Raw genomic sequence first — 53,975 nt, forward strand, 5'->3', positions numbered from 1 at the left:
TACGGCGCCGTTGAAGACGGGGCCCGGCGCCGGGGCTCCCCGGTCCGGCGCCGGGCCGCCCTGCTGGGGGACCCGCGGCGTCGGGCGGTCCCCCGAACCGCCCGACGCCTCCCCCGCCCCCGTGTCACCGTGGTCCTCGTGCGCCGCACCGCCCGGCACCGGGCCGTGCAGCCAGGCCTTCAGCGGCCCGTTCTTGCTGTCCACCGTCACCGCGTGGAACTCCGCCTTCGGGATCCCCGTGTGGTCGTGCCGTACGACCCCGGCGTACAGGGGGTCCGCGACGCAGAGCGCGAAGTCGTCGGTCCGCTCGCGCAGGGCGGCGCGCAGGATCTGGGCGTCCAGCAGCCGGCAGGCGTGGTTGAGGTCGGAGCCGACCCAGCCGTCGTGCTCGTCCACGGCGACCCAGCCGGTGGCGACGACGCCGCGCAGCCGGATCTGCGCGGAGCTGGAGGCCATCCTGTTGACCGCCCGCAGCTGCGCCGGCACCTGGGTGAGCAGGCTGCGCAGCAAGGCCGTGACCGGGGCGCTCGCGTCGATGAGCTCCATCACCGAGTCCCCGCGGTCGGCCCGCAACCGCAGCGTCTCGTCGATGCCGGCGGCCGCGAGCGTGCGGTCGGTGATGTCGTAGAGCATGCGCCGCAGATACGCCTGCTCCACGTCGTCCCGGTCGCTGTACCTCTCGATGTCCAGCAACAGGATCGTGCGGCTCACGGGGTTGTTCATGGTCGCCTCTCCGGGGGTGTGCGGTGCAGGGCAGCAGCCTGGCGCTCGCGTGACCCGGGTGGTGAGGACGTATGACCCACTCGTTGTGTGACCGTTTTTACACAGCGGCATCCGGGGAGGATGAGGTCACTCCTCGCTCCCCTGCGGTGAGGGGATGCCCGACGCCGGCCCGGCCGCCGCGATCCGCCGCAGCACGTCCGGCCGCCGTATCAGCAGCGCACGGCGGCCCGTGACCACCGCCTCCTTGTCGCGCAGTTCCCGCAGCAGGCGCTGCACCATCTCCCGGGAGGCACCGACCGAACCCGCCAGCTCCTGCTTGCTCAGGGGTACGGCGAGTTCGATGCCCTCCTCCGTGCGGCGGCCGTGGGTGCGGGCCAGGTCCAGCAGGAGGACGGCGAAACGCTCCCGCACGCTCATCGACGCGAACTCCAGCCGGCGCCGGTCTGCCGCCCTCGTGCGGTCCGCGGTCAGACCGAGAAGGGCGAAGGACACTGCGGGGGACCGGCTCAGGAAGTCCTTGAAGCGCTCGTGCTCCACGGCCACGGACCGCACCGGCTCCAGCGCGGTCACGGTCGCCGACCGTGGCCGCCCGGTGAGCGCCGCGGACTCTCCGACGATGTCACCGGGCCCGCGCAGTGCGAGCAGCGCCTCGTAGCCGTTGGCCGCGGAGGCCGTGACCTTGGTCCAGCCCTGCACCAGGAAGATGACGTGCGAGGACGGCTCGTGCTGGTGGATGAGGACCGTGCGCGCCGTGTAGTCCAGCTGCCGGCCGAGCGCCAGCAGCGCCGAGCGGTCCACGCTCTCCAGCCGCGCCAGAAAGGGCACCCGGTCGTCCAGGCCCCCGTCGTCCGTTGAGTACACCGCCGTCCACGTCACGGCCACCCCCCGATTCCCCTCGCAGCGGACAGATCAAGGTACTGAAAGCGCAAGACCGCCTGACGGGAAAGAGCGCGAACCGGCCAACGACGCGAAATGATCTACGGCAGGTGCGGACAGGGCGCGGAACGGGGGTGACCGCCGGCCCACACCGCCCCCGACGCCCTCTGTGCCGGAAATGCCGGTCCGGCGCATCATGGAAGGACTCGGGGGTTCGGGGAGGTGCTCCGTGTCGGATCCGACGCCATGGCAGCCGTGGCAGTCAGGCAAGGGTGTCCCGCAATCGTGGCAGGGGCAGACCGCCCCCTCCATGCTCGCCTCGCACGCGGACCGCGAGCGTGCCGTGGACGTGCTCAGAGCGGGGTACGGGGAGGGGCGGATGGAGCACCCCGAGTTCGAGAAGCGGGTCGCGCAGGCCTATGCGGCTCGTACCGTCGGGGAGCTGGCCCTGCTGGTGGCCGATCTGCCGCACGGGCCCGTACCGCAGCCGGGGCCCGTCGCGGCCGTTCCCCAGACCTTCATGGCCGTGCCGCGGCGGCAGACCAACGCCAAGGCGATCGGGGCCGCGGTGTGCGGGCTGCTGTGTCTGCCGACCATGGGGCTCACCGGGATTCCGGCGGTCATCCTGGGGCACGCGGCGCGCAACGAGATGGAGCGGACCGGGGAGGCCGGTGACGGGCTCGCGCTGACCGGGCTGGTGCTCGGCTGGCTGTCGACGGCCGTCTGGGCGCTCGTGCTCACGCTGCTGATCGCGGTGGCCCTCGCCTCCGGATGACATCGACGATGATCCTGTGCGGCCTCAACCCGCATGGCATGCATGTGGGGAAAATGTGTTGCAGTCGTGATTAATGCGGTCAGATGCGGGTATTAACGGTGTTCGTCGCCGTCGCTTCGGTGGGGTCGGGAAGATCGTCGGCCGGATACTGCTTCGGCGTGGTTTGCGCAGGCCCGTGGGCGCGGCCCAGTTGTTTTGACCGCAGCGAATGAGGTAGGTACGCTCAGACCTTGTGCCTGGGGTGTGCCCTGGCTCTCGTGCGTGCCTTCAACCGCATAGCGAGCCGTCACTGGTCACCGTAATCTGTGCTCTTTTGCCTCGCGGCGGGAGTCCGCCGATTCGACACACCCGACCGCGTGGGTCGGCGACGTTCCAGGTTAGCTTCACATCGGCACACAGAAACCGGAGAAGTAGTGCCTACGATCCAGCAGCTGGTCCGTAAGGGCCGGCAGGACAAGGTCGAGAAGAACAAGACGCCCGCACTCGAGGGTTCCCCTCAGCGTCGTGGCGTCTGCACGCGTGTGTTCACGACCACCCCGAAGAAGCCGAACTCGGCCCTGCGTAAGGTCGCGCGTGTGCGTCTGACCAGCGGGATCGAGGTCACCGCTTACATTCCGGGTGAGGGACACAACCTGCAGGAGCACTCCATCGTGCTCGTGCGTGGCGGTCGTGTGAAGGACCTGCCCGGTGTTCGCTACAAGATCATCCGCGGTTCGCTCGACACCCAGGGTGTCAAGAACCGCAAGCAGGCCCGCAGCCGCTACGGCGCCAAGAAGGAGAAGTAGAAAATGCCTCGTAAGGGCCCCGCCCCGAAGCGCCCGGTCATCATCGACCCGGTCTACGGTTCTCCTCTTGTCACCTCCCTGATCAACAAGGTGCTGCTGAACGGCAAGCGCTCCACCGCCGAGCGCATCGTGTACGGCGCCATGGAGGGCCTGCGCGAGAAGACCAGCAACGACCCGGTCATCACGCTGAAGCGCGCGCTGGAGAACATCAAGCCGACCCTTGAGGTCAAGTCCCGCCGTGTCGGTGGTGCGACGTACCAGGTTCCGATCGAGGTCAAGCCCGGTCGCGCCAACACGCTCGCGCTGCGCTGGCTGGTCGGTTACTCCCGCGCCCGTCGCGAGAAGACCATGACCGAGCGTCTGCTCAACGAGCTTCTCGACGCTTCGAACGGCCTCGGTGCGGCCGTCAAGAAGCGCGAGGACACCCACAAGATGGCCGAGTCCAACAAGGCCTTCGCGCACTACCGCTGGTAGTCGCTACCCCCATCGAGACCGAGAGAAGACCGAAGCCTTATGGCTACCACTTCACTTGACCTGGCCAGGGTCCGCAACATCGGGATCATGGCCCACATCGACGCGGGCAAGACGACCACCACCGAGCGGATCCTCTTCTACACCGGCGTCAGCTACAAGATCGGTGAAGTCCACGACGGCGCTGCCACCATGGACTGGATGGAGCAGGAGCAGGAGCGTGGCATCACGATCACCTCTGCTGCCACCACCTGTCACTGGCCGCTCGAGGACGACGACTACACGATCAACATCATCGACACCCCTGGGCACGTCGACTTCACGGTCGAGGTGGAGCGTTCGCTCCGCGTGCTCGACGGTGCCGTCACGGTGTTCGACGGTGTCGCCGGTGTGGAGCCGCAGTCCGAGACGGTGTGGCGTCAGGCCGACCGTTACGGCGTGCCGCGCATCTGCTTCGTGAACAAGCTGGACCGTACCGGCGCCGAGTTCCACCGCTGCGTGGACATGATCTCGGACCGCCTGGGTGCCGTGCCGCTCATCATGCAACTGCCGATCGGCGCCGAGATGGACTTCAAGGGCGTTGTGGACCTGGTCCGCATGAAGGCGCTCGTGTGGTCCGCCGAGGCCGCCAAGGGCGAGATGTACGACGTCGTCGACATCCCGGCCACGCACGCCGAGGCCGCCGAGGAGTACCGCGGCAAGCTGGTCGAGGCCGTCGCGGAGAACGACGACGAGATCATGGAGCTGTTCCTGGAGGGCCAGGAGCCCACCGAGGAGCAGCTGTACGCCGCGATCCGTCGCATCACCATCGCGTCCGGCAAGTCCGACGGCGTCACCGTCACCCCGGTGTTCTGCGGCACCGCGTTCAAGAACAAGGGCGTCCAGCCCCTGCTCGACGCGGTCGTGCGCTACCTGCCGACCCCGCTCGACGTCGAGGCCATCGAGGGCCACGACGTCAAGGACCCCGAGGTCGTCGTCAAGCGCAAGCCGTCCGTGGACGAGCCGCTGTCCGCGCTCGCGTTCAAGATCATGAGCGACCCGCACCTGGGTAAGCTCACCTTCGTCCGGGTCTACTCGGGCCGCCTGGAGACTGGCACCGCGGTGCTGAACTCCGTCAAGGGCAAGAAGGAGCGCATCGGCAAGATCTACCGTATGCACGCGAACAAGCGTGAGGAGATCGAGGCGGTGGGCGCCGGCGACATCGTCGCCGTGATGGGCCTGAAGCAGACCACCACCGGTGAGACGCTGTGCGACGACAAGCAGCCGGTCATCCTGGAGTCCATGGACTTCCCGGCGCCGGTCATCCAGGTCGCGATCGAGCCCAAGTCCAAGGGTGACCAGGAGAAGCTGGGTGTCGCCATCCAGCGTCTCGCGGAGGAGGACCCCTCCTTCCACGTCCACTCGGACGAGGAGACGGGCCAGACCATCCTCGGCGGTATGGGCGAGCTGCACCTTGAGGTGCTGGTCGACCGTATGAAGCGCGAGTTCCGCGTCGAGGCCAACGTCGGTAAGCCGCAGGTCGCGTACCGTGAGACGATCCGTAAGGCCGTCGAGCGCGTGGACTACACCCACAAGAAGCAGACCGGTGGTACCGGTCAGTTCGCCAAGGTGCAGATCGCGATCGAGCCCATCACCGAGGCCGACGGTCCGGCGTACGAGTTCGTCAACAAGGTCACCGGTGGCCGCATCCCGCGGGAGTACATCCCGTCGGTGGACGCCGGTGCGCAGGAGGCCATGCAGTTCGGCATCCTCGCGGGCTACGAGATGACCGGCGTCCGCGTGACGCTGATCGACGGTGGCTACCACGAGGTCGACTCCTCCGAGCTGGCCTTCAAGATCGCCGGTTCGCAGGCCTTCAAGGAGGCCGCGCGCAAGGCCAGCCCCGTGCTGCTCGAGCCGATGATGGCCGTCGAGGTCACCACGCCCGAGGACTACATGGGTGAGGTCATCGGCGACATCAACTCCCGCCGTGGCCAGATCCAGGCCATGGAGGAGCGGGCGGGTGCCCGCGTCGTGAAGGGCCTCGTGCCCCTCTCGGAGATGTTCGGTTACGTCGGCGACCTGCGCAGCAAGACGTCCGGCCGGGCCAGCTACTCCATGCAGTTCGACTCCTACGCCGAGGTTCCCCGGAACGTCGCCGAGGAGATCATCGCGAAGGCCAAGGGCGAGTAACGCACCGCGTTCAACGCACCGCGTTCACACGCCTTAGGCTTGACTCCGGAGCCTCGCGGGGCATTCCGCCGCAACAGCGGAGGAATGCCCCGGGGATCCGGGCCATCCAGCAAAGATCACCTGGCGCCGATGAGTAAGGCGTACCAGAACCACTCCACAGGAGGACCCCAGTGGCGAAGGCGAAGTTCGAGCGGACTAAGCCGCACGTCAACATCGGCACCATCGGTCACATCGACCACGGTAAGACGACCCTCACGGCCGCCATTACCAAGGTGCTGCACGACGCGTACCCGGACCTGAACGAGGCCTCGGCCTTCGACCAGATCGACAAGGCTCCCGAAGAGCGCCAGCGCGGTATCACCATCTCCATCGCGCACGTCGAGTACCAGACGGAGACGCGTCACTACGCCCACGTCGACTGCCCCGGTCACGCGGACTACATCAAGAACATGATCACGGGTGCGGCGCAGATGGACGGCGCCATCCTCGTTGTCGCCGCCACCGACGGCCCGATGCCGCAGACCAAGGAGCACGTGCTCCTGGCCCGCCAGGTCGGCGTTCCGTACATCGTCGTCGCCCTGAACAAGGCCGACATGGTGGACGACGAGGAGATCCTGGAGCTCGTCGAGCTCGAGGTCCGTGAGCTGCTCTCCGAGTACGAGTTCCCGGGCGACGACCTGCCGGTCGTCAAGGTCTCGGCGCTCAAGGCGCTCGAGGGTGACGCCGAGTGGGGCAAGACCGTCCTCGAGCTGATGAAGGCCGTCGACGAGAACATCCCGCAGCCCGAGCGTGACGTCGACAAGCCGTTCCTGATGCCGATCGAGGACGTCTTCACGATCACCGGTCGTGGCACGGTCGTCACCGGTCGTATCGAGCGTGGTGTCCTCAAGGTCAACGAGACCGTCGACATCGTCGGCATCAAGACCGAGAAGACCACCACCACGGTCACCGGCATCGAGATGTTCCGCAAGCTGCTCGACGAGGGCCAGGCCGGTGAGAACGTCGGTCTGCTGCTCCGCGGCATCAAGCGCGAGGACGTCGAGCGCGGCCAGGTCATCATCAAGCCCGGCTCGGTCACCCCGCACACCTCGTTCGAGGCGCAGGCGTACATCCTGTCCAAGGACGAGGGCGGCCGTCACACGCCGTTCTTCAACAACTACCGTCCGCAGTTCTACTTCCGTACCACGGACGTGACCGGCGTCGTGACCCTCCCCGAGGGCACCGAGATGGTCATGCCGGGCGACAACACTGAGATGACCGTTGAGCTCATCCAGCCCGTCGCCATGGAAGAGGGCCTGAAGTTCGCCATCCGTGAGGGTGGCCGGACGGTCGGCGCCGGCCAGGTCACCAAGATCAACAAGTAGTCTTGTCGATCTGACCTGGTAGCTCCAGCGCGAGTTCCAGAAGGGGCCCGTACGACTTCGGTCGTGCGGGCCCTTTCGCTTGTCCCGCGCGGAACGGGGCGGACGTTTGCGGTGAAGTCTCGGCAAACCTTGCGGGACGGGTCGCGGGACTCGCCGTAGAGACTTGGGGCATTCGCCCCGGCGCTGCCCTGAATGTCCCCCTCTGTCATGTGTGGAGCGGTCGCGACGCCCTAGCGTGAAGGGCCGGAGCAGGCAGACAGGGGATGGTTCTTGGTGTCCACGTTGCTCGACCGGCCGACGCAGGAACCGCGGACCGTGGAGGTCCGCCGTCCGCCGGCTCCGCTCCCGCACCGTGAACGCCCGCGGCTGTACGCCGTCGACGGCCTCCGCCTCGTCGCCGCGCTGATGGTCGCCGTGCACCACTACGTCGGCAGCCGGCGCGTCGACCAGCCGCACAACGCCGTCTGGGGCCGGCCGGCCTCCGAGATCATGCCGACGGTGTTCCACTTCGCCACCTACGGCTGGATCGGCGTCGAGGTCTTCTTCGTGATCAGCGGCTTCGTCATCTGCATGTCCTGCTGGGGGCGCACCCCGCGGCAGTTCTTCGTCTCCCGGGTGATCCGGCTCTACCCGGCGTACTGGTTCGCCATCGCCTTCACCACGGCCGTCGTGCTCGCGGTGCCGGGTGTCTGGGGCCGGCTGAAGCTGCGCGACGTACTCCTCAACCTCACCATGCTGCAGTCGGGTTCGGGCGTGGCGAGCGTCGACGGCGTCTACTGGACGCTCTGGTCGGAGCTGCGCTTCTACCTGCTCTTCATGATCGTGGTGGCCACCGGGCTGACGTACCGCAAGGTCGTGATCTTCTGCTGCGTGTGGGGTGCGGCCGCGATGTTGGCCCCCGTGGCGAAGTTCCACCTCCTGACGCTGGCGGCCAACCCGGACGGAGCCTGGTTCTTCATCGCGGGCCTCGCCCTCTACCTGATGCACCGCTTCGGGCAGGACCTGCTGCTGTGGGGCATCCTCGCGATGGCGTGGCTGATGGGGCAGCGGCAGCTGGGGATCAGGATCGACGACTTCGAGCACGTCTCCGGGTGGCGGGGGAGTGCGGCGCTCTTCACCGTGTTCCTGCTCGCCCTGGTCGCGATCGCCCTCGGCGCGACCGACCGCATCCGCTGGAAGTGGCTGGTCACCGCCGGCAGTCTGACGTATCCGCTGTACCTGATCCACTACGTGGCCGGAACGGCGCTGATCAACCGGCTCCGCGACACCATGGACGCCCGGCTCCTGGTCGTCCTCGTGATCGCCGGCTTCCTGGTCCTGAGCCGCCTGGTGCACCGCCTCGTGGAGCGGCCCGCGGCACGACAGCTGAAGCGGGGGCTGGACACGTCGTTCGCGCGGCTGCGGAACGCCGGCGCGTAGCGCTCCGCCAGGAGTGCCGCGGGGTGTCGTCGGTCGTTCTACGGCATCGTCGTGGCCGGTCGCGTCGCAGTTCCGCGCGCCCTTTTGGGACGCTGCAGTTCGCTCACCGCCCGGTCGAACGCCGAGTCGCGGTTCTTGGCGAACTCCTCCTTGGTGAAGACCGGTTCGGTGAGATGGGGTGGGATGCCCGTGCCGTCGAAGGTGCGGCCGGTGCGGGTCAGGAACTCCTCGTTGGGCAGCCAGGCGGTCATCCCGTCCGGGAGCTTTCGCGCCATGACGTCCGAGAAGACACCCTGGGTGGGCCGGCCGATGCGCACCGTCCCGCCCGGCCGGTCCATCAGGGCCTGCGTGAACGTCTCACCCGCGCTCACCGTCGAACCGCCGGTCAGGACGGCGATCGGGCCGGTGCAGCGGGGCGCATGGGCGGGGGTGACGGGTACCGGTTCGGGCCGGGTGTGCCGGTTCGGGTCGACGGGGTCGTTGCGGGCGCGCTTGGCGTACGCGACGTAGGGCGTGTCGGTGAGGCGCCCGGCGATGTGGACGCCGAGGGCGTCGGAGCCACCGCCGTTGACGCGCAGGTCGATGATGAGGCCCGGCAGGCGGGTCAGCACGACGCCGTCCGCCGTGTACGTCCCCGGACCCGTCTGCCGCGCCGAGTCGCCCTTCACGCAGCTCACCGCGGTGGTCTGGTACTCCTGGTAGACCCCGTGGCCGAGGGCGAGGACGGTGCCGTAGCCGTCCATCCGCCACAGGCCGTCGGTGCCGGGTTCGCCGGTCTCGGCGACGGCGGCCGGTGCGGCTCCCGCCGTCAGGGTCAGGACTACGGCGGTGGCCGTGACGATGCGCACGATCGGTTCCTCCGGTGGATGCGGGGCTGTTCCACCACCGTGGTCGACGCGGCTCCCCCCGGACCATCCGGCGAGCAGGTGTGATCGTGGTGGGGGAAGCCCCAGCGGGCCGGGAGCCCGTTACGGCATCAGCTGCGGGGAGGTGTGGCGACCGTTCTCCGGGTGGCTGTGTTTGACGTACGTCACCCTGGGGGTATTGTCTCCGGCTCGATTGGCCAGGCCCCTGCCCCATATGGCAGACTGTCGGAGTTGCTCGGTCGAGTGTTGATGCTGTGCGCCTCCCGCCGGGAGGACCGGAAGCGAGTCCCACAGTACTCGTCGCCCTAACTGCCGTAAGGCAGCGCTGGGGCGGACGTACGGGAATCTTCCGGGAAGTGTCAGTGCGGCACCGGCCAGGCACCCGGTGGGCTTCTCCGCCCTCGGCTTGCGGTTCCGGAAGGGCCGTGCTTTCCCAGTAGGGATGTTCGAACAAGGGACATCTGTGTCGGTGAGAGCGCGACACACCCGACCGCGTGGGTCGGAGAGAAGTAAACGGAACACCGGGTTCCGGAGCGTACGAAGAGACAGGACTACTGAGTAGCCATGGCGGGACAGAAGATCCGCATCCGGCTCAAGGCCTACGACCACGAGGTCATCGATTCCTCGGCGAAGAAGATCGTCGAAACGGTGACGCGTACTGGTGCGTCGGTCGCGGGCCCGGTGCCGCTGCCCACTGAAAAGAACGTGTACTGCGTCATCAAGTCGCCGCACAAGTACAAGGACTCGCGCGAGCACTTCGAGATGCGCACGCACAAGCGCCTGATCGACATTCTCGACCCGACGCCCAAGACCGTTGACTCTCTGATGCGACTCGACCTCCCGGCCGGTGTCGACATCGAGATCAAGCTCTGAAGGCCGGTGATCTGAGAATGGCTAAGCAGATCAAGGGCATCCTGGGCGAGAAGCTCGGCATGACGCAGGTGTGGGACGAGAACAACCGTGTTGTTCCGGTCACCGTCGTCAAGGCCGGCCCCAACGTCGTGACCCAGGTCCGTACGAACGACAGTGACGGCTACGAGTCGGTCCAGATCGCCTTCGGCGAGATCGACCCGCGCAAGGTGAACAAGCCCCTCAAGGGCCACTTCGCCAAGGCCGACGTCACGCCCCGCCGCCACCTCGTCGAGATCCGCACCGCGGACGCCTCCGAGTACACGCTGGGCCAGGAGATCTCCGCCGAGGTCTTCGAGGCCGGCGTCAAGGTGGACGTGACCGGCAAGAGCAAGGGCAAGGGCTTCGCCGGTGTCATGAAGCGTCACAACTTCAAGGGCCTCGGCGCCGGACACGGCACCCAGCGCAAGCACCGCTCGCCCGGTTCCATCGGTGGCTGCGCCACCCCGGGCCGCGTGTTCAAGGGCCTCCGCATGGCGGGTCGCATGGGCAACGAGCGGGTCACCACCCAGAACCTGACCGTCCACGCCGTTGACGCGGAGAAGGGTCTGCTGCTCATCAAGGGCGCTGTCCCCGGTCCGAACGGCGGCCTCGTCCTGGTCCGCACCGCGGCCAAGGGGGCCTGAGGTACCGATGAGCACTGTTGACATCCTTTCGCCTGCCGGCGAGAAGACCGGTAGCGTCGAGCTCCCCGCGGAGATCTTCGGCGTGGAGAAGATCAGCATCCCGCTGATCCACCAGGTCGTCGTCGCGCAGAACGCCGCTGCCCGCCAGGGCACGCACAAGACCAAGCGTCGCGGCGAGGTCCGTGGTGGCGGCAAGAAGCCGTACCGCCAGAAGGGCACCGGCCGCGCCCGTCAGGGCTCGACCCGTGCGCCGCAGTTCGCCGGCGGTGGCGTCGTCCACGGTCCGCAGCCGCGTGACTACTCGCAGCGGACCCCGAAGAAGATGAAGGCCGCGGCCCTGCGCCACGCCCTCACCGACCGGGCCCGCCACAACCGCATCCACGTCGTCTCCGGCGTCATCGAGGGTGAGAACCCGTCGACGAAGGCCGCCCGGACGCTGTTCGGCAAGATCTCGGAGCGCAAGAACCTGCTCCTGGTCGTCGACCGCGCCGACGAGGCCGCGTGGCTGTCCGCCCGTAACCTGCCCCAGGTCCACATCCTGGAGCCGGGCCAGCTGAACACGTACGACGTTCTCGTCTCGGACGACGTGGTCTTCACCCAGGCCGCTTTCGAGTCCTTCGTGTCTGGCCCCAAGGCCGCTGACACCGAAGGGAGCGAAGCCTGATGGCTACGCGTCACCCGAGCATTGCCTCCAAGGCTGCGAAGGCCGCCAAGGCCGCGCGCGTCGCCAAGGCGCGTCGCCACGAGGCCGAGGGCAAGAACACCGTCGAGACGCCGATCAGCAAGTCGTTCACGGACCCCCGTGACGTGCTGCTGAAGCCGGTCGTCTCCGAGAAGAGCTACGCGCTCCTCGACGAGAACAAGTACACGTTCATCGTCGCCCCGAGTGCCAACAAGACCCAGATCAAGCAGGCCGTCCAGGCGGTCTTCTCGGTCAAGGTCACCGGGGTCAACACGATCAACCGCATCGGCAAGCGCAAGCGGACCCGCACCGGCTTCGGCCAGCGTGCGGCCACCAAGCGCGCGATCGTGACCCTCGCCGAGGGCGACCGTATCGACATCTTCGGCGGTCCGACCGCCTAAGGGCGGTCCGGATCGTCCGATATCGGACGAGGACTGAGAAATGGGAATCCGCAAGTACAAGCCGACTACGCCGGGCCGTCGTGGCTCCAGCGTCGCCGACTTCGTCGAGGTCACGCGGTCCACGCCGGAGAAGTCGCTGGTCCGCCCCCTGCACAGCAAGGGCGGCCGTAACAACGCCGGTCGTGTGACCGTTCGCCACCAGGGTGGCGGACACAAGCGCGCCTACCGAGTGATCGACTTCCGTCGTCACGACAAGGACGGCGTGCCGGCGAAGGTCGCGCACATCGAGTACGACCCCAACCGCACCGCGCGCATCGCGCTGCTGCACTACGCGGACGGCGAGAAGCGCTACATCCTCGCCCCGCGCAACCTGCAGCAGGGTGACCGCGTCGAGAACGGTCCCGGGGCCGACATCAAGCCGGGCAACAACCTGGCGATCCGCAACATCCCGGTCGGTACCACGATCCACGCGATCGAGCTCCGTCCCGGTGGCGGCGCCAAGTTCGCCCGCTCCGCCGGTGCCTCCGTGCAGCTGCTCGCGAAGGAGGGCTCGATGGCCCACCTCCGCATGCCGTCCGGTGAGATCCGCCTGGTCGACCAGCGCTGCCGCGCCACGGTCGGCGAGGTCGGCAACGCCGAGCAGAGCAACATCAACTGGGGCAAGGCCGGCCGCAAGCGCTGGCTGGGCGTCCGCCCGACCGTTCGCGGTGTGGCGATGAACCCGGTTGACCACCCCCACGGTGGTGGTGAGGGCAAGACCTCCGGTGGTCGCCACCCGGTCAGCCCCTGGGGTCAGAAGGAGGGTCGTACTCGTTCGCCGAAGAAGGCTTCGAACAAGTACATCGTCCGCCGCCGCAAGACGAACAAGAAGCGCTAGGAGCGGGTTTAGATGCCGCGCAGTCTCAAGAAGGGGCCCTTCGTCGACGACCACCTCGTAAAGAAGGTGGACGCCCAGAACGAAGCCGGTTCCAAGAACGTCATCAAGACCTGGTCCCGTCGCTCGATGATCGTCCCGGCCATGCTCGGCCACACGATCGCGGTGCACAACGGCAAGACCCACATCCCGGTGTTCGTCACCGAGGCGATGGTCGGCCACAAGCTCGGCGAGTTCTCGCCGACGCGCACCTTCCGGGGTCACGTCAAGGACGACCGGAAGTCGAAGCGCCGCTAAACGCGGATCGCATTCAGACACGTAAGTAACTGAGAGGGACAACCATGGAAGCCAGGGCCCAGGCGCGGTACATCCGCGTTACGCCCATGAAGGCCCGCCGCGTGGTGGACCTTATCCGTGGCATGGACGCCACGGAGGCTCAGGCTGTTCTGCGATTCGCTCCGCAGGCAGCCTCAGTGCCCGTCGGCAAGGTGCTCGACAGCGCCATCGCCAACGCCGCGCACAACTACGACCACACCGACGCCGACAGCCTCGTCATCTCCGAGGCGTACGTCGACGAGGGTCCGACCCTGAAGCGGTTCCGTCCGCGCGCCCAGGGCCGTGCCTACCGGATCCGCAAGCGGACCAGCCACATCACCGTGGTCGTCAGCAGCAAGGAAGGAACCCGGTAATGGGCCAGAAGGTTAACCCGCATGGGTTCCGGCTCGGTGTCACCACGGACTTCAAGTCCCGGTGGTACGCCGACAAGCTGTACAAGGACTACGTCAAGGAAGACGTCGCCATCCGTCGGATGATGACGTCCGGCATGGAGCGCGCCGGCATCTCGAAGGTGGAGATCGAGCGCACCCGTGACCGCGTGCGTGTGGACATCCACACCGCTCGTCCGGGCATCGTCATCGGCCGCCGTGGCGCCGAGGCCGACCGCATCCGCGGTGACCTCGAGAAGCTCACGGGCAAGCAGGTCCAGCTGAACATCCTCGAGGTCAAGAGCCCCGAGACGGACGCTCAGCTGGTTGCTCAGGCCGTCGCCGAGCAGCTCTCCTCCCGCGTCTCCTTCCGTCGCGCCATGCGTAAGAGCATGCAGGGCACGATGAAGGCCGGCGCCAAGGGCATCAAGATCCAGTGCGGCGGCCGCCTCGGTGGCGCCGAGATGTCCCGCTCGGAGTTCTACCGCGAGGGCCGTGTGCCCCTGCACACGCTCCGCGCGAACGTGGACTACGGCTTCTTCGAGGCCAAGACGACCTTCGGCCGCATCGGCGTGAAGGTCTGGATCTACAAGGGCGACGTCAAGAACATCGCCGAGGTCCGCGCCGAGAACGCTGCTGCCCGCGCCGGCAACCGCCCGGCCCGTGGTGGCGGCGGCGCCGACCGCCCGGCCCGTGGTGGCCGTGGTGGCGAGCGCGGCGGTCGCGGTCGTAAGCCGCAGCAGGCTCCCGCTGCCGAGGCCCCCAAGGCCGAGGCTCCGGCGGCTGCCGCTCCGGCTGAGAGCACCGGAACGGAGGCCTGACCGACATGCTGATCCCCCGTAGGGTCAAGCACCGCAAGCAGCACCACCCGAAGCGCTCCGGCGCTGCCAAGGGCGGCACGCAGGTTGCGTTCGGCGAGTACGGCATCCAGGCGCTCACCCCGGCCTATGTGACGAACCGCCAGATCGAGGCCGCTCGTATTGCCATGACGCGTCACATCAAGCGTGGTGGCAAGGTCTGGATCAACATCTACCCGGACCGTCCCCTCACCAAGAAGCCTGCCGAGACCCGCATGGGTTCCGGTAAGGGTTCGCCGGAGTGGTGGATCGCCAACGTCAAGCCCGGACGCGTGATGTTCGAGCTGTCGTACCCCAACGAAAAGATTGCGCGTGAAGCTCTGACTCGTGCGGCCCACAAGCTGCCGATGAAGTGCCGGATCGTCAAGCGCGAGGCAGGTGAAGCGTGATGTCGGCCGGTACCAAGGCGTCCGAGCTGCGCGAGCTGGGTGACGAGGAGCTTCTTGCGAAGCTTCGCGAAGCCAAGGAAGAACTGTTCAACCTCCGCTTCCAGGCGGCGACCGGACAGCTCGAGAACCATGGCCGTCTCAAGGCGGTCCGCAAGGACATCGCGCGGATCTACACCCTGATGCGCGAGCGTGAGCTGGGCATCGAAACGGTGGAGAACGCCTGATGAGCGAGAACAACGTGACTGAAGAGACGACCGAGGCGCGCGGCGCACGCAAGACCCGTGAGGGTCTCGTCGTCAGCGACAAGATGGACAAGACCGTCGTCGTCGCTGTCGAGGACCGCGTCAAGCACGCGCTGTACGGCAAGGTCATCCGCCGTACGAACAAGCTCAAGGCGCACGACGAGCAGAACGCCGCGGGTGTCGGCGACCGTGTCCTCCTCGCGGAGACCCGGCCGCTGTCCGCGACGAAGCGCTGGCGCGTCGTCGAGATCCTCGAGAAGGCCAAGTAGCAGGTAATTCCCGCAAGGGAGTTCCCAAAAGCAGGCCTGCGGGGCAGTTGCCTCGCAGGACAGTTCCGCCAGGCTCGGCAGGGGTTCGTAAAGGGACCCCTGCCGGGAACCGGCAGACAAACAGGAGATAGACGTGATCCAGCAGGAGTCGCGACTGCGTGTCGCCGACAACACTGGTGCGAAGGAAATCCTTTGCATCCGTGTGCTCGGTGGCTCCGGTCGCCGCTACGCGGGCATCGGTGACGTCATCGTCGCCACCGTCAAGGACGCGATCCCCGGTGGCAACGTGAAGAAGGGTGACGTCGTCAAGGCGGTCATCGTTCGCACCGTCAAGGAGCGCCGCCGTCCGGACGGCTCGTACATCCGCTTCGACGAGAACGCCGCCGTCATTCTGAAGAACGACGGTGACCCTCGCGGCACCCGCATCTTCGGCCCGGTCGGGCGTGAGCTGCGCGAGAAGAAGTTCATGAAGATCATCTCGCTGGCTCCGGAGGTGCTGTAAGCATGAAGATCAAGAAGGGCGACCTGGTTCAGGTCATCACCGGTAAGGACAAGGGCAAGCAGGGCAAGGTCATCGCGGCCTTCCCCCGCGAGGACCGCGTCCTGGTCGAGGGTGTCAACCGGGTCAAGAAGCACACCAAGGCCGGCCCGACCGCCAGCGGTTCGCAGGCCGGCGGCATCGTCACGACCGAGGCGCCGATCCACGTCTCCAACGTCCAGCTGGTCGTTGAGAAGGACGGCAACAAGGTCGTCACGCGTGTCGGTTACCGCTTCGACGACGAGGGCAACAAGGTTCGCGTTGCCAAGCGGACGGGTGAGGACATCTGATGGCTACCACCACCACTCCGCGTCTCAAGACGAAGTACCGCGAGGAGATCGCGGGCAAGCTGCGTGACGAGTTCAAGTACGAGAACGTCATGCAGATCCCAGGCCTCGTCAAGATCGTGGTCAACATGGGTGTGGGCGACGCCGCCCGCGACTCCAAGCTGATCGAGGGCGCCATCCGCGACCTCACCACGATCACCGGTCAGAAGCCGGCCGTCACCAAGGCCCGCAAGTCCATCGCGCAGTTCAAGCTGCGTGAGGGTCAGCCGATCGGTGCCCACGTCACGCTTCGTGGCGACCGCATGTGGGAGTTCCTGGACCGCACCCTGTCGCTCGCGCTGCCGCGCATCCGCGACTTCCGTGGTCTGTCCCCCAAGCAGTTCGACGGCCGTGGCAACTACACCTTCGGTCTCACGGAGCAGGTCATGTTCCACGAGATCGACCAGGACAAGATCGACCGCGTCCGGGGTATGGACATCACCGTGGTGACCACGGCGACCAACGACGCTGAGGGCCGTGCGCTCCTTCGTCACCTCGGCTTCCCCTTCAAGGAGGCGTGAGCGAGATGGCGAAGAAGGCTCTGATCGCAAAGGCTGCTCGCAAGCCCAAGTTCGGCGTGCGTGGTTACACGCGCTGCCAGCGCTGCGGCCGTCCCCACTCCGTGTACCGCAAGTTCGGCCTGTGCCGCGTGTGCCTTCGTGAGATGGCTCACCGTGGCGAGCTGCCGGGCGTGACCAAGAGCTCCTGGTAATCCCCCTTTTAGGGATTCCAAGGGCTCTCGGTAAGCAATGGGCGTGTCAGGCACCCTCCTCTCCATGGCTTAGGCTTGGAGGGTTGGGCGCCTGACGGTCGCCCGTACGACTTACTACGCCGTAGGTCCACCGCACCGCACCCGCCTCGTCTCGGTTCGAGGAGAGGGATGGGCACCTGGAAACCCCGGCGAGAGAGGCCGAAGGCCAATTCATGACCATGACTGATCCGATCGCAGACATGCTTACGCGTCTGCGGAACGCGAACTCGGCGTACCACGACTCGGTGTCGATGCCGCACTCCAAGATCAAGTCTCACATCGCGGAGATCCTCCAGCAGGAGGGCTTCATCACGGGCTGGAAGGTCGAGGACGCCGAGGTCGGCAAGAACCTCGTCCTCGAGCTGAAGTTCGGCCCGAACCGTGAGCGCTCCATCGCGGGCATCAAGCGGATCTCCAAGCCCGGTCTCCGGGTGTACGCGAAGTCCACCAACCTGCCCAAGGTCCTCGGTGGCCTCGGCGTGGCGATCATCTCCACGTCGCACGGTCTCCTGACCGACAAGCAGGCCGGCAAGAAGGGCGTAGGCGGAGAAGTCCTCGCCTACGTCTGGTAGCGGAAGGGAACGGAGGAAACAGCTATGTCGCGTATTGGCAAGCTCCCCATCACGGTTCCCGCCGGCGTGGACGTCACCATCGACGGCCGTACGGTGTCGGTCAAGGGCCCCAAGGGCACGCTGACCCACACTGTTGCCGCGCCGATCGACATCGCCAAGGGTGAGGACGGCGTTCTCAACGTCACCCGCCCCAACGACGAGCGTCAGAACAAGGCCCTGCACGGCCTGTCCCGCACGCTGGTGGCGAACATGATCACCGGCGTGACCCAGGGTTACGTGAAGAAGCTCGAGATCAGCGGTGTCGGTTACCGCGTTGCGGCCAAGGGCTCGAACCTCGAGTTCGCGCTCGGCTACAGCCACTCGATCACCGTCGAGGCGCCCGAGGGCATCTCGTTCAAGGTCGAGAACCCGACGCACTTCTCGGTCGAGGGCATCGACAAGCAGAAGGTCGGCGAGGTTGCGGCCAACATCCGCAAGCTGCGCAAGCCTGACCCGTACAAGGCCAAGGGCGTCAAGTACGAGGGCGAAGTCATCCGCCGCAAGGTCGGAAAGGCGGGTAAGTAAGCCATGGCATACGGACAGAAGATCCTCAAGGGCGACGCCTACAAGCGCGCCGCGATCAAGCGCCGCCACATCCGGATCCGTAAGCACATCAACGGTACGGCGGAGCGTCCGCGTCTGGTCGTTACCCGCTCGAACCGCCACATCGTGGCCCAGGTCATCGACGACATCAAGGGTCACACCCTTGCGTCGGCGTCGACCCTGGACACCTCGATCCGCGGTGGCGAGGGCGACAAGTCCGCGCAGGCCAAGTCGGTCGGTGCCCTGGTCGCTGAGCGCGCCAAGGCCGCCGGCGTCGAGGCTGTCGTATTCGACCGTGGTGGCAACCAGTACGCCGGGCGCATCGCCGCCCTGGCGGACGCCGCCCGCGAAGCCGGACTCAAGTTCTGAGTCGCTTCCGTAGCTAGCGGAAAGAGAGAGGTAATCCAATGGCTGGACCCCAGCGCCGTGGAAGCGGTGCCGGTGGCGGCGAGCGGCGGGACCGGAAGGGCCGTGACGGCGGCGCTGCTGCCGCCGAGAAGACCGCGTACGTTGAGCGCGTCGTCGCGATCAACCGCGTCGCCAAGGTTGTGAAGGGTGGTCGTCGCTTCAGCTTCACCGCGCTGGTCGTGGTGGGCGATGGTGACGGCACCGTGGGTGTCGGTTACGGCAAGGCCAAGGAGGTGCCGGCCGCCATCGCCAAGGGTGTTGAGGAGGCCAAGAAGCACTTCTTCAAGGTCCCCCGTATCCAGGGCACCATCCCGCACCCGATCACGGGTGAGAAGGCTGCCGGCGTCGTGCTGCTCAAGCCCGCGTCCCCCGGTACCGGCGTTATCGCCGGTGGCCCGGTGCGTGCCGTGCTCGAGTGCGCCGGCGTGCACGACATCCTGTCGAAGTCGCTCGGTTCGTCGAACGCGATCAACATCGTGCACGCGACCGTGGCGGCCCTCAAGGGCCTGCAGCGTCCCGAGGAGATCGCGGCTCGCCGTGGTCTGCCGCTTGAGGACGTCGCTCCCGCGGCTCTGCTGCGGGCGCGTGCCGGGGCTGGTGCTGCGTAATGGCTCAGCTCAAGATCACGCAGACGAAGTCGTACATCGGCAGCAAGCAGAACCACCGTGACACCCTGCGTTCCCTTGGTCTCAAGGGCATCAACACGCAGGTCGTCAAGGAGGACCGCCCCGAGTTCCGCGGCATGGTGCACACCGTCCGCCACCTCGTGACGGTCGAGGAGGTCGACTGATCATGGCGGAGAACAACCCGCTCAAGATCCACAACCTCCGTCCCGCCCCGGGCGCCAAGACCGCCAAGACCCGTGTGGGTCGTGGTGAGGCGTCGAAGGGTAAGACGGCTGGTCGTGGTACCAAGGGCACGAAGGCCCGTTACCAGGTTCCGGAGCGCTTCGAGGGTGGCCAGATGCCCCTCCACATGCGTCTCCCGAAGCTGAAGGGCTTCAAGAACCCCTTCAAGGTCGAGTTCCAGGTCGTGAACCTCGACAAGCTGGCGTCCCTGTACCCCGAGGGTGGCGAGGTCACCGTCGAGGGTCTGGTGGCCAAGGGTGCCGTTCGCAAGAACAGCCTCGTCAAGGTCCTCGGCCAGGGCGAGATCTCCGTGGCGCTGCAGGTGACGGTTGACGCCGTCTCCGGCTCCGCCAAGGAGAAGATCACCGCCGCAGGTGGCACCGTCACCGAGCTCGTCTGAGTTTTTCAGGCGTCTCGATGACGTAAGCACTCCCGACCGGGGATACCTCACAATGGGGTGTCCCCGGTTGGTCGTTCCACGGGGAGCCGTGCCGCCGGTAAGGTAGCCTGCACTGTTCTTCTTTGTATCCGTCGAACCTCAAGACCGTCACCCTTGACGCAGTTGCGCGGGGGTCGCAGGAGGCACCGTGCTCACCGCGTTCGCCCGGGCGTTCAGGACGCCCGACCTGCGCAAGAAGCTGCTCTTCACACTCGCCATCATCGTGGTGTACCGAGTCGGTACCCACGTCCCGATCCCCGGCGTCAACTACACGGCCGTCCAGACATGCGTGGACGAGGCCTCCGGCAACCAGGGCCTCTTCGGTCTGGTCAACATGTTCAGCGGCGGCGCGCTGCTGCAGATCACGATCTTCGCGCTGGGCATCATGCCCTACATCACGGCGAGCATCATCCTTCAGCTGCTGACGGTGGTGATCCCGCGCCTGGAGGCCCTGAAGAAGGAAGGCCAGGCGGGTACGGCGAAGATCACGCAGTACACCCGTTATCTGACGGTCGCGCTCGCCATCCTGCAGGGCACCGGCCTGGTGGCCACGGCCCGCAGTGGCGCCCTGTTCGGCAGCTGCTCCGCCGCCAGCCAGATCGTCCCCGACCAGGCGATCTTCACCACCATCACCATGGTGATCTGCATGACCGCCGGTACGGCCGTCGTGATGTGGCTGGGCGAGCTCATCACCGACCGCGGCATCGGCAACGGCATGTCGATCCTGATGTTCATCTCGATCGCCGCGACCTTCCCCTCGGCCCTGTGGGCCATCAAGAAGCAGGGCAAGCTGGCCGACGGCTGGATCGAGTTCAGCACCGTCATCCTGGTCGGACTGGTCATGGTCGGCCTGGTGGTCTTCGTCGAGCAGGCCCAGCGGCGCATTCCCGTGCAGTACGCGAAGCGCATGATCGGCCGCCGTTCCTACGGTGGTACGTCGACCTACATCCCGCTGAAGGTCAACCAGGCGGGTGTGATTCCCGTCATCTTCGCCTCGTCGCTGCTCTACATCCCGGCACTGATCGCTCAGTTCTCGGGGAGCAAGGCCGGCTGGAAGACCTGGGTCGAGCAGAACCTGACCAAGGGTGACCACCCGATTTACCTGGTCAGCTACTTCTTGCTGATCGTTTTCTTCGCGTTCTTCTACGTGGCGATCTCCTTCAACCCCGAAGAAGTCGCCGACAACATGAAGAAGTATGGTGGCTTCATCCCGGGCATCCGGGCTGGCCGACCGACCGCTGAGTACCTGAGCTACGTACTCAACCGGATCACCTGGCCGGGTTCGCTGTATCTGGGGCTGATCGCTCTCGTACCAACGATGGCGTTGGTCGGGTTCGGGGCAACCGGTAACTTCCCCTTCGGCGGGACGAGCATCCTGATCATCGTGGGTGTGGGTCTTGAGACGGTGAAGCAAATCGAGAGCCAGCTCCAGCAGCGCAATTACGAAGGGTTCCTCCGCTGATGCGAATCGTCCTCGTCGGGCCGCCGGGTGCAGGGAAGGGCACGCAGGCCACTCGCCTTGCCGACAAGCTGCGCATCCCGCACATCTCCACGGGCGACCTGTTCCGCGCCAACATCAGCCAGCAGACAGAGCTCGGGAAACTCGCGAAGTCCTACATGGACGCCGGCAACCTCGTCCCCGACGAGGTGACCATCGCGATGGCCAAGGACCGCATGGAGCAGCCGGACGCCGAAGGCGGCTTCCTGCTGGACGGTTTCCCACGCAACGTCTCGCAGGCCGAGGCGCTCGACGAGCTGCTCAAGACCGAGGGCATCAAGCTGGACGCGGTACTCGACCTCGAAGTCCCCGAGGAAGAGGTCGTCAAGCGGATCGCCGGCCGGCGCGTCTGCCGCAACGACTCGGCGCACGTGTTCCACGAGACGTACAGCCCGCCGAAGAAGGAAGGCGTCTGCGACGTCTGCGGCGGCGAGCTCTACCAGCGTGACGACGACTCCGAGGAGACCGTGCGCACGCGGCTCGAGGTCTACCACACGCAGACCGAGCCGATCATCGACTACTACAAGGCACAGGGCCTGGTCGTCACGATCTCGTCCCTCGGCCCGGTGGGCGAGGTCACGCAGCGGGCGCTGGAAGCCCTCAAGCGCGAGGACGACGGCAAGTAGCCGTCAGCCAGTTACGGCCGTGGCACCCGCAGGGGCGTCACGGCCGTAGTGTTGTGCAGGTAACGATTGACGTGAGTGACGGAGAGCGCAGGCCACCCATGGTGCAGATCAAGACCCCCGAGCAGATCGCCAAGATGCGTGAGGCGGGGCTGGTCGTCGCCGCCATCCACGCGGCCACCCGTGAGGCCGCGGTGCCCGGGGCCACCACCAAGGACCTGGACCAGGTCGCCCGCAAGGTGCTCGCGGAGTACGACGCGAAGCCGAACTTCCTCGGCTACGGCGGTTTCCCGGCCACGATCTGCACCTCCGTCAACGAGGTCGTCGTCCATGGCATCCCCTCCGACGACGTCGTCCTGAAGGACGGCGACGTCATCTCCATCGACTGCGGCGCGATCATCGACGGCTGGCACGGCGACGCGGCGTACACGGCCTTCGTGGGCTCCGGTCACTCCCCGGAGCTGATCGAGCTCTCCCGGGTCACGGAGGAGTCGATGTGGGCCGGCATCGCGGCGATGAAGCAGGGCAACCGGCTCGTCGACGTCTCCCGCGCCATCGAGACCTACATCCGCCGCCAGCCGAAGCCGGGCGGCGGCAAGTACGGGATCATCGAGGACTACGGCGGCCACGGCATCGGCACCGAGATGCACATGGACCCGCACCTGCTGAACTACGTGGAGAAGCGCCGCGGCAAGGGACCCAAGCTGGTCCCCGGTTTCTGCCTCGCGATCGAGCCGATGGTCTCCCTGGGCACTCCCAGGACCGAGGTCCTCTCCGACGACTGGACGGTCATCACCACGGACGGCACCTGGTCCTCCCACTGGGAGCACAGTGTTGCGCTGACCGAGGAGGGTCCGCTCGTGCTGACGTCTCCCGACGGGGGCAGGGCCAAGCTCGCCGAGCTCGGGATCACGGCTGCGCCGGATCCGCTCGGCTGAGTACCGTTCGAAGCCGCGGCCCCTGGGGGCTTGTCGCGCCCACCTGGCGGAGCCGCATATCGACGCAGCCCAAGCGCCCCTGAAAGGGCGCTTCCGGCGGTGCGCTCCCAAGTGGGCGCTTAATGATCTCCGCTTCCGGGCATTCTTCCTCGATTCGTCTTTCCGGGTGCGCTGACGTAGACTGACTCGTCGGCTCTCGTGCACCCGCATGTCCGCATGCACCCGAAAGGGAAAAGTGCGGGAGTCGATCAAGGTAGTCGATTCGAAGGGCGAAGCGTGGCCAAGAAGCAAGGTGCCATCGAGATCGAGGGCACTGTCGTCGAGTCTCTTCCGAACGCCATGTTCAAGGTCGAGCTCCAGAACGGCCACCAGGTCCTGGCACACATCAGCGGCAAGATGCGTATGCACTACATCCGCATCCTCCCTGACGACCGGGTCGTGGTGGAGCTGTCTCCGTACGACCTGACGCGTGGCCGGATCGTCTACCGGTACAAGTAGATCTTGCCCGCATCCCGTTTCGGCGGGGTGGTGGCACTGACCCGGAGAACCTCAATCCCATGAAGGTCAAGCCGAGCGTCAAGAAGATCTGCGACAAGTGCAGGGTGATCCGCCGTCACGGTCGGGTCATGGTCATCTGCGACAACCCGCGCCACAAGCAGCGCCAGGGCTGACGCACGTTCGACCGATCCCTCTGCATCGACATCGCAGAGTTTCGCGCGACGCGAGCTGAATTTGTTCATACGCAGGACCCGGGCACCAAAGGTGCCTGACACCCCCGGTTCGGAGGCCGGGGACCCGGTTCGTACCTCGTACGGCGGCCGGGAACCGGTTCTGCGGAAGACCTCCGAGGATCAACTGGAGCCATTGAATGGCACGCGTTTCCGGTGTTGACATCCCGCGCGAAAAGCGTGTGGAGGTCGCCCTCACCTACGTGTTCGGCATCGGCCGGACTCTCTCGCAGGCGACGCTGGCAGCGACCGGCGTCGACCCGAACACCCGCGTTCGCGACCTCTCCGAGGAGCAGCTCGTCGCGATCCGCGAGTTCGTCGACAGCAACATCAAGACCGAGGGTGACCTCCGTCGCGAGATCCAGGCCGACATCCGCCGCAAGGTCGAGATCGGCTGCTACCAGGGCCTGCGTCACCGTCGTGGTCTGCCGGTCCGCGGTCAGCGCACCAGCACGAACGCCCGTACCCGCAAGGGCCCGCGTCGCGCCATCGCCGGCAAGAAGAAGCCGGGCAAGAAGTAGTCCTCAGCGGACAACGCTTCACCAGCGGTCTTCGCTGTAGGACCGACCACCTCCCCGTAGGAGTTTGTAGATGCCCCCCAAGGGTCGTCAGGGCGCTGCCAAGAAGGTGCGCCGCAAGGAAAAGAAGAACGTCGCTCACGGTCACGCGCACATCAAGAGCACGTTCAACAACACGATCGTCTCCATCACGGACCCGTCGGGCAACGTGATCTCCTGGGCCTCCGCCGGCCACGTCGGCTTCAAGGGCTCCCGGAAGTCCACGCCGTTCGCCGCGCAGATGGCCGCCGAGTCGGCTGCCCGTCGCGCCCAGGAGCACGGCATGCGCAAGGTCGACGTGTTCGTGAAGGGCCCGGGTTCCGGTCGTGAGACCGCGATCCGCTCCCTGCAGGCCACGGGCCTCGAGGTCGGCTCCATCCAGGACGTCACCCCGACCCCCCACAACGGCTGCCGTCCGCCGAAGCGTCGCCGCGTCTGACGCACGGTTGCTTTGAGGATTCGGGCGGTACGGCTCTGTAATGCCGTATCGCCCGTACCCTTGCAATACCCGCACTTCTCACCAGGTGCGGTTTCCGTCGGGCGTCAAATAGCGGGCGTCCACGAAAGAAGGATCTGATCCACACATGCTGATCGCTCAGCGTCCCTCGTTGACCGAAGAGGTCGTCGACGAGTTCCGCTCCCGGTTCGTGATCGAGCCGCTGGAGCCGGGCTTCGGCTACACCCTCGGCAACTCCCTGCGCCGTACGCTCCTCTCGTCGATCCCGGGTGCGGCGGTCACGTCCATCCGTATCGACGGTGTCCTGCACGAGTTCACCACCGTGCCGGGCGTCAAGGAGGACGTCACCGACCTGATCCTCAACATCAAGCAGCTCGTCGTCTCCTCGGAGCACGACGAGCCGGTCGTGATGTACCTGCGCAAGCAGGGTCCGGGTCTGGTCACCGCCGCCGACATCGCGCCGCCGGCCGGTGTCGAGGTGCACAACCCCGACCTGGTCCTCGCCACGCTCAACGGCAAGGGCAAGCTGGAGATGGAGCTGACGGTCGAGCGTGGCCGCGGTTATGTCTCCGCCGTGCAGAACAAGCAGGTGGGCCAGGAGATCGGCCGTATCCCGGTCGACTCCATCTACAGCCCCGTGCTGAAGGTCACGTACAAGGTCGAGGCGACCCGTGTCGAGCAGCGCACCGACTTCGACAAGCTGATCGTCGACGTCGAGACCAAGCAGGCGATGCGTCCGCGTGACGCCATGGCCTCGGCCGGTAAGACCCTGGTCGAGCTGTTCGGTCTCGCCCGCGAGCTGAACATCGACGCCGAGGGCATCGACATGGGCCCGTCCCCGACGGACGCCGCCCTTGCCGCCGACCTGGCGCTGCCGATCGAGGAGCTGGAGCTCACCGTTCGGTCGTACAACTGCCTCAAGCGCGAGGGCATCCACTCCGTGGGTGAGCTCGTGGCTCGTTCCGAGGCCGACCTGCTGGACATCCGCAACTTCGGTGCGAAGTCCATCGACGAGGTCAAGGCGAAGCTGGCCGGCATGGGCCTGGCCCTGAAGGACAGCCCGCCCGGATTCGACCCCACGGCCGCTGCGGACGCCTTCGGCGCGGACGACGACGCGGACGCCGGGTTCGTCGAGACCGAGCAGTACTAAGAACTCGGGACCGATTGCCGGTTCCTGGCCGCGGGTGCGCTGTGCTTGATCGCGCAGTTCCCCGCGCCCCTTCCAGGCCCCTTCGGGGGCCTGGATCTCCGACAGGCGGCCGCCTGCTCGGATACTGACCCCGGTACCTGATACGGCCGGGGCAGACACACAGGAGAAGAACAATGCCGAAGCCCACCAAGGGTGCCCGTCTGGGCGGCAGCGCCGCGCACGAGAAGCTGCTCCTCGCGAACCTCGCGAAGTCGCTCTTCGAGCACGGTCGTATCACCACCACCGAGGCGAAGGCCCGCCGCCTTCGTCCGTACGCCGAGCGTCTGGTCACCAAGGCGAAGAAGGGCGACCTTCACAACCGCCGCCAGGTGCTGCAGGTCATCACGGACAAGAGCATCGTCCACACGCTCTTCACCGAGATCGGCCCGCGCTACGAGAACCGTCCGGGTGGCTACACCCGCATCACCAAGATCGGTAACCGCCGTGGCGACAACGCGCCCATGGCTGTCATCGAGCTGGTCGAGGCGCTGACGGTTGCGCAGCAGGCGACTGGTGAGGCGGAGGCCGCGACGAAGCGTGCGGCCAAGGACGCCGAGGCTGCTCCGGTTGCCGAGGACGCCAAGGTCGACGTGACCAAGGCCGACGAGGCCGAGGCTCCCGCCGAGGAGACCAAGGACGCGTAAGCGTCTGCGGGGAGCTGTTCGGTCGGCGGCTGCGGGTTCGTCGTGGCTGATCGCGCACTTCCCCGCGCCCCTCACGGGGCGCTCAGTGGGCCCGTTCCTTTTCAGGAGCGGGCCCGCTTTTGTGTGGGTGAGAGGATCTCTGGGTGAGTGACGAAGCAGGGCCCGGGTTCGTACGTGTGCGGCTTGATCTGTCGTACGACGGGAGCGAGTTCTCCGGGTGGGCGAAGCAGGCCGGTGGCAGGCGGACCGTGCAGGGGGAGATCGAGGATGCCCTGCGGACCGTGACGCGGTCGCGGGAGACGTATGAGCTGACCGTGGCCGGGCGGACCGATGCCGGGGTGCATGCGCGGGGGCAGGTGGCCCATGTCGATCTGCCCCGGGAGGTCTGGGGAGCGCACCACGACAAGCTGCTCAAGCGGCTTGCCGGGCGGCTGCCGAGGGATGTGCGGGTGTGGGCGCTCCGGGAGGCTCCCAGCGGCTTCAACGCCCGTTTCTCGGCCGTCTGGCGGCGCTACGCGTACCGGGTCACCGACAACCCCGGCGGAGTGGACCCGCTGCTGCGCAATCACGTCCTGTGGCACGACTGGCCGCTCGACGTCGACGCCATGAACGAGGCGGCCCAACGGCTGCTGGGCGAGCACGACTTCGCCGCCTACTGCAAGAAGCGGGAGGGCGCGACCACCATCCGTACGCTGCAGCGGCTGAGCCTGGAGCGAGGGGCCGACGGGATCATCACGGCCACCGTGCGGGCCGACGCCTTCTGCCACAACATGGTGCGGTCCCTGATCGGGGCGCTGCTGTTCGTGGGGGACGGGCACCGCGAGCCGGACTGGCCGGGAAAGGTCCTCGCGGCCGGCGTACGCGACTCGGCCGTGCATGTCGTACGGCCGCACGGCCTGACCCTGGAAGAGGTCGGCTACCCGGCCGACGAACTGCTCGCCGCGCGCAGCAAGGAGGCGCGGAACAAGCGGTCGCTGCCGGGTGCCGGCTGCTGCTGAGGGCCTACTGGGCGAGTGCCGCGGCCGATGCCTGGGTCTCGCCCCGGCGGCGGATCTGGCTGAAAACGAACTGCGCCAGGTCGTCGCCGCCCTTGAACGCCGCCGTGCTCGCGTTCGTGACGTCCTTGCCATTGGTGAAGCCGGTGGTCGTGAAGTAGGCGTAGCGGCCGTAGGAGTTGGTCGTCATACGGCACTTCGCGCCGTCGCAGAACGTCTTCACGCCGGCGCCGGACAGCGGTTGCATGAAGCCCTGCTTGTCCGCGGTGGTCTTGACCTTGGTCGCCTGTGCCTGCGTGTCGAAGACGGCCACGCCGACCGTCACCGCGACGCCGTCCTTCGTGTACGTGGCGCGCAGCAGGCGGGTGCAGCCGTTGGAGGTGAGGAGGTTGGCGTAGCTGCCCTTGACGGCCGAGGAGCACTTCTTCGTGTCGGACGTCGCGCCCTTCTTGTACACGGTCGAACCCGTGACGGTCAGCTGCTTGCCCGGGAAGAGGGTCTCCGTGCTGAGGGGGGCCGTGTCCTTGGTCTTGCTGGAGACGAAGTCCTTCGGGTCCAGCGGGGGAGGGGCGCTTGTCGGCGCGAACGAGGGGGCCGTCGCGCTGCTGCTCGGGATGGACCCGCTCGCCGGTACGTTGGTCGGGTCGCCCGAGGCCCGGTTGTCGCCGTTCGCCGACACGACGGCCATGGCTACGGCGGTGCCTATCGCGATGGTGGCGACCGCGCCGCCGCCGATGAACAGCAGCCGACGCCGCTTGTTGCGTGTCTCGGACGCCTCGGCGAGCGCCGCCCAGTCCGGGGTGGGGCCGTCGCTGCCGCTGGTCCACGGCTGCTGGGAGTTCGGTTTCCAGGGGTCCCACTGCGACGGGGGTCCCCCCTGCTGCCCATAGCTCATGGGGCGCATCTTAGACGGGGGCCGGAGGGTGCTGATGTGGCTCCCGCAAGGCCGACGGGGACCTTTCCGGCAGGGATGCACATCTCGGTCTCCGTGGTGCGTGGCGACCTCGTTTTGACCCGTTCGGGCCTGGGCAGGTATTCTGCTTCTTCGTTGTGTATTGGCTTGCTCATTCTCACGGGACGGGCCCTTACACCGGTCCACCGGGCCGATGACCAGCGACCCCACGTACGCGGTATGCGTCGCCGCAGTGGCTCAGGCTGTCGTGATCGTTTCGGTGACCTGTTCAGGACCATTCACTCGAAGCGAAGGCTACGAACCGTGCGTACGTACAGCCCCAAGCCCGGCGATGTGACGCGCCAGTGGCACGTCATCGACGCTCAGGACGTCGTCCTGGGTCGTCTCGCCACGACCGCCGCGTCCCTTCTGCGGGGCAAGCACAAGCCGATCTACGCCCCTCACGTCGACACCGGTGACTTCGTCATCATCATCAACGCCGACAAGGTGCACCTCTCCGGCAACAAGCGGACCCAGAAGATGGCTTACCGCCACTCCGGCTACCCGGGTGGTCTGCGCTCGGTCCGTTACGACGAGCTGCTGGACAAGAACCCCGAGAAGGCCGTCGAGAAGGCCGTCAAGGGCATGCTCCCCAAGAACACCCTGGGCCGTCAGATGCTCACCAAGCTGAAGGTCTACTCGGGCGATGTGCACCCGCACGCTGCGCAGCAGCCGGTGCCGTTCGAGATCACCCAGGTCGCGCAGTAAGTCCGGCCACCCCCTAAGACTGAAGAGAATCTGAGGAGCATCGTGGCCGAGACCACCGTTGAGCAGCCGGTCGAAGAGACCGAGACCGAGCTGGCCGACATCGAGAGCTACACCACCGAGTCCGAGGTCCCCGTCGAGGGCGAGTACACCTCGGAGTCCGTGGCGTCCCGCTTCGGCGACCCGCAGCCGGCCGCCGGCCTGGGCCGTCGCAAGAACGCCATCGCCCGCGTCCGGATCGTCCCGGGCACCGGCAAGTGGAAGGTCAACGGGCGCACGCTCGAGGACTACTTCCCGAACAAGGTCCACCAGCAGGAAGTCAACGAGCCCTTCAAGGTGCTCGAGCTCGACGGCCGCTACGACGTCATCGCCCGCATCTCGGGTGGCGGCGTCTCCGGCCAGGCCGGTGCCCTGCGCCTCGGCGTGGCCCGCGCCCTGAACGAGGCCGACGTGGACAACAACCGCGGCGCCCTGAAGAAGGCCGGCTACCTCCGCCGCGACGACCGTGCGGTCGAGCGCAAGAAGGCCGGTCTGAAGAAGGCCCGTAAGGCTCCGCAGTACAGCAAGCGTTAATCGCTGCTGCCTGTACGCACTCCGAACGCCCCGGCGGCACGCCACAGTGCTGTCGGGGCGTTCGTTTATCACAAGCTGGGGCGTATAACGGCACAAGAGGCTCAAAGGCTTGTGTGATCGGATGCTCAGGCATGGAATGCCTGGGATGCGGGAGTCGCGTGTGCGAGCTGCAGCAGCACCGGCTTTCGAAACTGACGCTTCCTCAGGAGGACAAGTGGGACGACTCTTCGGCACGGACGGCGTGCGCGGTGTCGCCAACGCGGACCTGACGGCGGAGATGGCGCTCGGCCTCTCCGTTGCCGCGGCGCACGTACTGGCCGAGGCGGGCTCCTTCCAGGGCCACCGGGCGACGGCGGTCGTCGGACGGGACCCGCGTGCCTCAGGGGAGTTCCTGGAAGCCGCCGTGGTCGCCGGCCTCGCCAGCGCGGGCGTGGACGTCCTGCGCGTCGGTGTGCTGCCCACTCCGGCGGTGGCGTATCTCACGGGAGCGCTCGGCGCCGACCTCGGCGTCATGCTCTCGGCGAGCCACAACGCCATGCCCGACAACGGCGTCAAGTTCCTCGCGCGTGGCGGGCACAAGCTCGACGACGAGCTCGAGGACAGGATCGAGGCCGTCTACGACTCCCACCGCCACGGTGAGCCCTGGCAGCGGCCCACGGGCGCGGGCGTCGGGCGCGTGCGGTCGTACGACGAAGGGTTCGACCAGTACGTCGCCCACCTCATCGCCGTGCTCCCGAACCGTCTGGACGGGCTGAAGATCGTCCTCGACGAGGCGCACGGAGCTGCCTCCCGGGTCTCGCCGGAGGCGTTCTCGCGCGCCGGCGCCGACGTGATCACGATCGGTGCCGAGCCGGACGGGCTCAACATCAACGACGGCTGCGGATCGACCCATCTGGACAAACTCAAGGCCGCGGTCGTCGAGCACGGGGCCGCGCTCGGTATCGCGCACGACGGTGACGCCGACCGATGCCTCGCCGTGGACCACACCGGTGCGGAGGTCGACGGGGACCAGATCCTGGCCGTCATCGCGCTGGCCATGCGTGAGCGTTCCGTACTGCGCGAGGACACCGTTGTCGCGACGGTCATGTCCAACCTGGGCTTCAAGCTGGCGCTGGAGCGGGAAGGGCTCAGCCTCGTCCAGACGGCGGTCGGTGACCGTTACGTCCTGGAGGAGATGAAGGAGCACGGGTACGCGCTCGGGGGCGAGCAGTCCGGGCACGTGATCATCCTCGACCACGCGACGACCGGTGACGGCACGCTGACCGGACTCATGCTGGCGGCCCGGGTCGCCGAGAGCGGTCGGACGCTGCGGGATCTGGCGTCCGTGATGGAGCGGTTGCCGCAGGTGCTCATCAACGTGCCGGACGTGGACAGGTCGCGGGTGAAGACGTCCGCGGAGCTCGCGGCGGCGGTGTCCGACGCGGAGCGTGAACTCGGGTCCACCGGGCGGGTGTTGCTGCGGCCGTCCGGAACGGAGCCGTTGGTGCGGGTGATGGTCGAGGCCGCGGACATCGATCAGGCTCGGTCTGTCGCCGAGCGGCTGGCGGATGTGGTGAAGTCCGCGCTGGGTTAGTTCCGCCGGGCTCCGTCACCCGAATGAACGTAACAGAGAGCGCACGTCTGATTGCTGGTTGTTCACTTGCGTCGAGGGAGTCATGAGTGGCGCCCTGCCTCGACGCAAGGGAGAAACCCAGCATGAAGATCGTGAGCAGCACCCTGAGGCGAGCGGCCGGTCCGGTCCTGGCCGCGGGTCTCGTCGTCGTTCCGTTCGCCACCCCGGCCGAGGCCGCGACACCGGGCTCCACCGCGTTCCGCATCTTCGGCGGCCTCGTCGGGCTCCAGGCGCGCGCCGGTGTGCAGAACAATGTCTCGGCCACGGTTTCCGGCACGCATGTGATCCTCTCGGACACCACGGGCATCGCGATCGGCCCGGGCTGCACCCGGCTGAACGCCACCACCGCCGACTGCGGCAGCATCAGCGGCACCCGGCTCGCGATAGCGCTGGGCGACCAGAATGACAGCGCCGTGGCCAACGTTCCGGTCAACGTCACCGTCGACGCCGGCACGGGCATCGACTCGGTGACCACGAACGGCGGCAACGACACGATCGGCGTCGAGGACAACGCAGGCGGTGACACGGTGACCTGCAACGGCGGCACCGACACGGTGTTCGCCGACCCCGGCGACACCATCGCCGGAGACTGCGAAAGGCAGTTCTAGAGTCCTCCGGCCTTCGCCGTACGCTCGCGCTGTCTGGCCCAGAGCCACTTCTGGGCCAGTAGCGTCAGGGTGCCTGCCAGGACGATGCCCAGCAGGTTCAGGAGGAGCTGGCCTGTGGAGCCCCAGGCCTGTCCGTACTCGCCGTAGGCGAAGGCCACCGCTGCGTTCGCCGCAGCGGGGACCGTGGTGACCGAGATGGCCACGCCGACCAGCAGGCCCGACTTCGCCGAGGTCAGCGAGAGGGTGCCGGCGATGCCGGCCAGGACGGCCACGACGAAGGAGAACGCGTCGGGCCGGTAGATGAAGTGGGTGTTGGGGCGTGCGGCCGCCAGCTGGACCTTGGTGAACAGGTCCACGGCGTCCATGAAGTACGTGAAGCCGACCGTCACCAGCATCGCGACGGCGAAGCCGACGAGCAGGGCGGTCAGGGAGCGCAGGGCGAGGCGCGGATGGCGCTGCACCAGGGCCGTGCAGAAACCCGCCAGCGGGCCGAACTCCGGGCCCACCGCCATCGCGCCCACGATCAGGATCGCGTTGTCGAGCACGACACCGCAGGCCGCGATCATCGTGGCGAGCGTGATGAAGGCGACGTAGGTGATGGAGAGCGTCGACTCCTCGTGCGTCGCGTCCGTGAGGTGCTCCCACAGGACCGCGTCGGCGCCCTCGCCGGGTGCTTCCTCCTCCGCCTTGTCCGCGCGCCTGGACAGCGACAGGTCGATGTTCTCGACGGCGATGGAACCGGTCTGCTCGATGCCCAACTGCTGCAGGCCGGTGAGGAGTTCGTCGCCCGCCTCGCGCGCCACGTCGCACATCACCACGTCCCCCGGGGGGTTGCGGGCGGCTCCCGGCAGCACGACGAGATGCGTGGTGCCGACCGTCCGCTCGATCAGGCGGACCGCGTCGTCGGTCGTGTCGGAGGGTGTGATCAGGCGCAGGTGCAGCATGGCCGCACCTTAGGGGGTGTCCGGCGGATCTGGCTCGGCGTCGCGGGATCTGGTCCGGGGGTGCCGCACCTCATGGCCGACCTGATCCGCCGGACACCCCTGGCCGTCACAGTTTGCGCAGGCTCAGGCGCTGCACCTTGTGGTCCGGGCCCTTGCGGACGACCAGGGTGGCCCGGCCGCGGGTGGGGGCGATGTTCTCCACCAGGTTGGGCTTGTTGATGGTGCGCCACATCGTGCCCGCGTAGTCGAGGGCCTCCTCCTCGGAGACCTGGGTGTACTTGCGGAAGTACGAGGACGGGTTCTGGAAGGCCGTCTCGCGCAGCCTGCGGAAGCGGTTGAGGTACCAGCGCTCGATGTCCTCGGTGCGGGCGTCGACGTACACACTGAAGTCGAAGTAGTCGGCGAGACCGACGCGGGTGCGGCCGTCCTTGCCCGGGAGGGCGGGCTGCAGGACGTTCAGGCCCTCGACGATGAGGATGTCGGGGCGGCGGACCGTCAGCCGCTGGTCGGGGACGATGTCGTAGATGAGGTGGGAGTAGACCGGGGCCGTCACCTCGTCCTTGCCGGCCTTGATGTCGGCGACGAAGCGGGTGAGGGCCCGGCGGTCGTAGGACTCGGGGAAACCCTTCCGCGACATCAGTCCGCGGGCCTGCAACTCCCTGGTGGGGAGCAGGAATCCGTCGGTCGTGACGAGTTCGACGCGCGGGTGTTCCGGCCAGCGGGAGAGCAGCGCCTGGAGGAGACGCGCGACGGTGGACTTTCCTACGGCGACCGAACCCGCGACGCCTATCACGAACGGGGTGCCCGACTGGGAGCCCTGTTCGCCGAGGAAGGTGTTCAGGGCGCCGCGCAGGCCGTCCGTGGCGCCGATGTAGAGGTTGAGGAGGCGGGAGAGCGGCAGGTAGATGTCCCGCACCTCGTCGAGGTCGATGACATCGCCCAGGCCGCGCAGCCTCTCGACCTCCTCGGCGGTGAGCGGCAGCGGCGTCTTCTCGCGCAGCGCGCTCCACTCGGCTCGGGTGAGGTCGACGTAGGGAGTCGCCTCCGGCCTGTGCCGGTGGGCGCTCCGGGGTATCGAGGAGACCGGAGAGATCACAGTCCATTGTTAACGGAGTTTGAACGGGGTGGTGGGTGGGGTCCGTCACGTTCGCTTCGGGGTGGCGTACGACCGTGGGAATTTCCGATTTCGGGCAGGGAGAGCCTCTTTTCGGCGGGCGTCGGACCGTAGGCTGCCGCGCATGTGCGGAATCGTGGGATACGTGGGGCCGCAGTCTGCGCTCGAGGTCGTCATGGCCGGGCTGAAGCGGCTGGAGTACCGGGGTTACGACTCGGCGGGCGTTGCGGTGCCCGCGGACGGCGGGCTCGCCGCAGCGAAGCGGGCCGGGAAGCTCGTCAACCTGGAGAAGGAGCTGGTGGAGCGACCCCTGCCGACGGGGAGCACGGGAATCGGGCACACACGGTGGGCCACACACGGGGGGCCGACGGACGCCAACGCCCATCCGCACCTCGACAACGCGGGTCGGGTCGCCGTCGTGCACAACGGGATCATCGAGAACTTCGCCGCTCTGAGAGCCGAACTGGCGGAGCGCGGGCATGAACTCACCTCCGAGACGGACACCGAGGCCGTCGCGCATCTGCTCGCCGAGGAGTACTCCCTGACCGCCGATCTCGCGGAGGCGATGCGGCTGGTGTGCCGGCGGCTGGAGGGGGCGTTCACGCTGGTCGCGGTGCACGCGGACGAGCCGGACGTGGTGGTGGGGGCGCGGCGCAACTCCCCGCTGGTGGTGGGCGTCGGGGAGGGTGAGGCCTTTCTCGCCTCGGACGTCGCCGCGTTCATCGCCCACACCCGCTCCGCCCTGGAGCTGGGCCAGGACCAGGTCGTCGAGCTGCGGCGGGACGGCGTGACGGTGACCGGCTTCGACGGGCGGCCCGCGGACGTCCGGTCGTTCCACATCGACTGGGACGCGTCGGCCGCGGAGAAGGGCGGCTACGACTACTTCATGCTCAAGGAGATCGCCGAGCAGCCCAAGGCGGTCGCCGACACGCTGCTGGGGCGCATCGACGCGGCCGGTTCGCTGACGCTGGACGAGGTGCGGATCCCGCCGGGGGTGCTGCGGGAGGTCGACAAGGTCGTCGTTGTCGCGTGCGGTACGGCCTTCCACGCCGGGATGATCGCCAAGTACGCCATCGAGCACTGGACGCGGATCCCGTGCGAGGTGGAGCTGGCGAGCGAGTTCCGCTACCGGGATCCGATCCTGGGACCGAAATCGCTGGTGATCGCGATCTCGCAGTCCGGCGAGACCATGGACACGCTGATGGCCGTCCGGCACGCCCGAGAGCAGGGCTCCCATGTCCTCGCGATCTGCAACACCAACGGCTCGACGATCCCGCGGGAGTCGGACGCGGTGCTCTACACGCATGCCGGGCCGGAGGTGGCCGTCGCCTCGACCAAGGCGTTCCTGACGCAGTTGGTCGCCTGCTATCTGGTGGCGCTGTATCTGGGGCAGGTGCGGGGCACCAAGTGGGGCGACGAGATCGGGGCCGTCATCCGGGATCTGTCGCGGATCTCCGGCGCGGTGGAGCGGGTGCTGGACACGATGGAGCCGGTACGGGCGCTGGCGCGTTCCCTCGCCGACAAGAACACGGTGCTGTTCCTGGGGCGGCACGTCGGGTATCCGGTCGCGCTGGAGGGTGCGCTGAAGCTCAAGGAGCTGGCGTACATGCATGCCGAAGGGTTCGCGGCGGGGGAGCTGAAGCACGGGCCGATCGCGTTGATCGAGCCCGATCTGCCGGTGGTGGTGGTCGTGCCGTCACCCCGGGGGCGGTCCGTGCTCCACGACAAGATCGTCTCCAACATTCAGGAGATCCGGGCACGAGGGGCGCGGACGATCGTGATCGCGGAGGAGGGCGACGAGGCGGTCGTGCCGTACGCCGACCATCTGGTCCGGATTCCGGCCACGCCCACCCTGCTGCAGCCGCTCGTCGCCACCGTGCCGCTCCAGGTGTTCGCGTGCGAGCTGGCGACGGCTCGCGGCAACGAGGTGGACCAGCCCCGGAACCTGGCGAAGTCGGTGACGGTGGAGTGAGCGGGGTGAGCGGCGTGAGCGGAGCGTAGGAAAAGGGGCGAACGGCTGGGTGTCGTTCGCCCCTTGGCTACGCGGTCACGCGGTCATGCGGTCATTCGTTCTGCGGTCAGATGGGCAGGCAGGTCGCCGGGACCCAACCCTCCACGCTGGAGCTGTCGGGACCGCCGTAGAACCACTTGTCGCTCGTCTTGCCGCAGGCCGTGTAGGAGCCGCCCTTGACGGGCTTGCCGTCGCTGGTGCAGATCCCGCCCTTCGCGCCCTTGCCCCAGGTGCCGAGGGCCGTGGCGCTCGTCTTGGGCGAGGAGCGGAGATTGACGGTTTCCTTGGGCTTGACGTTGGTCAGCGCGCTGCTGCAGTCCGGAGTCGTCGCCGCGGCGGCCATGCCGGCGGTGGCGACGGTGCCGGTGAGGGCCGTACCGATGAGGGCGGCGGTGGCGAGCGCCGTGCCCAGGGACCTGAACTTCAAGGCTGTGTCCTCCCGTTGCGTGCAAAGGCGTCCGCGGACTCACGGATCGCCAGTCAGGACGAAGACTACGGGGGGCGGGTGTTCGTCATGATCTTGGGGGCGGCGAGGGCTGGTTGGCCCCGTCCGGCGGGGCCGTGGCCCGCTCTCCTCGTAGGGTGCTCGCCATGAGCATCATCGGCGTCGGTATCGACGTGGCGGAGATCGACCGGTTCGAGGCGTCGCTGAAGCGGACGCCCGGCCTGGCCCAACGCCTCTTTGTGGAGAGCGAGTTGCTGCTGCCCAGCGGGGAGCGCCGAGGGGTCGCCTCGCTCGCCGCCCGGTTCGCCGCCAAGGAGGCACTGGCCAAGGCGCTCGGTGCGCCGCCCGGTCTGCTGTGGACGGACGCCGAGGTGTTCGTCGAGGACAGCGGGCGGCCGCGGCTGCGGGTCAGCGGGACGGTGGCGGCGCGCGCGGCGGAGCTGGGCGTGCAGTCCTGGCACGTGTCGCTCAGCCATGACGCCGGCGTGGCCTCGGCCGTGGTGGTCGCGGAAGGCTGACCGGCCCACGTGCGGGCGCGCCCGCTTCCGGGAGAGACTCGACCCCATGCGTACTGCGTACAGCGTGGAGACGGTAAGGACGGCCGAGGATGCGCTGATGGCGCGGCTTCCCGACGGGGCGCTGATGCAGCGCGCCGCCGCCGGGCTGGCCGCCGCCTGCGCCGACCTGCTCGGGCGGGTGTACGGCAGCCGGGTCGTGCTGCTCGTCGGCAGTGGGGACAACGGCGGTGACGCCCTGTACGCCGGTGCCCGCCTTGCCCGGCGCGGTGCCGGGGTCGCCGCCGTGCTGCTCACGCCCGAACGGGCCCACGCCGCAGGGCTCGCGGCGCTGCTGCGGGCCGGAGGCCGGGTCGTCGGTGCGGCAGCGGGCCCGGCCGCGGGTGCCGCTGCCACTGCAGGCGTCGATGCCGTCGAGGAGGCGGTCCTGCGGGCCGATCTCGTCGTCGACGGCATCGTCGGGATCGGCGGCAGGGGCGGACTCAGGCCCGGGGCCGCGCAGTTGGCGGCATGCGTCGCCGAGTCGCGTGCCGCCGTCGTCGCCGTCGACCTGCCGAGCGGGGTCGACGCCGACACGGGCGAGGTGCACGGCGCCGCCGTCCGGGCAGACCTCACCGTCACCTTCGGCACGCACAAGCCGGGGCTGCTGATCGACCCGGCGCGCGAGTACGCCGGTTCCGTGCGGCTCGTCGACATCGGACTCGGGGGCGAACTGCCCGCGGAGCCGGTGCTGGAGGCCCTCCAGCATGCCGATGTGGCACGGCTGCTGCCGATGCCGGGCGGGGAGAGCGACAAGTACCGGCGGGGGGTCGTGGGGATCGCCGCCGGATCCGCCCGGTACCCGGGGGCCGCGGTGCTCGCCGTGTCCGGGGCGCTCAGGGGCGGGGCGGGGGCCGTGCGGTACGTCGGGCCCGCCGGCGACGCCGTGCTCGCCCGGTTCCCCGAGACGCTCGTGTCGGACCGGGGGCCGAAGCACGCCGGACGCGTGCAGGCCTGGGTCGTGGGACCCGGGGCCGGGGACGACGCGTCCGCCGTGGGGGAGGTGCTGTCGTCCGACGTGCCCGTGCTGGTCGACGCCGATGGGCTGCGGCTCGCCGACGCCGACGGCGTGCGGGCCCGGACCGCGCCGACGCTGATGACCCCGCACGCCGGTGAGGCCGCGGCGCTGCTGGGGGTCTCGCGGGAGACGGTCGAGGGGGCGCGCCTGCGGTGGGTGCGCGAACTCGCCTCGCGCTACGGGGCGACCGTGCTGCTCAAGGGGTCGACGACGCTGGTCGCCGACGCGCGCGGCGGTGCCGTACGCGTCAACGCGACGGGGACGCCGTGGCTGGCCACCGCCGGGAGCGGGGACGTGCTGTCGGGACTTGCCGGGTCACTCCTTGCGTCGGGGCTCTCCGCTCTCGACGCGGGCAGCGTGGCGGCGTACCTGCACGGTCTGGCCGGGCGGTACGCGGCCGACGGGGCACCGGCGGGGGCGCACGACGTGGCGGAGGCGATTCCCGCGGCCTGGCGGGACGTACGGGACTGACCGCCGGACCCGCGCGTCGCCCACCGGATGTCCTGCAGCTACTGCAGCCACTTCAGCTACCGGAGGTCCTGCACCACGCTGAGGATGTTCCCCTCGCTGTCCTTGAACCAGGCGCCGCGCATGCCCGAGGCCTCCATCACGCCGTCCACCGTCTTCAGGCCGGGCTGGTCGTACTCCTCGAAGGTGACCCCGCGGGCGCGCAGTTCGGCCATCTCCGCATCGAGGTCGTCGACCGTCCAGGCGGCCAGGGTGTGGGCGGCTCGGCCGCCGCTCGGTGTCGGGTAGAGGGAGAACCGGGTACCGCCGGAATCGAAGACCACGACTCCCTCCCGGTCGTCGATGAGCTTGAGGCCGAGCGTGTCGCCGTAGAAACGCTTGGCCCTTTCGAGGTCACCGGCCGGGATCACGGCGGTGAGCGGTGTGTCGGCCAACATGTCCTCCACCTCCTGTCACCAGCGTAGGACCGGATACCGGACGGGACGACCGCTGCTCGACCACGACGACCGCTCCGCAATAAGGGTGACCTCGCCGCGCGCCGCCCCCGCCCCGTCGGCCCTGCGCGCTTCTCTTATTGAATGATCAGCGGACATATCGCACACCGGGGTGTCGCCGTGCTGCTCGCCGTGGCCACCGCCCTCCCCGCGGGCGCCGCCGCCTCGGCCGCCCCCGCGCCGCCCGTTGCCGCTCCCGGACCCGAGGCCGAGCTGGTGCCCGGTGTCGCGCCGGGGCCGTATCAGCCCTGGCAGATCGACACGCCCGACCAGGTGCTGGCACCGAAGACGTACACGCCCACCGCCGAGGAGGACGCCGTCGAGCCCCGGGCCGCGGCGGAGGGGACGTACGACCTCGTCGAGTACGTGCCCCTGGAGGACGCCGCAGGCAAGGTGGCGTGCAGCAAGCGGACCGGGCCCTACCAGCGGGCGGTCGAGCGGTGGCTGAAGCTGAAGGTGGACGGCAGGCAGTCGGCGGCCGACTGCCGGGCCATCAGGAACTTCCAGGTGAAGCACCGGGTCAAGCCCACGACCGGGTTCGCCGGACCCGTCACCTGGGCCACCATGCAGCTCGTCTCCGCCCGGAAGAACCCCAACGCCGGGAAGAAGTGCCCGGTGCGGAAGTACCGCGTCGCCTGTGTGGACCTCGACCGGCAGCTGACCTGGGTGCAGAACGGCAAGAAGGTCGTGTTCGGTCCCGTCCCCATGCGCAGCGGACGCGCCGGGCACCGGACCCGGACCGGATGGCACCGGATCTACTGGAAGCACAAGAACCACTGGTCCACCCTCTACAACTCGCCCATGCCCTATGCCCAGTTCTTCGACGGCGGACAGGCCTTTCACGCCGTCTACGGCAGCATCTACACCACCGTCGGCTCATGGGGCTGCGTCAATCTGCGGGTGGCCGACGCCCGGAAGCTGTGGGGCGTCCTCAAGAAGAACGACCGGGTGTACGTGTGGGGGCGCAGGCCCGGGCCCTAGCCGTCCGTGGGGACTGTCGGACCCCTCTGCGACACTGGGTGCGCCATGACTGAGACACCAGCTGCCCCGATCGCACCTCTGCGTGCCCGCGCCGAGATCGACCTGGCCGCCCTGCGCGCCAATGTGCGGACCCTGCGCGCCCTCGCGCCGGGCGCTGCCCTCATGGCCGTCGTCAAGTCCGACGCGTACGGGCATGGAGCCGTGCCGTGTGCCCGTGCGGCCGTGGAGGCGGGAGCCGCCTGGCTGGGGACCGCCACGCCCGAGGAGGCGCTCGCGCTGCGGGCCGCCGGCCTGCCCGGACGCGTCCTGTGCTGGCTGTGGACGCCGGGCGGGCCCTGGCGGGAGGCCATCGAGGCCGACATCGATGTTTCGGTGAGCGGGATGTGGGCGCTGGAGGAGGTCACGGCGGCGGCCCGGGAGGCGGGTCTGACCGCCCGCGTACAGCTCAAGGCCGACACGGGACTGGGGCGCAACGGCTGTCAGCCGGGGAAGGACTGGACCGAGCTGGTCGCGGCCGCCCTGGAGGCCGAGGCCGAGGGGCTCATCCGCGTCACCGGTCTCTGGTCGCACTTCGCCTGCGCCGACGAGCCGGGGCACGCCTCCATCGGCCTCCAACTCACCCGCTTCCAGGAGATGCTCGCTCACGCCGAGGACCGGGGCGTGCGGCCCGAGGTGCGGCACATCGCCAACTCGCCCGCCACCCTCACCCTTCCCGAGACCCACTTCGACCTCGTACGGACCGGGATCGCCCTCTACGGCATCTCGCCCAGCCCCGAGATCGGCAGCCCGGCCGACTTCGGACTGCGGCCGGTGATGACGCTGTCGGCGTCCCTCGCGCTCGTGAAGCACGTCCCCGGGGGTCACGGCGTCAGTTACGGGCATCACTACATCACCCCCGGTGAGACGACCCTCGGACTCGTGCCCGTCGGATACGCCGACGGCATTCCGCGGCACGCCTCCGGGACCGGTCCGGTGCTGGTCGGAGGCAAGTGGCGGACCGTCGCGGGACGGGTCGCGATGGACCAGTTCGTCGTCGACCTCGGGGGGGACGAGCCCGCGCCCGGCGCCGAAGCGGTGCTCTTCGGGCCCGGCGACCGAGGCGAGCCCACCGCCGAGGACTGGGCGCAGGCCGCGGGAACCATCGGATACGAGATCGTCACGCGGATCGGAAAGCGCGTTCCCCGCGTCTACGTGAATGAGGAACAAAGGGGGTAACCGCACAAGGGCGCTACAGCCACACAGCCCGACAGAAGTGCAGCACCCGTAAGACCGGCAACACCCGCCAGTCGATCAAGTCCGGTAACAATCGAGCACCACCTGCACCACCTGCACCAACTAGATCACTCGACCCAGTGAACAGCAGCAGCGATCCGGCGAAGAGGAGCGGTACGTGAGCGAGAGCAGTGCGGAGGCCGCCCTGGTCGTCGCCACCGCCACCGAGGCGGCCGGGAACTGGCGCAGGGCCACCGGCATCGCGGGCGCCGCGATAGGCGTGGTCGCCGCGGGTGCGGCGGCGGGCGTCGCCCTGGAGCGGCTCACCGTCGGCCGCGGCATGCGCAAGAAGGCCCGGCTGGCCCTCGACTCCACGGGACCGTACGGCTCGCTGCGCGGCACCCCCGGCAAGGCGACGGCCGACGACGGCACCGAGCTGTACTACGAGGTCGACGACGTCGATCCCGAGGCCGTGCCCCCGCTCAGCCCACGCCGGCGACGGCTGTTCGGGCGCAAGGCGCCCGCTCCCGTCACCGTCGTCTTCAGCCACGGCTACTGCCTCAGCCAGGACTCCTGGCACTTCCAGCGCGCGGCCCTGCGCGGCGTGGTGCGGACCGTGCACTGGGACCAGCGCAGCCACGGGCGGTCCGGGCGGGGCATAGAGCAGGTGCAGGACGATGTGCCGGTCAGCATCGACCAGCTGGGGCGCGACCTGAAGGCCGTCATCGACGCGGCCGCTCCACAGGGACCGATCGTGCTCGTCGGGCACTCCATGGGCGGCATGACCGTGATGGCGCTGGCCGACCACTACCCCGAGCTGATCCGTGACCGGGTGGTCGCGGTCGCCCTCGTCGGTACGTCGGCCGGGCGGCTCGGCGAGGTCAACTTCGGCCTGCCCGTCGCCGGCGTCAACGCGGTGCGTCGGGTCCTGCCCGGAGTGCTGAAGGCGCTGGGGCAGCAGGCGGCACTGGTGGAGAAGGGGCGGCGGGCCACCGCCGACCTGTTCGCCGGGATCATCAAGCGGTACTCGTTCGCGTCACGGGACGTCGATCCGGCCATCGTGCGGTTCGCCGAGCGGATGATCGAGGGCACGCCGATCGACGTGGTCGCCGAGTTCTACCCGGCGTTCACGGAACACGACAAGACCACGGCGCTCGCGAGGTTCGCGGAACTGCCGGTGCTCGTGCTGGCCGGAATCGGCGACCTCGTCACGCCCAGCGAGCACAGCGAGGCCATCGCCGACCTGCTGCCGGACGCCGAACTGGTGCTGGTGCCGGACGCCGGGCACCTGGTGATGCTGGAACACCCGGAAGCGGTCACCGACCGGCTTGCCGACCTTCTCACCCGTGCGGGTGCCGTGCCGGCAGGGGCTACCGTGGGTGGCTATGGAAGCACCAGCAGCACCGCACAACCCGGTTGAGACCGAGCTGACCGTCACCTCCCCCGAGCAGATGCGGGACCTGGGCCGCCGCCTCGCCAAACTGCTGCGCGCCGGTGACCTCGTGATGCTCAACGGCGAGCTCGGTGCGGGCAAGACGACACTCACCCGCGGGCTCGGCGAGGGCCTCGGCGTCCGGGGCGCGGTCACGTCACCGACGTTCGTGATCGCCCGGGTGCATCCTTCGCTGGGCGACGGTCCGCCGCTCGTGCACGTCGACGCGTACCGCCTGGGCGGCGGGCTCGACGAGATGGAGGACCTCGACCTCGACGTCTCGCTGTCCGACTCGGTGATCGTCGTGGAGTGGGGCGAGGGCAAGGTCGAGGAGCTGACCGACGACCGCCTGCACGTCGTCATCCACCGGGCCGTCGGAGACACCACGGACGAGGTCCGGCACGTGCTGGTGAACGGGCTCGGGGAGCGCTGGGCGACGGTGGACCTGAGCGTGCTGACCGCCTGAGAACGCCCTGGGTCCGCACCATTGCGTGAACGTTCCGACAAGACGTCGGCAAGATATTGCCTTCGGTGTCTTGTGCGTGGTCACATGGTACCCAGTTCGTAGTTAGGTCTACCTAACTACGTCCGCCCCCGGGTCCTCAGGAGGCGTCCATGCCGGCCACCGAGAGCAACGAGCAGCAGCCGTACGCGGTCGTCGCCGGAGTGTCCATGCGTGATCTGCTGGCGTCGTGCGCCGCGGCGAACGCGATCTCGACCCCGCCGCGGCTGCCGGACCCCGAGGTGTCCGCACCGCCGGCCCGGCACAGAGAAGCCGCATAGCCAAGCGAAGGCCGCCGGGCTAGGGGATCACGGCGATCTGCGCGCCGATCGTCGCGAACTCCCACATCGCGTCGCCGTTCTCGCGGGACTCGCGGATGCCGCCCGTGCGCACGCCCGGGTCGGCCTGCTCCGGTGTGTCGTCGACCGCCGCGCTGAAGCCGACGGTCACCCCGTCCACGGCGGTGAAGCGCACGACGTGCTCGATCGGGGTGCCGTCGGTGCCGACGACGGAGTTCGAGCGGGAGGTGACCCGGTAGACGCCGGGGGCCGGGTCGACGTCGCCCGGGGTGACCGTGAAGCTGCGCGTGACCTCGTTGCGCGAGCCGACCAGCCAGACACGGTCGGCGGTCACCGAGTAGACGACCCGTTCCCCCACACCGGACCCGGTGGGCGGAACGCCGGGGTCCGCTCTGCCGCGGGGTGCCTTCGAGACGACCGTCGCCGGTGCGGCGCTCGCGTGCGGCGTGTCGAGGCCGGCCGGGACGGTCGCGGAGGCCTGGTAACCGAGGAAGCCGACCGCCGCCAGGGCGGCCGCGGTGAGCCCGAACACGAATCCGGAGCTGCTGCTTGGCACCGTCTCCCACCTGACCCATCGCGTCGTACCTCGTACTTGCGGCGACCGTAGCAGCCCGTACGTGCCCGACCGGGGCGGCCATGCTCGCGGCGCAGGAGCCGTACGCTGTTTGCGTGCTCTTGCTCGCTCTGGATACCGCAACCCCCGCCGTGACCGTCGCCCTGCACGACGGCACGGACGTCATCGCCTCGTCGAGCCAGGTGGACGCGCGCCGGCACGGAGAGCTGCTGCTGCCGGCCGTAGACCGGGTGCTCGCCGAGGCCGGCCTCAGGCTCGACGCCGTCACCGGCATCGTCGTGGGCATCGGACCCGGGCCCTACACAGGGCTGCGCGTCGGACTGATGACCGCGGACACCTTCGGGCTCGCGCTCGGTGTCCCCGTGCACGGCGTGTGCACGCTCGACGGTCTGGCGTACGCGTCCGACATCGGGAAAGGCCCCTTCGTGGTGGCGACCGACGCCCGCCGCAAGGAGGTCTACTGGGCGCGGTACGCGGACGCGCGCACGCGCACGACCGAACCGGCCGTGGACCGGCCCGCGGACATCGCCGACCAGGTGGCCGGACTGCCCGCCGTCGGCGCGGGCGCGCTCCTGTACCCGGACACCTTCCCGAACGTGCACGAGCCGGAGCATGTGTCGGCCGCGGCGCTCGCGTCTCTGGCCGCCGAGCGGCTGGACAAGGGCGAGGAACTTCCCGCGCCCCGGCCGCTGTACCTGCGCCGCCCGGACGCCCAGGTCCCCAAGAACTACAAGGTGGTCACCCCCAAGTGACCGAATCCGTGACCTCTCGACTGCGCGAGATGCGCTGGTGGGACATCGATCCCGTGCTCGAACTGGAGAAGAACCTCTTCCCCGAGGACACCTGGTCCCGGGGCATGTTCTGGTCCGAACTGGCCCATGCGCGCGGGCCGGAGGCGACGCGTCGCTACGTCGTCGCCGAGGACGGTGCCGAGGACGGTGCGGGGCGGCTGGTCGGATACGCGGGGCTGGCCGCCTCAGGAGGCCTCGCCGACATCCAGACCATCGCCGTCGCCCGCGACCACTGGGGCACGGGCCTGGGCGGGCAGCTGCTGACCGAACTGCTGCGGGCCGCCACCTCCTTCGAGTGCGGCCACGTGATGCTGGAGTGCCGGGTCGACAACATCCGCGCCCAGAAGCTCTACGAGCGCTTCGGCTTCGAGGCCATCGGTTTCCGGCGCGGCTACTACCAGCCGGGCAACGTGGACGCCCTGGTGATGCGACTGACCACAGGACCCGACAGCGGCTCCGCCGCGGGTCCCACCTCCGAACAAGAAACCGAGATCCATGGCTGACGGACCCCTGGTCCTGGGAATCGAGACCTCCTGCGACGAGACCGGCGTAGGCATCGTCAGCGGCACCACCCTGCTGGCCGACGCCATCGCGTCCAGCGTCGACGAGCACGCCCGCTTCGGCGGCGTCGTGCCCGAGGTCGCCTCCCGGGCGCACCTGGAGGCGATGGTGCCGACGATCGACCGTGCGCTGAAGGAGGCGGGGGTGAGCGCGCGCGACCTGGACGGCATCGCGGTCACCGCAGGCCCCGGACTGGCCGGCGCCCTGCTGGTCGGCGTGTCGGCGGCGAAGGCGTACGCGTACGCGCTGGGCAAGCCGTTGTACGGCGTCAACCACCTCGCCTCCCACATCTGCGTGGACCAGCTGGAGCACGGGGCGCTGCCCGAGCCCACGATGGCTCTGCTGGTGTCCGGCGGGCACAGCTCCCTGCTGCTCTCCACCGACATCACCTCGGATGTACGGCCGCTCGGCGCGACCATCGACGACGCGGCCGGCGAGGCCTTCGACAAGATCGCGCGCGTGCTCGACCTCGGCTTCCCCGGCGGCCCGGTCATCGACCGGTACGCGCGCGAGGGCGACCCCCGGGCGATCGCGTTCCCGCGCGGTCTGACCGGCCCGCGCGACGCGGCGTACGACTTCTCCTTCTCCGGCCTGAAGACGGCCGTGGCCCGCTGGATCGAGGCGAAGCGGGCGGCGGGGGAGGAGGTGCCGGTGCGTGACGTGTCGGCCTCCTTCCAGGAGGCGGTCGTCGACGTGCTGACCCGGAAGGCCGTACGGGCATGCAAGGACGAGGGCGTCGACCACCTGATGATCGGCGGCGGGGTGGCCGCCAACTCGCGGCTGCGGGCGCTGGCCCTGGAGCGGTGCGAGGCGGCCGGGATCCGGCTCAGGGTGCCGCGGCCGAAGCTGTGCACGGACAACGGCGCGATGGTGGCGGCGCTCGGCGCGGAGATGGTGGCCCGGGGCCGGGCCGCGTCGAGCTGGGATCTGTCGGCGGACTCGTCGCTGCCGGTGACCGAGCCGCATGTCCCCGGGCACACGCACGATCACGACCATGTGCACGAGGTCAGCAAGGAGAACCTCTACTCGTGACGGTCGCGCTGATGTGGGAGGCGCGGGCGGCCGAGGGCCGGGGCGAGGAACTGCTCGCCTGGGCGCGGGCGCGGGAGCTGTCGGTCCGGCCCCTGCGCCGGGAGACCTTCCGCGGTCCGCAGGACCGGGTGCTCGTCATCACGTGGTGGGACGCGGAGCTCGACGCCGAGTTGCCCGAACTGCCCGAGCCCGGCGGCGAGTTGGTCACTCGGGCAGTGCACCGGTGGCGGTTCGAGGCAGTGGCCGAGGGGTGACCGACAGCTTCCACGGCGCGTCCTGATCGTGCCCCCGCCACAGCACCTTGCCGTTCCTGCGCTCCCAGTCGGCCGCCAGCCAGGCCTGGCCCAGCCAGGGGAGGGCCGCCCACAGGGGGAGCAGGGCGACCCAGGGTTCCCAGGCGATGGCGAGGGCCAGGGTGGGGACCAGCATCACCGCGAGGAGCCAGGTGTTGAGCGGGTGGGTGCGCAGGGAGACGGCGGGAGGGGCCTGGTCCAGCGGGACCGCCTTCTCGAAGTCGCGTACTTCGCCGAACCACTTGACGCGGCTCGCGTGGAGCAGGGTGGACACCACCGTGAAGGCGAGCCCGCAGGTGACGAACATGCCGAGGCCGCCGGCCGTCAGCGGCGCCCCGCGGACGCCCGTCGTCACCGGCACGCAGACCGCCAGAGCGACCAACGCGCTGTAGACGGAACGCAGTTCATGGTGGACGTATCTGTCCATCCCAGCCTCCCCGTGTCGCGGCGCGGAGGTCAGGCCGGTCCCGACACCTCCGTCTCGCAGCGCAGCGTCCGCTCCGGACCCGGCACCCGCAGCGGGCCCGTGAGGGTCAGCCGTGCCGTGTGCCGTACGTCCGAACTCGATGCCGCCAACCGCAGCTCCAGGATGCCCGGTTCGACGACCCGCCGACCAGTCCGATCGGTGAACGCCGAGAGGTCGGCGTCGAAGTGGAAGGTCACGCGGGCTGTCTCACCCGGGGCCAGCTCCACGCGCCGGTAGCCGATCAGGCGGACGTCGGGGCGGGTCACCGAGGCCACCGGGTCGTGCAGGTACAGCTGGACGACCTCGGCGCCTTCGCGGTCACCGGTGTTGCGGACGTTCACCGTCATGTCGTACGAGCCGTCCGTGCCGATCTGTGCCGCCGTCGCGTCCGAGTCCCACGCGAAGGTCGTGTAGGAGCGCCCGTGCCCGAAGGGGTACAGCGGCGTCGGGTCGAGATTGCTGACCTCGCCCGCGAGGCCCAGCGGGGGCTGGAGGTACGTCCACGGCTGGCCTCCCGGCAGCTGAGGGACGCTCACCGGCAGCCGGCCCGAGGGGTTCACGCGGCCCGACAGGACTCCCGCCACTGCCGGGCCGCCCTCCTCCCCCGGGAAGAACGCCTGCACCACCGCGGCCAGCCGGCCCTGCCAGCGGCCCAGCGCGTACGGGCGGCCGGTGAGCAGGACGAGGACCACCGGGACGCCCGTTTCCACCAGACGGTCGAGCAACTCGCCCTGCACGCCCGGGAGCCGAAGGTCCGTCACATCGCAGCCCTCGCCCGACGTGCCCCGTCCGAACAGGCCCGCCCGGTCGCCCAGGACCGCCACGCACACGTCCGCCTCGGCGGTGCGCGCCACCGCCTCCTCGAAGCCCGACGGATCCGGGTCCGAGGTGTCGCAGCCCTGCGCGAACGTCACCTTCGCGTCCGGGAGTTCGGCCCGCAGCGCCTCCAGGACGGTCGGGATCTCCACGCCCATCGGCACGTCGGGGTGGTGCGCCAGGACGTGGGACGGGAAGGAGTAGCAGCCGAGCATCGCCAGGGCGTCGGCCGCCCGCGGTCCGACCACCGCGACACGGGTGTCGGGCGGGAGCGGGAGGACCCCGTCCGGGTTGTCCAGCAGGACCACCGACTCCTCGGCAAGGCGGCGGGCCAGGGCCCGGTTCGCGGCCGAGTCGAGGTCGATCGTGCCGGTGGGCTCGGGGTCCCAGCCCTCGTCGAGGAGGCCCAGTTCGCACTTCTGGAGCAGGACGCGGCGGGCCGCGCGGTCGACGAGCGACTCCGGGACCGCTCCCGCCGCCACCGCCTCCAGCAGTGGCTTCCCGTAGCACTTGAGCGTCGGCAGCTCCACGTCGATGCCGGCCGACAGCGCCGCGTGCGCCGCCTCGGCGGGTGAGCCCGCCACCCGGTGCAGCGTCTGGAGGAAGCCGATGCCGAAGTAGTCGGCGACCACCGTGCCGGTGAATCCCCACTGCTCCCGCAGGAGTTCGGTCAGCAGGGCCGGGTCGGCCGACGCCGGGATGCCGTCCGTGTCGTTGTAGGCGGCCATGACCGAGCGGGGGCGGCCCTCGCGCAGCGCCATCTCGAAGGGCGGGAGCGTCACGTCCGCGAACTCGCGGACACCGGCCCGGACGGGGGCGAGGTTGCGGGCGCCCGCCGAGGACGCGTACCCGGCGAAGTGCTTGAGCGTGGCGACGATCCCGGCGGACTCCAGGCCGCGCACATAGGCCGTCCCGATCGTGCCCACCAGGTACGGGTCCTCACCGATCGTCTCCTCGACCCGGCCCCAGCGCGGATCCCGTACGACGTCCAGGACCGGGGCCAGGCCCTGGTGCACGCCGGCCGAGCGCAGGTCCTCGCCGATGCTGCGGGCCATCTCCTCGACGAGGGGCGGATCGAAGGTGGCGCCCCAGGCCAGCGGGACGGGGTAGGCGGTGGCGCCCCAGGCCGTGAAGCCGGCCAGGCACTCCTCGTGGGCGACGGCCGGGATGCCGAAGCGGCCCGCCGCCGTGATGCGGCGCTGGGCGCGGGCCAGTGCCTGCGCGCCCAGCGCCGGGTCCACGGGCGAGGTGCCGTAGGAGCGGGTGAGCTGGCCCAGGCCGTGGGTGATCAGCTCGTCCCAGTCGTAGTCGGCGGTCATCTCGCTCTGCAGGGGGGCGACGCCGTCGCCGTCCGTGGCGGCGCCCACCCACACGCCGTACAGCTGGGCGGTCTTCTCCTGAAGGGTCATCCGGGAGAGCAGGTCGTCGACGCGGGCGGCGGCCGGCAGGGCGGGGTCACGCCAGGGCGCGGTGGTCATGAAACTCCTGCTCTTGTCGAGTGGGATGGGACCCTCTCACGAACACTGGTCACGAATGTTTCGTTATACACGTCGAATGTTCCGGGAACCTAGGGCGGTCGGAAGGGTTCGTCAAGAGGTCGTGCAGGGATACGATCGCCGTCATGACACCCCCCGAGCCCGTGGAAACCCGGACGGCACCCCCGACGACAGGCCGCTCGACGCGGACCGCGACGCTCGCCGAGATCGCCCGCGAGGCCGGCGTGTCCGCGCCGACTGTTTCGAAGGTCCTCAACGGACGTGCCGATGTGGCGCCGGCCACACGAAGCCGCGTGGAGGACCTGCTGCGCGCCTACGGCTACCGGCGCCGACGGGCCGAGGCCAGCCGTTCACCGCTCATCGACCTGGTCTTCCACGAGCTGGAGAGCGCGTGGGCGATGGAGGTCATCCGGGGCGTGGAGAACGTGGCCCGGGACGCCGGGCTGAGCGTGGTGCTGAGCGAGAGCGCGGGGCGGCTGACGCCGGGCCGCACCTGGGCCGACCAGGTCGCCGCCCGCCGTCCGCACGGCGTGATCCTGGTCCTGTCCGGTCTCGACGAGTCCCAGCGTGCGCTGCTGACCAGCCGCTCCATCCCGTTCGTGGTGATGGACCCGGCCGGCGACCCCGGCGTCGACGTCCCGTCGATCGGCGCGACCAACTGGCAGGGCGGGCTCGCCGCCACCCGGCACCTCGTCGAACTCGGACACACCCGCATCGGCGCCATAACGGGACCGTCCCGCATGATGTGCAGCCGCGCCCGCGTCGACGGCTACCGGGCCGCCCTGGAGACCGCGGGCCTCCCGGTCGACCCGGCGCTGATCGCCACCGGCGACTTCCATCACGAGGCCGGCTACCGGCAGGGCCTGGAGCTGCTGCGCCGCCCGGACCGGCCCACCGCCGTCTTCGCCCTCAACGACCTGCAGGCGCTCGGCCTGTACGAGGCCGCGCGCGAACTGGGCCTGCGCATCCCCGAGGACCTGAGCGTGGTCGGCTTCGACGATCTGCCGGTCGCGCGCTGGGTGGGGCCGCCCCTGACCTCCGTACGGCAGCCGCTGACGGAGATGGCCGAGGCGGCCGCCAAGCTGGTCCTCGACCTGGGGCGGGAGGACCAGGCGCCGGTGGCGACACGGGTGGAGCTGGCGACCAGCCTGGTGGTGCGCAGCAGTACCGCCCCGCCGCCCGCGTGACGTGCGTGGCCGGAAAGTGACGTGTCGACGGGCGGTGCGGGCGCCACGACACTCCTCCGAAGTCAGTCGGTTGCACGACCGAAACATTCGGACGCTTCCGCAATGAGATCCCTCAGATGCCCGGGGAAGCGTGAGATTTTCCGAGGAAAACCGTCTCGCGCTGTCGTCACTAACAATCCCCTAATAATTCGGACTTACGTTCCTGCCCGTGACGGGACACGACGAGAACGGTGACGCGGGCAGACCAAGGGGCCGGCGCTCGACCACGCTGAAGATCGCCGGCCTCACCCTGGCGGGCCTGCTGGTGCTGGGCGCGGGTACGGCGGGCTGGGCGTACTGGCACCTCGACAACAACATCAAGAGCGTCGACATCGACAACGCACTCGGCGACGACCGCCCCCCGAAGGCGGTGCCGACGCCGTCCGCCGACGCCTCCACCGAGGCCTCCCCGCTTCCGGCCGGCGCCCTGAACATCCTGGTCCTGGGCTCGGACTCGCGCAGCGGCAAGGAGAACAAGGCGCTCGGCGGGGGCAGCAGTTCCGGCGCCCGTTCCGACACGGCCATGGTGGTCCACATCGGCGCGGGCCGTACGAAGGCCACCGTCGTCAGCATTCCGCGCGACACCCTCGTCACGCGTCCGTCCTGTCCGCTGACGTCCGGTGGGTCGACGGCGGTGGCGTACAACTCGATGTTCAACAGCGCCTATTCGGTGGGCGGCGCGGTGTGTGCGGTCAAGACGGTCGAGTCGATCACGCACGTGCGCATGGACCACTACGTCGAGATCGACTTCTCGGGCTTCGCGAAGCTGGTGAACGCGCTGGGCGGCGTCACCGTGACGATCGACCAGGACATCGACGACCACGACAGCCATCTGCAGCTCAAGGCGGGCACGCGCCTGCTCGACGGCAAGCAGGCCCTGGCCCTCGCCCGCACCCGGCACGGCATAGGCGACGGCAGTGACCTCGGCCGCATAGGCCTGCAGCAGAAGCTGGTGACGGCCCTGCTGGAGCAGATCTCCTCGACGAACCTGTTCACCGACCCCGGCCGGCTGTACACGGTGGCCGAAGCGGTCACCAGCAGCCTGACCACCGACACGGGCCTGGACTCGCTGAGCGAACTCGTGGAGCTGGGCCGGAGCCTGAAGGGCCTGTCGGCGGACGACGTGAAGACGGTGATGATGCCGGTGGTGACGGCTCCCTCGGACCACAACCGGGTGGTGGCGAAGGAACCGGCGGCGAGCAGGCTCTGGAAGTCGCTGCGCTGAGCCCCCGGCTCCCGGGCCCGCTCATGACATCGCCGTGGGCGCCGCCCAGGACTCGGCGGTAACGGTGGCCCGCGGCTCGGCGTCGGGCGTCGGCGCACGCGCCACCTGGAAGACGTACACCGAGGACACCCCGGGCGTACCCGGCACCCACGACACCGCCGACCGCTTCGGCGAGTCGCTCTCCGCCGCCGACATCACCGGCGACGGCATCGACGACCTCGCCGTCGGCCTCCCCGGCAGGGAACTCGGCCAAGATGACGACGCGGGCGCCGTCGACATCCTGCGCGGCAGCAGGGCGGGCCTCACGGGCGAGGGCGCCCAGTCCTTCACCCAGGACACGGCCGGTGTCCCCGGCGCGGCCGAAGCACACGACGCCTTCGGCTCGGCGGTCGAACTCCTCGACATCAACGGCAACGGCTACGCGGACCTGGCCGCAGCGGCGGTCGGGGAGGACGGGAACGGGGCGGTCTGGGAGCTGCGCGGCCGGCCCACGGGCATCGTGACGGACGCGGCGCTGGTCTTTGGACCGAAGGCGGTCGGGGCGCCGTACGCGGGCGCCGCGTTCGGGTCCGAGCTCGGCTGGCCGGCGCTCCAGAAAAATCTTCGGGGAATTCCGGCGCGCCTGTCGATCCCGTCCCTCCTCGATCGACGCACTGGTGAGAGGCCGGAAAGAAGCCGGCCCCGACCGACCGAGGAGTCACCATGCCCCGCTACATGTCCATCGTGAAGATCGACGAGTCGACCCTGCCCGCGGAGGGCCCCAGCCCCGAGCTGATGCAGCGCATGGGCGAGCTGATCGAGGAGGTCACCAAGGCCGGCGTCATGCTCGACACCGCCGGGCTGACCCCGCAGGACCAGGGCAAGCTCGTGCGCTGGGAGGGCGGGAAGCTCAGTGTCACGGACGGGCCGTTCACGGAGTCCAAGGAGGTCATCGGCGGTTACGCCATCACCCAGTGCAAGGACATGGACGAGGCCCTGGAGTGGACCAAGCGGTTCGTGAAGGTCCACGAGGACTACTGGACGGTGACCTGCGAGGTGCGGGAGATCGCCGAGGGCTGAGTAATCCTGGGCGCGGAGCGGCCCGGGGGTGTTGCATGGTGGGTTGTGGAACAGCAGCCCACCGCCACCCCCGCCGCCGCGTCCGGCCAGGACGCCGCCCATGCCATCGAGACCGTCTACCGCATCGAGTCCCCGCGCATCATCGCCGCCGTCGCCCGGGTCGTCCGCGACGTCGGCATCGCCGAGGAACTCGCCCAGGACGCGCTGGTGGCCGCCCTGGAGCAGTGGCCGCGGGACGGTGTGCCCGACAACCCGGGCGCCTGGCTCATGGCCACCGCCCGGCACCGCGCCGTCGACCTGATCCGGCGCCGGGAGAACTACGCCCGCAAGCTGGCGGAGATCGGCCGCACCCAGGAGACCGTCGCCCCGCCCGAGGAACCCGCCGACGCCGACGACATCGACGACGACCTGCTGCGGCTCGTCTTCACCGCGTGCCACCCGGTCCTGTCCGCCGAAGCCCGCATCGCCCTCACGCTGCGTCTGCTCGGCGGCCTGACGACACCGGAGATCGCCCGTGCCTTCCTCACCCCGGAGGCGACCGTCGCCCAGCGCATCGTCCGCGCCAAGCGCACCCTCGCCGCCAGGAACGTCGCCTTCGAGGTGCCGTACGGCCCCGAACGCGAGGCCCGGCTCGGCTCCGTACTCGACGTCATCTACCTGATCTTCAACGAGGGATACGCGGCGACGGCGGGCGACGACTGGCTGCGCCCCGCGCTCTGCGAGGACGCGTTGCGGCTGGCCCGCGTGCTGTCCGGGCTGATGCCCAAGGAGCCCGAAGTGCACGCCCTGGCCTCCCTCCTGGAGTTCCAGGCCTCCCGCACCGCCTCCCGCACCGGCCCGGACGGCGCCCCCGTCCTCCTCAAGGACCAGAACCGCAGCCGCTGGAACCGCATGCTCATCGCCCGCGGCATCACCGCCCTGCACCGCGCCGACGCCACCTCCACGGGCGCCCCGGGCCCGTACGCCCTCCAGGCCGCCATCGCCGCCTGCCACGCGCACGCGTACACGTACGAGG

Annotated in this window: 69 protein-coding genes (2 of these 69 cut by a window edge); 58 read left to right on the forward strand and 11 right to left on the reverse strand. The window is 68.9% G+C overall.

Annotated elements, in window-relative coordinates; genetic code table 11:
* A protein-coding gene (locus tag OG870_RS28095) for a hypothetical protein (RefSeq protein ID WP_266519641.1) crosses the window boundary here: on the reverse strand, nt 1-723 show its 5' portion. It extends 108 nt beyond the left edge of the window; the window shows 723 of its 831 coding nt (coding positions 1-723); its start codon is at nt 721-723; the stop codon falls past the left edge of the window.
* A 126-nt stretch (nt 724-849) separates the two neighbouring features.
* Nucleotides 850-1,599 (reverse strand): Crp/Fnr family transcriptional regulator, encoded by a 750-nt coding sequence (locus OG870_RS28100; protein WP_266520565.1) that lies wholly within the window; start codon nt 1,597-1,599, stop codon nt 850-852.
* A 229-nt stretch (nt 1,600-1,828) separates the two neighbouring features.
* On the opposite strand from OG870_RS28100, the gene OG870_RS28105 reads away from it, so the two are divergent.
* The 6 genes from OG870_RS28105 to OG870_RS28130 all read left to right on the forward strand — a co-directional run bounded on the left by OG870_RS28105 (nt 1,829) and on the right by OG870_RS28130 (nt 8,585).
* On the forward strand, nt 1,829-2,374 hold the full coding sequence (locus OG870_RS28105) for a DUF1707 and DUF4190 domain-containing protein (RefSeq protein ID WP_327691674.1): 546 nt from the start codon (nt 1,829-1,831) through the stop codon (nt 2,372-2,374).
* Between the two features lie 413 nt (nt 2,375-2,787).
* Nucleotides 2,788-3,159: a 30S ribosomal protein S12 gene (rpsL, locus tag OG870_RS28110; protein WP_003948652.1), complete on the forward strand. Its 372-nt coding sequence runs from the start codon at nt 2,788-2,790 to the stop codon at nt 3,157-3,159.
* A 3-nt stretch (nt 3,160-3,162) separates the two neighbouring features.
* Nucleotides 3,163-3,633 carry a 30S ribosomal protein S7 gene (rpsG, locus tag OG870_RS28115; protein WP_005481264.1) on the forward strand — a complete coding sequence of 157 codons (471 nt, stop codon included), beginning with the start codon at nt 3,163-3,165 and terminating at the stop codon, nt 3,631-3,633.
* A 39-nt stretch (nt 3,634-3,672) separates the two neighbouring features.
* On the forward strand, nt 3,673-5,802 hold the full coding sequence (gene fusA, locus OG870_RS28120) for an elongation factor G (protein ID WP_266519649.1): 2,130 nt from the start codon (nt 3,673-3,675) through the stop codon (nt 5,800-5,802).
* A 170-nt stretch (nt 5,803-5,972) separates the two neighbouring features.
* Entirely contained in the window at nt 5,973-7,166 is a 1,194-nt protein-coding gene (tuf, locus tag OG870_RS28125) for an elongation factor Tu (RefSeq protein ID WP_266519651.1), read from the forward strand.
* 273 nt (nt 7,167-7,439) lie between these two features.
* Complete coding sequence (locus OG870_RS28130; protein ID WP_405626856.1) at nt 7,440-8,585, forward strand: acyltransferase family protein; 1,146 nt, start codon at nt 7,440-7,442, stop codon at nt 8,583-8,585.
* A gap of 38 nt (nt 8,586-8,623) precedes the next feature.
* Here the strand turns inward: OG870_RS28130 and OG870_RS28135 are convergent, their stop codons facing one another.
* The gene (locus OG870_RS28135) at nt 8,624-9,433 is read right to left on the reverse strand and encodes a S41 family peptidase (RefSeq protein WP_266589395.1); all 810 of its coding nucleotides are present in this window, start codon (nt 9,431-9,433) and stop codon (nt 8,624-8,626) included.
* Between the two features lie 582 nt (nt 9,434-10,015).
* Between OG870_RS28135 and rpsJ the strand changes: the two genes are divergently transcribed.
* From rpsJ to truA, 31 genes are all read left to right on the forward strand, one after another.
* Nucleotides 10,016-10,324, forward strand: coding sequence for a 30S ribosomal protein S10 (gene rpsJ, locus OG870_RS28140; protein WP_003948644.1), 309 nt, complete (start codon nt 10,016-10,018; stop codon nt 10,322-10,324).
* A 17-nt stretch (nt 10,325-10,341) separates the two neighbouring features.
* On the forward strand, nt 10,342-10,986 hold the full coding sequence (rplC, locus tag OG870_RS28145; protein ID WP_030619125.1) for a 50S ribosomal protein L3: 645 nt from the start codon (nt 10,342-10,344) through the stop codon (nt 10,984-10,986).
* 7 nt (nt 10,987-10,993) lie between these two features.
* Nucleotides 10,994-11,650, forward strand: a complete 657-nt coding sequence (gene rplD / locus OG870_RS28150; RefSeq protein ID WP_266519660.1) for a 50S ribosomal protein L4 — start codon at nt 10,994-10,996, stop codon at nt 11,648-11,650.
* The gene (gene rplW / locus OG870_RS28155) at nt 11,650-12,069 is read left to right on the forward strand and encodes a 50S ribosomal protein L23 (RefSeq protein ID WP_266519662.1); all 420 of its coding nucleotides are present in this window, start codon (nt 11,650-11,652) and stop codon (nt 12,067-12,069) included. The genes rplD and rplW overlap by 1 nt, the downstream gene beginning before the upstream one ends.
* Before the next feature lie 40 nt (nt 12,070-12,109).
* Nucleotides 12,110-12,946: a 50S ribosomal protein L2 gene (rplB, locus tag OG870_RS28160; protein WP_019980874.1), complete on the forward strand. Its 837-nt coding sequence runs from the start codon at nt 12,110-12,112 to the stop codon at nt 12,944-12,946.
* 12 nt (nt 12,947-12,958) lie between these two features.
* Complete coding sequence (rpsS, locus tag OG870_RS28165; protein ID WP_266519667.1) at nt 12,959-13,240, forward strand: 30S ribosomal protein S19; 282 nt, start codon at nt 12,959-12,961, stop codon at nt 13,238-13,240.
* A 44-nt stretch (nt 13,241-13,284) separates the two neighbouring features.
* Nucleotides 13,285-13,632, forward strand: a complete 348-nt coding sequence (gene rplV, locus OG870_RS28170) for a 50S ribosomal protein L22 (RefSeq protein ID WP_030619142.1) — start codon at nt 13,285-13,287, stop codon at nt 13,630-13,632.
* Complete coding sequence (rpsC, locus tag OG870_RS28175) at nt 13,632-14,468, forward strand: 30S ribosomal protein S3 (protein WP_266519670.1); 837 nt, start codon at nt 13,632-13,634, stop codon at nt 14,466-14,468. The genes rplV and rpsC overlap by 1 nt, the downstream gene beginning before the upstream one ends.
* Nucleotides 14,469-14,473: 5 nt before the next feature.
* Nucleotides 14,474-14,893, forward strand: a complete 420-nt coding sequence (gene rplP, locus OG870_RS28180; RefSeq protein ID WP_009327094.1) for a 50S ribosomal protein L16 — start codon at nt 14,474-14,476, stop codon at nt 14,891-14,893.
* The gene (rpmC, locus tag OG870_RS28185) at nt 14,893-15,117 is read left to right on the forward strand and encodes a 50S ribosomal protein L29 (protein WP_030831683.1); all 225 of its coding nucleotides are present in this window, start codon (nt 14,893-14,895) and stop codon (nt 15,115-15,117) included. Before rplP ends, rpmC begins: the two co-directional genes overlap by 1 nt.
* Nucleotides 15,117-15,404 carry a 30S ribosomal protein S17 gene (gene rpsQ, locus OG870_RS28190; RefSeq protein ID WP_266519676.1) on the forward strand — a complete coding sequence of 96 codons (288 nt, stop codon included), beginning with the start codon at nt 15,117-15,119 and terminating at the stop codon, nt 15,402-15,404. Before rpmC ends, rpsQ begins: the two co-directional genes overlap by 1 nt.
* A gap of 133 nt (nt 15,405-15,537) precedes the next feature.
* Nucleotides 15,538-15,906, forward strand: coding sequence for a 50S ribosomal protein L14 (gene rplN, locus OG870_RS28195; RefSeq protein ID WP_003998823.1), 369 nt, complete (start codon nt 15,538-15,540; stop codon nt 15,904-15,906).
* Between the two features lie 2 nt (nt 15,907-15,908).
* A complete protein-coding gene (gene rplX / locus OG870_RS28200) occupies nt 15,909-16,232 on the forward strand; it encodes a 50S ribosomal protein L24 (protein ID WP_266519679.1) in 324 nt (107 codons plus the stop codon).
* Complete coding sequence (gene rplE, locus OG870_RS28205; RefSeq protein ID WP_007494758.1) at nt 16,232-16,789, forward strand: 50S ribosomal protein L5; 558 nt, start codon at nt 16,232-16,234, stop codon at nt 16,787-16,789. Before rplX ends, rplE begins: the two co-directional genes overlap by 1 nt.
* 5 nt (nt 16,790-16,794) lie before the next feature.
* Nucleotides 16,795-16,980, forward strand: coding sequence for a type Z 30S ribosomal protein S14 (locus OG870_RS28210; RefSeq protein WP_003948630.1), 186 nt, complete (start codon nt 16,795-16,797; stop codon nt 16,978-16,980).
* Nucleotides 16,981-17,192: 212 nt separating this feature from the next.
* A complete protein-coding gene (gene rpsH, locus OG870_RS28215) occupies nt 17,193-17,591 on the forward strand; it encodes a 30S ribosomal protein S8 (protein WP_014674378.1) in 399 nt (132 codons plus the stop codon).
* 24 nt (nt 17,592-17,615) lie between these two features.
* A complete protein-coding gene (rplF, locus tag OG870_RS28220) occupies nt 17,616-18,155 on the forward strand; it encodes a 50S ribosomal protein L6 (RefSeq protein ID WP_190073611.1) in 540 nt (179 codons plus the stop codon).
* Nucleotides 18,156-18,158: 3 nt separating this feature from the next.
* The gene (gene rplR / locus OG870_RS28225) at nt 18,159-18,542 is read left to right on the forward strand and encodes a 50S ribosomal protein L18 (protein ID WP_266519684.1); all 384 of its coding nucleotides are present in this window, start codon (nt 18,159-18,161) and stop codon (nt 18,540-18,542) included.
* Between the two features lie 38 nt (nt 18,543-18,580).
* Nucleotides 18,581-19,189 carry a 30S ribosomal protein S5 gene (rpsE, locus tag OG870_RS28230; protein ID WP_005481208.1) on the forward strand — a complete coding sequence of 203 codons (609 nt, stop codon included), beginning with the start codon at nt 18,581-18,583 and terminating at the stop codon, nt 19,187-19,189.
* Nucleotides 19,189-19,371 carry a 50S ribosomal protein L30 gene (gene rpmD / locus OG870_RS28235; RefSeq protein ID WP_005481207.1) on the forward strand — a complete coding sequence of 61 codons (183 nt, stop codon included), beginning with the start codon at nt 19,189-19,191 and terminating at the stop codon, nt 19,369-19,371. The genes rpsE and rpmD overlap by 1 nt, the downstream gene beginning before the upstream one ends.
* A 2-nt stretch (nt 19,372-19,373) precedes the next feature.
* Nucleotides 19,374-19,829: a 50S ribosomal protein L15 gene (gene rplO / locus OG870_RS28240; RefSeq protein ID WP_266519687.1), complete on the forward strand. Its 456-nt coding sequence runs from the start codon at nt 19,374-19,376 to the stop codon at nt 19,827-19,829.
* 187 nt (nt 19,830-20,016) lie between these two features.
* Nucleotides 20,017-21,330 (forward strand): preprotein translocase subunit SecY, encoded by a 1,314-nt coding sequence (secY, locus tag OG870_RS28245; RefSeq protein WP_266519689.1) that lies wholly within the window; start codon nt 20,017-20,019, stop codon nt 21,328-21,330.
* Nucleotides 21,330-21,992, forward strand: a complete 663-nt coding sequence (locus tag OG870_RS28250; protein ID WP_266519691.1) for an adenylate kinase — start codon at nt 21,330-21,332, stop codon at nt 21,990-21,992. Before secY ends, OG870_RS28250 begins: the two co-directional genes overlap by 1 nt.
* 98 nt (nt 21,993-22,090) lie before the next feature.
* Nucleotides 22,091-22,927 (forward strand): type I methionyl aminopeptidase, encoded by an 837-nt coding sequence (map, locus tag OG870_RS28255; RefSeq protein ID WP_266519693.1) that lies wholly within the window; start codon nt 22,091-22,093, stop codon nt 22,925-22,927.
* Nucleotides 22,928-23,203: 276 nt separating this feature from the next.
* On the forward strand, nt 23,204-23,425 hold the full coding sequence (gene infA, locus OG870_RS28260) for a translation initiation factor IF-1 (protein WP_003948620.1): 222 nt from the start codon (nt 23,204-23,206) through the stop codon (nt 23,423-23,425).
* A gap of 59 nt (nt 23,426-23,484) precedes the next feature.
* Nucleotides 23,485-23,598: a 50S ribosomal protein L36 gene (rpmJ, locus tag OG870_RS28265; RefSeq protein WP_003974245.1), complete on the forward strand. Its 114-nt coding sequence runs from the start codon at nt 23,485-23,487 to the stop codon at nt 23,596-23,598.
* Nucleotides 23,599-23,795: 197 nt separating this feature from the next.
* A complete protein-coding gene (gene rpsM, locus OG870_RS28270) occupies nt 23,796-24,176 on the forward strand; it encodes a 30S ribosomal protein S13 (protein WP_266519695.1) in 381 nt (126 codons plus the stop codon).
* 70 nt (nt 24,177-24,246) lie between these two features.
* Nucleotides 24,247-24,651, forward strand: coding sequence for a 30S ribosomal protein S11 (rpsK, locus tag OG870_RS28275; protein WP_003956432.1), 405 nt, complete (start codon nt 24,247-24,249; stop codon nt 24,649-24,651).
* 145 nt (nt 24,652-24,796) lie between these two features.
* Nucleotides 24,797-25,819, forward strand: a complete 1,023-nt coding sequence (locus OG870_RS28280) for a DNA-directed RNA polymerase subunit alpha (RefSeq protein WP_003966937.1) — start codon at nt 24,797-24,799, stop codon at nt 25,817-25,819.
* Nucleotides 25,820-25,992: 173 nt separating this feature from the next.
* Nucleotides 25,993-26,502, forward strand: coding sequence for a 50S ribosomal protein L17 (rplQ, locus tag OG870_RS28285; RefSeq protein WP_266519698.1), 510 nt, complete (start codon nt 25,993-25,995; stop codon nt 26,500-26,502).
* Between the two features lie 143 nt (nt 26,503-26,645).
* Nucleotides 26,646-27,500, forward strand: a complete 855-nt coding sequence (gene truA / locus OG870_RS28290) for a tRNA pseudouridine(38-40) synthase TruA (RefSeq protein WP_266519700.1) — start codon at nt 26,646-26,648, stop codon at nt 27,498-27,500.
* 4 nt (nt 27,501-27,504) lie between these two features.
* Here truA and OG870_RS28295 read toward each other — a convergent pair whose 3' ends face one another.
* Nucleotides 27,505-28,392: a hypothetical protein gene (locus OG870_RS28295; RefSeq protein WP_266519701.1), complete on the reverse strand. Its 888-nt coding sequence runs from the start codon at nt 28,390-28,392 to the stop codon at nt 27,505-27,507.
* A 321-nt stretch (nt 28,393-28,713) separates the two neighbouring features.
* Here OG870_RS28295 and rplM point away from each other — a divergent pair, with 321 nt between their 5' ends.
* From rplM to OG870_RS28315, 4 genes are all read left to right on the forward strand, one after another.
* Nucleotides 28,714-29,157, forward strand: a complete 444-nt coding sequence (rplM, locus tag OG870_RS28300; RefSeq protein ID WP_266519704.1) for a 50S ribosomal protein L13 — start codon at nt 28,714-28,716, stop codon at nt 29,155-29,157.
* Nucleotides 29,158-29,199: 42 nt separating this feature from the next.
* Entirely contained in the window at nt 29,200-29,727 is a 528-nt protein-coding gene (gene rpsI, locus OG870_RS28305) for a 30S ribosomal protein S9 (protein ID WP_266519707.1), read from the forward strand.
* 214 nt (nt 29,728-29,941) lie between these two features.
* Nucleotides 29,942-31,300, forward strand: a complete 1,359-nt coding sequence (gene glmM, locus OG870_RS28310) for a phosphoglucosamine mutase (protein WP_266519709.1) — start codon at nt 29,942-29,944, stop codon at nt 31,298-31,300.
* Nucleotides 31,301-31,431: 131 nt separating this feature from the next.
* Nucleotides 31,432-31,947: a hypothetical protein gene (locus OG870_RS28315; protein ID WP_266519711.1), complete on the forward strand. Its 516-nt coding sequence runs from the start codon at nt 31,432-31,434 to the stop codon at nt 31,945-31,947.
* Here OG870_RS28315 and OG870_RS28320 read toward each other — a convergent pair.
* Both OG870_RS28320 and coaA read right to left on the reverse strand, forming a co-directional pair.
* Nucleotides 31,944-32,891, reverse strand: a complete 948-nt coding sequence (locus OG870_RS28320; protein WP_327691675.1) for a DUF389 domain-containing protein — start codon at nt 32,889-32,891, stop codon at nt 31,944-31,946. The two genes, OG870_RS28315 and OG870_RS28320, sit on opposite strands and share 4 nt — an antisense overlap.
* Before the next feature lie 106 nt (nt 32,892-32,997).
* A complete protein-coding gene (coaA, locus tag OG870_RS28325) occupies nt 32,998-33,987 on the reverse strand; it encodes a type I pantothenate kinase (protein ID WP_266519720.1) in 990 nt (329 codons plus the stop codon).
* A gap of 142 nt (nt 33,988-34,129) precedes the next feature.
* Between coaA and glmS the strand changes: the two genes are divergently transcribed.
* The gene (gene glmS / locus OG870_RS28330) at nt 34,130-35,977 is read left to right on the forward strand and encodes a glutamine--fructose-6-phosphate transaminase (isomerizing) (RefSeq protein WP_327691676.1); all 1,848 of its coding nucleotides are present in this window, start codon (nt 34,130-34,132) and stop codon (nt 35,975-35,977) included.
* 106 nt (nt 35,978-36,083) lie between these two features.
* On the opposite strand, the gene OG870_RS28335 is transcribed toward glmS, so the two are convergent.
* Nucleotides 36,084-36,443 carry a hypothetical protein gene (locus tag OG870_RS28335; RefSeq protein WP_266519725.1) on the reverse strand — a complete coding sequence of 120 codons (360 nt, stop codon included), beginning with the start codon at nt 36,441-36,443 and terminating at the stop codon, nt 36,084-36,086.
* Between the two features lie 164 nt (nt 36,444-36,607).
* Between OG870_RS28335 and OG870_RS28340 the strand changes: the two genes are divergently transcribed.
* Nucleotides 36,608-36,979 carry a holo-ACP synthase gene (locus tag OG870_RS28340; protein ID WP_266519727.1) on the forward strand — a complete coding sequence of 124 codons (372 nt, stop codon included), beginning with the start codon at nt 36,608-36,610 and terminating at the stop codon, nt 36,977-36,979.
* A 46-nt stretch (nt 36,980-37,025) separates the two neighbouring features.
* A complete protein-coding gene (locus tag OG870_RS28345) occupies nt 37,026-38,504 on the forward strand; it encodes an NAD(P)H-hydrate dehydratase (RefSeq protein WP_266589405.1) in 1,479 nt (492 codons plus the stop codon).
* 56 nt (nt 38,505-38,560) lie between these two features.
* Here OG870_RS28345 and OG870_RS28350 read toward each other — a convergent pair whose 3' ends face one another.
* Entirely contained in the window at nt 38,561-38,938 is a 378-nt protein-coding gene (locus tag OG870_RS28350; protein ID WP_266519731.1) for a VOC family protein, read from the reverse strand.
* A gap of 141 nt (nt 38,939-39,079) precedes the next feature.
* Between OG870_RS28350 and OG870_RS28355 the strand changes: the two genes are divergently transcribed.
* The 5 genes from OG870_RS28355 to OG870_RS28375 all read left to right on the forward strand — a co-directional run bounded on the left by OG870_RS28355 (nt 39,080) and on the right by OG870_RS28375 (nt 43,403).
* Nucleotides 39,080-39,976: a L,D-transpeptidase family protein gene (locus OG870_RS28355; protein WP_266519734.1), complete on the forward strand. Its 897-nt coding sequence runs from the start codon at nt 39,080-39,082 to the stop codon at nt 39,974-39,976.
* A 45-nt stretch (nt 39,977-40,021) separates the two neighbouring features.
* Nucleotides 40,022-41,191 carry an alanine racemase gene (gene alr, locus OG870_RS28360; protein ID WP_327691677.1) on the forward strand — a complete coding sequence of 390 codons (1,170 nt, stop codon included), beginning with the start codon at nt 40,022-40,024 and terminating at the stop codon, nt 41,189-41,191.
* A 175-nt stretch (nt 41,192-41,366) separates the two neighbouring features.
* The gene (locus OG870_RS28365) at nt 41,367-42,608 is read left to right on the forward strand and encodes an alpha/beta fold hydrolase (protein WP_266519739.1); all 1,242 of its coding nucleotides are present in this window, start codon (nt 41,367-41,369) and stop codon (nt 42,606-42,608) included.
* Nucleotides 42,574-43,086, forward strand: coding sequence for a tRNA (adenosine(37)-N6)-threonylcarbamoyltransferase complex ATPase subunit type 1 TsaE (gene tsaE, locus OG870_RS28370; protein ID WP_266589407.1), 513 nt, complete (start codon nt 42,574-42,576; stop codon nt 43,084-43,086). Before OG870_RS28365 ends, tsaE begins: the two co-directional genes overlap by 35 nt.
* 149 nt (nt 43,087-43,235) lie before the next feature.
* Nucleotides 43,236-43,403: a hypothetical protein gene (locus tag OG870_RS28375; RefSeq protein ID WP_266519745.1), complete on the forward strand. Its 168-nt coding sequence runs from the start codon at nt 43,236-43,238 to the stop codon at nt 43,401-43,403.
* Nucleotides 43,404-43,422: 19 nt separating this feature from the next.
* Here OG870_RS28375 and OG870_RS28380 read toward each other — a convergent pair whose 3' ends face one another.
* Nucleotides 43,423-43,977: a hypothetical protein gene (locus OG870_RS28380; RefSeq protein WP_266519748.1), complete on the reverse strand. Its 555-nt coding sequence runs from the start codon at nt 43,975-43,977 to the stop codon at nt 43,423-43,425.
* Nucleotides 43,978-44,090: 113 nt separating this feature from the next.
* Here OG870_RS28380 and tsaB point away from each other — a divergent pair, with 113 nt between their 5' ends.
* Genes tsaB through OG870_RS28400 form a run of 4 tightly spaced genes read left to right on the forward strand, consistent with a single transcriptional unit; the run spans nt 44,091 to nt 46,633 of the window.
* A complete protein-coding gene (gene tsaB / locus OG870_RS28385; protein WP_266519749.1) occupies nt 44,091-44,747 on the forward strand; it encodes a tRNA (adenosine(37)-N6)-threonylcarbamoyltransferase complex dimerization subunit type 1 TsaB in 657 nt (218 codons plus the stop codon).
* The gene (rimI, locus tag OG870_RS28390; protein WP_405659132.1) at nt 44,744-45,289 is read left to right on the forward strand and encodes a ribosomal protein S18-alanine N-acetyltransferase; all 546 of its coding nucleotides are present in this window, start codon (nt 44,744-44,746) and stop codon (nt 45,287-45,289) included. The genes tsaB and rimI overlap by 4 nt, the downstream gene beginning before the upstream one ends.
* Entirely contained in the window at nt 45,282-46,379 is a 1,098-nt protein-coding gene (tsaD, locus tag OG870_RS28395; protein ID WP_327691678.1) for a tRNA (adenosine(37)-N6)-threonylcarbamoyltransferase complex transferase subunit TsaD, read from the forward strand. Before rimI ends, tsaD begins: the two co-directional genes overlap by 8 nt.
* A complete protein-coding gene (locus OG870_RS28400; protein ID WP_266589409.1) occupies nt 46,376-46,633 on the forward strand; it encodes a hypothetical protein in 258 nt (85 codons plus the stop codon). Before tsaD ends, OG870_RS28400 begins: the two co-directional genes overlap by 4 nt.
* Here the strand turns inward: OG870_RS28400 and OG870_RS28405 are convergent.
* Together OG870_RS28405 and OG870_RS28410 are read right to left on the reverse strand one after the other, a co-directional pair.
* Complete coding sequence (locus OG870_RS28405) at nt 46,584-47,099, reverse strand: hypothetical protein (protein ID WP_327691679.1); 516 nt, start codon at nt 47,097-47,099, stop codon at nt 46,584-46,586. The genes OG870_RS28400 and OG870_RS28405 overlap by 50 nt on opposite strands.
* A gap of 29 nt (nt 47,100-47,128) precedes the next feature.
* Nucleotides 47,129-49,432 (reverse strand): glycoside hydrolase family 3 N-terminal domain-containing protein, encoded by a 2,304-nt coding sequence (locus tag OG870_RS28410; RefSeq protein ID WP_327691680.1) that lies wholly within the window; start codon nt 49,430-49,432, stop codon nt 47,129-47,131.
* Nucleotides 49,433-49,575: 143 nt separating this feature from the next.
* On the opposite strand from OG870_RS28410, the gene OG870_RS28415 reads away from it, so the two are divergent.
* The 5 genes from OG870_RS28415 to OG870_RS28435 form a co-directional block, all read left to right on the forward strand.
* Nucleotides 49,576-50,637: a LacI family DNA-binding transcriptional regulator gene (locus OG870_RS28415; RefSeq protein WP_266519762.1), complete on the forward strand. Its 1,062-nt coding sequence runs from the start codon at nt 49,576-49,578 to the stop codon at nt 50,635-50,637.
* A gap of 208 nt (nt 50,638-50,845) precedes the next feature.
* Entirely contained in the window at nt 50,846-51,901 is a 1,056-nt protein-coding gene (locus tag OG870_RS28420; RefSeq protein WP_266589416.1) for an LCP family protein, read from the forward strand.
* A 34-nt stretch (nt 51,902-51,935) separates the two neighbouring features.
* A complete protein-coding gene (locus OG870_RS28425) occupies nt 51,936-52,628 on the forward strand; it encodes an FG-GAP repeat protein (RefSeq protein ID WP_266589418.1) in 693 nt (230 codons plus the stop codon).
* The gene (locus OG870_RS28430; protein ID WP_266519772.1) at nt 52,604-52,960 is read left to right on the forward strand and encodes a YciI family protein; all 357 of its coding nucleotides are present in this window, start codon (nt 52,604-52,606) and stop codon (nt 52,958-52,960) included. The genes OG870_RS28425 and OG870_RS28430 overlap by 25 nt, the downstream gene beginning before the upstream one ends.
* A gap of 45 nt (nt 52,961-53,005) precedes the next feature.
* Nucleotides 53,006-53,975, forward strand: partial view of an RNA polymerase sigma factor gene (locus tag OG870_RS28435; protein ID WP_327691681.1) — the 5' portion only. 317 nt of this gene lie beyond the right edge of the window; the window shows 970 of its 1,287 coding nt (coding positions 1-970); its start codon is at nt 53,006-53,008; its stop codon lies beyond the right edge, outside the window.

It is taken from the genome of Streptomyces sp. NBC_00461, from assembly GCF_036013935.1.
In the GTDB taxonomy this organism is placed as follows: Bacteria; Actinomycetota; Actinomycetes; order Streptomycetales; family Streptomycetaceae; genus Streptomyces.

Coding starts and splice junctions, on each gene's coding strand:
- rplV (WP_030619142.1), top strand. CDS start 13,285: ATGGAAGCCAGGGCCCAGGCGCGGTACATCCGCGTTACGCCCATGAAG.
- rpmJ (WP_003974245.1), top strand. CDS start 23,485: ATGAAGGTCAAGCCGAGCGTCAAGAAGATCTGCGACAAGTGCAGGGTG.
- alr (WP_327691677.1), top strand. CDS start 40,022: ATGACTGAGACACCAGCTGCCCCGATCGCACCTCTGCGTGCCCGCGCC.
- OG870_RS28375 (WP_266519745.1), top strand. CDS start 43,236: ATGCCGGCCACCGAGAGCAACGAGCAGCAGCCGTACGCGGTCGTCGCC.
- rpsG (WP_005481264.1), top strand. CDS start 3,163: ATGCCTCGTAAGGGCCCCGCCCCGAAGCGCCCGGTCATCATCGACCCG.
- rpsH (WP_014674378.1), top strand. CDS start 17,193: ATGACCATGACTGATCCGATCGCAGACATGCTTACGCGTCTGCGGAAC.
- OG870_RS28350 (WP_266519731.1), bottom strand. CDS start 38,938: ATGTTGGCCGACACACCGCTCACCGCCGTGATCCCGGCCGGTGACCTC.
- rpsC (WP_266519670.1), top strand. CDS start 13,632: ATGGGCCAGAAGGTTAACCCGCATGGGTTCCGGCTCGGTGTCACCACG.
- rplB (WP_019980874.1), top strand. CDS start 12,110: ATGGGAATCCGCAAGTACAAGCCGACTACGCCGGGCCGTCGTGGCTCC.
- rpsQ (WP_266519676.1), top strand. CDS start 15,117: ATGAGCGAGAACAACGTGACTGAAGAGACGACCGAGGCGCGCGGCGCA.
- rplE (WP_007494758.1), top strand. CDS start 16,232: ATGGCTACCACCACCACTCCGCGTCTCAAGACGAAGTACCGCGAGGAG.
- OG870_RS28405 (WP_327691679.1), bottom strand. CDS start 47,099: ATGGACAGATACGTCCACCATGAACTGCGTTCCGTCTACAGCGCGTTG.
- OG870_RS28295 (WP_266519701.1), bottom strand. CDS start 28,392: ATGAGCTATGGGCAGCAGGGGGGACCCCCGTCGCAGTGGGACCCCTGG.
- rpsE (WP_005481208.1), top strand. CDS start 18,581: ATGGCTGGACCCCAGCGCCGTGGAAGCGGTGCCGGTGGCGGCGAGCGG.
- rplP (WP_009327094.1), top strand. CDS start 14,474: ATGCTGATCCCCCGTAGGGTCAAGCACCGCAAGCAGCACCACCCGAAG.
- OG870_RS28280 (WP_003966937.1), top strand. CDS start 24,797: ATGCTGATCGCTCAGCGTCCCTCGTTGACCGAAGAGGTCGTCGACGAG.
- rplC (WP_030619125.1), top strand. CDS start 10,342: ATGGCTAAGCAGATCAAGGGCATCCTGGGCGAGAAGCTCGGCATGACG.
- rpmC (WP_030831683.1), top strand. CDS start 14,893: ATGTCGGCCGGTACCAAGGCGTCCGAGCTGCGCGAGCTGGGTGACGAG.
- rplD (WP_266519660.1), top strand. CDS start 10,994: ATGAGCACTGTTGACATCCTTTCGCCTGCCGGCGAGAAGACCGGTAGC.
- OG870_RS28320 (WP_327691675.1), bottom strand. CDS start 32,891: ATGCTGCACCTGCGCCTGATCACACCCTCCGACACGACCGACGACGCG.
- rplO (WP_266519687.1), top strand. CDS start 19,374: ATGGCGGAGAACAACCCGCTCAAGATCCACAACCTCCGTCCCGCCCCG.
- rplX (WP_266519679.1), top strand. CDS start 15,909: ATGAAGATCAAGAAGGGCGACCTGGTTCAGGTCATCACCGGTAAGGAC.
- rplF (WP_190073611.1), top strand. CDS start 17,616: ATGTCGCGTATTGGCAAGCTCCCCATCACGGTTCCCGCCGGCGTGGAC.
- map (WP_266519693.1), top strand. CDS start 22,091: ATGGTGCAGATCAAGACCCCCGAGCAGATCGCCAAGATGCGTGAGGCG.
- tsaD (WP_327691678.1), top strand. CDS start 45,282: ATGGCTGACGGACCCCTGGTCCTGGGAATCGAGACCTCCTGCGACGAG.
- OG870_RS28345 (WP_266589405.1), top strand. CDS start 37,026: ATGCGTACTGCGTACAGCGTGGAGACGGTAAGGACGGCCGAGGATGCG.
- rpsK (WP_003956432.1), top strand. CDS start 24,247: ATGCCCCCCAAGGGTCGTCAGGGCGCTGCCAAGAAGGTGCGCCGCAAG.
- rpmD (WP_005481207.1), top strand. CDS start 19,189: ATGGCTCAGCTCAAGATCACGCAGACGAAGTCGTACATCGGCAGCAAG.
- OG870_RS28415 (WP_266519762.1), top strand. CDS start 49,576: ATGACACCCCCCGAGCCCGTGGAAACCCGGACGGCACCCCCGACGACA.
- OG870_RS28430 (WP_266519772.1), top strand. CDS start 52,604: ATGCCCCGCTACATGTCCATCGTGAAGATCGACGAGTCGACCCTGCCC.
- rpsS (WP_266519667.1), top strand. CDS start 12,959: ATGCCGCGCAGTCTCAAGAAGGGGCCCTTCGTCGACGACCACCTCGTA.
- rplR (WP_266519684.1), top strand. CDS start 18,159: ATGGCATACGGACAGAAGATCCTCAAGGGCGACGCCTACAAGCGCGCC.
- tsaE (WP_266589407.1), top strand. CDS start 42,574: ATGGAAGCACCAGCAGCACCGCACAACCCGGTTGAGACCGAGCTGACC.
- rpsM (WP_266519695.1), top strand. CDS start 23,796: ATGGCACGCGTTTCCGGTGTTGACATCCCGCGCGAAAAGCGTGTGGAG.
- OG870_RS28210 (WP_003948630.1), top strand. CDS start 16,795: ATGGCGAAGAAGGCTCTGATCGCAAAGGCTGCTCGCAAGCCCAAGTTC.
- rplQ (WP_266519698.1), top strand. CDS start 25,993: ATGCCGAAGCCCACCAAGGGTGCCCGTCTGGGCGGCAGCGCCGCGCAC.
- OG870_RS28250 (WP_266519691.1), top strand. CDS start 21,330: ATGCGAATCGTCCTCGTCGGGCCGCCGGGTGCAGGGAAGGGCACGCAG.
- rplW (WP_266519662.1), top strand. CDS start 11,650: ATGGCTACGCGTCACCCGAGCATTGCCTCCAAGGCTGCGAAGGCCGCC.
- glmS (WP_327691676.1), top strand. CDS start 34,130: ATGTGCGGAATCGTGGGATACGTGGGGCCGCAGTCTGCGCTCGAGGTC.
- OG870_RS28340 (WP_266519727.1), top strand. CDS start 36,608: ATGAGCATCATCGGCGTCGGTATCGACGTGGCGGAGATCGACCGGTTC.
- fusA (WP_266519649.1), top strand. CDS start 3,673: ATGGCTACCACTTCACTTGACCTGGCCAGGGTCCGCAACATCGGGATC.
- OG870_RS28410 (WP_327691680.1), bottom strand. CDS start 49,432: ATGACCACCGCGCCCTGGCGTGACCCCGCCCTGCCGGCCGCCGCCCGC.
- rpsJ (WP_003948644.1), top strand. CDS start 10,016: ATGGCGGGACAGAAGATCCGCATCCGGCTCAAGGCCTACGACCACGAG.
- OG870_RS28355 (WP_266519734.1), top strand. CDS start 39,080: ATGATCAGCGGACATATCGCACACCGGGGTGTCGCCGTGCTGCTCGCC.